General features: G+C 68.3%; 49 protein-coding genes (2 of these 49 running past the window's edge). 9 read left to right on the top strand and 40 right to left on the bottom strand.

Features of this window, described 5'->3' with window-relative positions:
• The 8 genes from RS85_RS08235 to RS85_RS08200 all read right to left on the bottom strand — a co-directional run.
• Window positions 1-69, bottom strand: partial view of a hypothetical protein gene (locus RS85_RS08235; RefSeq protein WP_046012954.1) — the 5' end (the start) only. Its footprint begins 306 nt before the window's first position; the window shows 69 of its 375 coding nt (coding positions 1-69); the start codon lies at window positions 67-69; its stop codon lies off the left edge, out of view.
• A gap of 4 nt (window positions 70-73) precedes the next feature.
• Window positions 74-733, bottom strand: coding sequence for a methionine ABC transporter permease (locus tag RS85_RS08230; RefSeq protein ID WP_046012953.1), 660 nt, complete (start codon window positions 731-733; stop codon window positions 74-76).
• Window positions 733-1,776 carry a methionine ABC transporter ATP-binding protein gene (locus RS85_RS08225; protein WP_046012952.1) on the bottom strand — a complete coding sequence of 348 codons (1,044 nt, stop codon included), beginning with the start codon at window positions 1,774-1,776 and terminating at the stop codon, window positions 733-735. The genes RS85_RS08230 and RS85_RS08225 overlap by 1 nt, the downstream gene beginning before the upstream one ends.
• Window positions 1,777-1,875: 99 nt before the next feature.
• On the bottom strand, window positions 1,876-2,787 hold the full coding sequence (locus RS85_RS08220) for a MetQ/NlpA family ABC transporter substrate-binding protein (protein WP_046012951.1): 912 nt from the start codon (window positions 2,785-2,787) through the stop codon (window positions 1,876-1,878).
• Between the two features lie 102 nt (window positions 2,788-2,889).
• Window positions 2,890-3,936: a LacI family DNA-binding transcriptional regulator gene (locus RS85_RS08215; RefSeq protein ID WP_046012950.1), complete on the bottom strand. Its 1,047-nt coding sequence runs from the start codon at window positions 3,934-3,936 to the stop codon at window positions 2,890-2,892.
• Between the two features lie 61 nt (window positions 3,937-3,997).
• Window positions 3,998-4,840 (bottom strand): carbohydrate ABC transporter permease, encoded by an 843-nt coding sequence (locus RS85_RS08210; RefSeq protein WP_046012949.1) that lies wholly within the window; start codon window positions 4,838-4,840, stop codon window positions 3,998-4,000.
• A 5-nt stretch (window positions 4,841-4,845) separates the two neighbouring features.
• On the bottom strand, window positions 4,846-5,781 hold the full coding sequence (locus RS85_RS08205) for a carbohydrate ABC transporter permease (protein WP_046012948.1): 936 nt from the start codon (window positions 5,779-5,781) through the stop codon (window positions 4,846-4,848).
• Between the two features lie 26 nt (window positions 5,782-5,807).
• Window positions 5,808-7,076 (bottom strand): ABC transporter substrate-binding protein, encoded by a 1,269-nt coding sequence (locus RS85_RS08200; RefSeq protein ID WP_046012947.1) that lies wholly within the window; start codon window positions 7,074-7,076, stop codon window positions 5,808-5,810.
• A gap of 295 nt (window positions 7,077-7,371) precedes the next feature.
• Between RS85_RS08200 and RS85_RS08195 the strand changes: the two genes are divergently transcribed.
• Window positions 7,372-9,486, top strand: coding sequence for a glycoside hydrolase family 36 protein (locus RS85_RS08195; RefSeq protein WP_046012946.1), 2,115 nt, complete (start codon window positions 7,372-7,374; stop codon window positions 9,484-9,486).
• Between the two features lie 4 nt (window positions 9,487-9,490).
• Here the strand turns inward: RS85_RS08195 and RS85_RS08190 are convergent, their stop codons facing one another.
• Window positions 9,491-11,260, bottom strand: coding sequence for a Na+/H+ antiporter (locus tag RS85_RS08190; protein WP_235282382.1), 1,770 nt, complete (start codon window positions 11,258-11,260; stop codon window positions 9,491-9,493).
• Between the two features lie 37 nt (window positions 11,261-11,297).
• Window positions 11,298-13,109 (bottom strand): ABC-F family ATP-binding cassette domain-containing protein, encoded by a 1,812-nt coding sequence (locus RS85_RS08185; protein WP_046012945.1) that lies wholly within the window; start codon window positions 13,107-13,109, stop codon window positions 11,298-11,300.
• A gap of 70 nt (window positions 13,110-13,179) precedes the next feature.
• Here RS85_RS08185 and RS85_RS08180 point away from each other — a divergent pair, with 70 nt between their 5' ends.
• The gene (locus tag RS85_RS08180) at window positions 13,180-14,091 is read left to right on the top strand and encodes a spermidine synthase (RefSeq protein ID WP_235282381.1); all 912 of its coding nucleotides are present in this window, start codon (window positions 13,180-13,182) and stop codon (window positions 14,089-14,091) included.
• 69 nt (window positions 14,092-14,160) lie between these two features.
• Window positions 14,161-15,477 carry an HNH endonuclease signature motif containing protein gene (locus RS85_RS08175; protein WP_046012944.1) on the top strand — a complete coding sequence of 439 codons (1,317 nt, stop codon included), beginning with the start codon at window positions 14,161-14,163 and terminating at the stop codon, window positions 15,475-15,477.
• 116 nt (window positions 15,478-15,593) lie between these two features.
• Here the strand turns inward: RS85_RS08175 and RS85_RS08170 are convergent, their stop codons facing one another.
• The 7 genes from RS85_RS08170 to rsmA form a co-directional block, all read right to left on the bottom strand.
• A complete protein-coding gene (locus RS85_RS08170; protein ID WP_046012943.1) occupies window positions 15,594-16,715 on the bottom strand; it encodes a substrate-binding domain-containing protein in 1,122 nt (373 codons plus the stop codon).
• Between the two features lie 58 nt (window positions 16,716-16,773).
• Entirely contained in the window at window positions 16,774-18,129 is a 1,356-nt protein-coding gene (mmsB, locus tag RS85_RS08165) for a multiple monosaccharide ABC transporter permease (RefSeq protein WP_046012942.1), read from the bottom strand.
• Entirely contained in the window at window positions 18,126-19,646 is a 1,521-nt protein-coding gene (mmsA, locus tag RS85_RS08160; protein ID WP_327037210.1) for a multiple monosaccharide ABC transporter ATP-binding protein, read from the bottom strand. Before mmsA ends, mmsB begins: the two co-directional genes overlap by 4 nt.
• A 158-nt stretch (window positions 19,647-19,804) precedes the next feature.
• Window positions 19,805-20,818: a LacI family DNA-binding transcriptional regulator gene (locus RS85_RS08155; RefSeq protein ID WP_046012940.1), complete on the bottom strand. Its 1,014-nt coding sequence runs from the start codon at window positions 20,816-20,818 to the stop codon at window positions 19,805-19,807.
• A gap of 98 nt (window positions 20,819-20,916) precedes the next feature.
• Window positions 20,917-21,849 carry a 4-(cytidine 5'-diphospho)-2-C-methyl-D-erythritol kinase gene (locus tag RS85_RS08150; RefSeq protein ID WP_046012939.1) on the bottom strand — a complete coding sequence of 311 codons (933 nt, stop codon included), beginning with the start codon at window positions 21,847-21,849 and terminating at the stop codon, window positions 20,917-20,919.
• A gap of 7 nt (window positions 21,850-21,856) precedes the next feature.
• The gene (gene mgrA / locus RS85_RS08145) at window positions 21,857-22,924 is read right to left on the bottom strand and encodes an L-glyceraldehyde 3-phosphate reductase (RefSeq protein WP_046012938.1); all 1,068 of its coding nucleotides are present in this window, start codon (window positions 22,922-22,924) and stop codon (window positions 21,857-21,859) included.
• A 9-nt stretch (window positions 22,925-22,933) separates the two neighbouring features.
• A complete protein-coding gene (gene rsmA / locus RS85_RS08140) occupies window positions 22,934-23,803 on the bottom strand; it encodes a 16S rRNA (adenine(1518)-N(6)/adenine(1519)-N(6))-dimethyltransferase RsmA (protein ID WP_046012937.1) in 870 nt (289 codons plus the stop codon).
• 36 nt (window positions 23,804-23,839) lie between these two features.
• Between rsmA and RS85_RS08135 the strand changes: the two genes are divergently transcribed.
• Window positions 23,840-25,114, top strand: coding sequence for an MFS transporter (locus RS85_RS08135; RefSeq protein ID WP_046012936.1), 1,275 nt, complete (start codon window positions 23,840-23,842; stop codon window positions 25,112-25,114).
• A gap of 4 nt (window positions 25,115-25,118) precedes the next feature.
• Here RS85_RS08135 and RS85_RS08130 read toward each other — a convergent pair whose 3' ends face one another.
• The 13 genes from RS85_RS08130 to rsmI form a co-directional block, all read right to left on the bottom strand.
• Entirely contained in the window at window positions 25,119-25,550 is a 432-nt protein-coding gene (locus tag RS85_RS08130; protein WP_046012935.1) for a type II toxin-antitoxin system VapC family toxin, read from the bottom strand.
• Window positions 25,547-25,804, bottom strand: coding sequence for a type II toxin-antitoxin system Phd/YefM family antitoxin (locus RS85_RS08125; RefSeq protein WP_046012934.1), 258 nt, complete (start codon window positions 25,802-25,804; stop codon window positions 25,547-25,549). The genes RS85_RS08130 and RS85_RS08125 overlap by 4 nt, the downstream gene beginning before the upstream one ends.
• A gap of 53 nt (window positions 25,805-25,857) precedes the next feature.
• Complete coding sequence (locus tag RS85_RS08120) at window positions 25,858-26,748, bottom strand: TatD family hydrolase (RefSeq protein ID WP_046012933.1); 891 nt, start codon at window positions 26,746-26,748, stop codon at window positions 25,858-25,860.
• Between the two features lie 3 nt (window positions 26,749-26,751).
• Window positions 26,752-28,329, bottom strand: a complete 1,578-nt coding sequence (gene metG / locus RS85_RS08115; protein ID WP_046012932.1) for a methionine--tRNA ligase — start codon at window positions 28,327-28,329, stop codon at window positions 26,752-26,754.
• Between the two features lie 32 nt (window positions 28,330-28,361).
• Window positions 28,362-29,900 carry a molybdopterin-dependent oxidoreductase gene (locus RS85_RS08110; RefSeq protein WP_046012931.1) on the bottom strand — a complete coding sequence of 513 codons (1,539 nt, stop codon included), beginning with the start codon at window positions 29,898-29,900 and terminating at the stop codon, window positions 28,362-28,364.
• A 27-nt stretch (window positions 29,901-29,927) separates the two neighbouring features.
• Window positions 29,928-31,097, bottom strand: coding sequence for a glycoside hydrolase family 1 protein (locus RS85_RS08105; RefSeq protein ID WP_046012930.1), 1,170 nt, complete (start codon window positions 31,095-31,097; stop codon window positions 29,928-29,930).
• A 20-nt stretch (window positions 31,098-31,117) separates the two neighbouring features.
• Window positions 31,118-32,842 carry an ABC transporter ATP-binding protein gene (locus RS85_RS08100; RefSeq protein ID WP_052703484.1) on the bottom strand — a complete coding sequence of 575 codons (1,725 nt, stop codon included), beginning with the start codon at window positions 32,840-32,842 and terminating at the stop codon, window positions 31,118-31,120.
• Window positions 32,839-33,753, bottom strand: coding sequence for an ABC transporter permease (locus RS85_RS08095; RefSeq protein WP_046012929.1), 915 nt, complete (start codon window positions 33,751-33,753; stop codon window positions 32,839-32,841). The genes RS85_RS08100 and RS85_RS08095 overlap by 4 nt, the downstream gene beginning before the upstream one ends.
• Before the next feature lie 55 nt (window positions 33,754-33,808).
• Complete coding sequence (locus RS85_RS08090) at window positions 33,809-34,789, bottom strand: ABC transporter permease (protein ID WP_046012928.1); 981 nt, start codon at window positions 34,787-34,789, stop codon at window positions 33,809-33,811.
• The gene (locus RS85_RS08085; RefSeq protein WP_235282380.1) at window positions 34,786-36,450 is read right to left on the bottom strand and encodes an ABC transporter substrate-binding protein; all 1,665 of its coding nucleotides are present in this window, start codon (window positions 36,448-36,450) and stop codon (window positions 34,786-34,788) included. The genes RS85_RS08090 and RS85_RS08085 overlap by 4 nt, the downstream gene beginning before the upstream one ends.
• 90 nt (window positions 36,451-36,540) lie before the next feature.
• Entirely contained in the window at window positions 36,541-37,677 is a 1,137-nt protein-coding gene (locus RS85_RS08080) for a LacI family DNA-binding transcriptional regulator (protein WP_052703483.1), read from the bottom strand.
• Complete coding sequence (locus RS85_RS08075) at window positions 37,674-38,312, bottom strand: class I SAM-dependent methyltransferase (protein ID WP_046012927.1); 639 nt, start codon at window positions 38,310-38,312, stop codon at window positions 37,674-37,676. Before RS85_RS08075 ends, RS85_RS08080 begins: the two co-directional genes overlap by 4 nt.
• Window positions 38,309-39,130 (bottom strand): 16S rRNA (cytidine(1402)-2'-O)-methyltransferase, encoded by an 822-nt coding sequence (rsmI, locus tag RS85_RS08070; RefSeq protein WP_046012926.1) that lies wholly within the window; start codon window positions 39,128-39,130, stop codon window positions 38,309-38,311. Before rsmI ends, RS85_RS08075 begins: the two co-directional genes overlap by 4 nt.
• 35 nt (window positions 39,131-39,165) lie before the next feature.
• Between rsmI and RS85_RS08065 the strand changes: the two genes are divergently transcribed.
• Entirely contained in the window at window positions 39,166-40,719 is a 1,554-nt protein-coding gene (locus RS85_RS08065) for a dolichyl-phosphate-mannose--protein mannosyltransferase (RefSeq protein ID WP_052703482.1), read from the top strand.
• A 14-nt stretch (window positions 40,720-40,733) separates the two neighbouring features.
• On the opposite strand, the gene RS85_RS08060 is transcribed toward RS85_RS08065, so the two are convergent.
• From RS85_RS08060 to RS85_RS08050, 3 genes are all read right to left on the bottom strand, one after another.
• Window positions 40,734-42,533 (bottom strand): thioredoxin domain-containing protein, encoded by a 1,800-nt coding sequence (locus tag RS85_RS08060; RefSeq protein WP_046012925.1) that lies wholly within the window; start codon window positions 42,531-42,533, stop codon window positions 40,734-40,736.
• Window positions 42,534-42,580: 47 nt separating this feature from the next.
• Entirely contained in the window at window positions 42,581-43,150 is a 570-nt protein-coding gene (gene msuE / locus RS85_RS08055) for an FMN reductase (protein ID WP_046012924.1), read from the bottom strand.
• Window positions 43,151-43,227: 77 nt separating this feature from the next.
• On the bottom strand, window positions 43,228-44,064 hold the full coding sequence (locus tag RS85_RS08050) for an aldo/keto reductase (protein WP_046012923.1): 837 nt from the start codon (window positions 44,062-44,064) through the stop codon (window positions 43,228-43,230).
• Window positions 44,065-44,115: 51 nt separating this feature from the next.
• On the opposite strand from RS85_RS08050, the gene hrpA reads away from it, so the two are divergent.
• The 4 genes from hrpA to RS85_RS08030 are packed head-to-tail and all read left to right on the top strand — an operon-like array spanning window position 44,116 to window position 51,000.
• The gene (hrpA, locus tag RS85_RS08045; RefSeq protein ID WP_046012922.1) at window positions 44,116-48,036 is read left to right on the top strand and encodes an ATP-dependent RNA helicase HrpA; all 3,921 of its coding nucleotides are present in this window, start codon (window positions 44,116-44,118) and stop codon (window positions 48,034-48,036) included.
• 42 nt (window positions 48,037-48,078) lie between these two features.
• Entirely contained in the window at window positions 48,079-49,023 is a 945-nt protein-coding gene (locus RS85_RS08040) for an NADP-dependent oxidoreductase (RefSeq protein ID WP_046012921.1), read from the top strand.
• Between the two features lie 29 nt (window positions 49,024-49,052).
• Window positions 49,053-50,048, top strand: a complete 996-nt coding sequence (locus RS85_RS08035) for a Gfo/Idh/MocA family protein (protein WP_046012920.1) — start codon at window positions 49,053-49,055, stop codon at window positions 50,046-50,048.
• Window positions 50,041-51,000, top strand: a complete 960-nt coding sequence (locus RS85_RS08030; protein ID WP_046012919.1) for an NYN domain-containing protein — start codon at window positions 50,041-50,043, stop codon at window positions 50,998-51,000. The genes RS85_RS08035 and RS85_RS08030 overlap by 8 nt, the downstream gene beginning before the upstream one ends.
• 27 nt (window positions 51,001-51,027) lie before the next feature.
• On the opposite strand, the gene RS85_RS08025 is transcribed toward RS85_RS08030, so the two are convergent.
• The 7 genes from RS85_RS08025 to RS85_RS07995 form a co-directional block, all read right to left on the bottom strand.
• Window positions 51,028-51,318: a Dabb family protein gene (locus RS85_RS08025; RefSeq protein WP_046012918.1), complete on the bottom strand. Its 291-nt coding sequence runs from the start codon at window positions 51,316-51,318 to the stop codon at window positions 51,028-51,030.
• Window positions 51,318-52,325: a sugar phosphate isomerase/epimerase family protein gene (locus tag RS85_RS08020; protein WP_046012917.1), complete on the bottom strand. Its 1,008-nt coding sequence runs from the start codon at window positions 52,323-52,325 to the stop codon at window positions 51,318-51,320. Before RS85_RS08020 ends, RS85_RS08025 begins: the two co-directional genes overlap by 1 nt.
• Window positions 52,322-53,176, bottom strand: coding sequence for a sugar phosphate isomerase/epimerase family protein (locus tag RS85_RS08015; protein WP_046012916.1), 855 nt, complete (start codon window positions 53,174-53,176; stop codon window positions 52,322-52,324). The genes RS85_RS08020 and RS85_RS08015 overlap by 4 nt, the downstream gene beginning before the upstream one ends.
• Before the next feature lie 125 nt (window positions 53,177-53,301).
• Window positions 53,302-54,510 carry a substrate-binding domain-containing protein gene (locus tag RS85_RS08010; RefSeq protein WP_046012915.1) on the bottom strand — a complete coding sequence of 403 codons (1,209 nt, stop codon included), beginning with the start codon at window positions 54,508-54,510 and terminating at the stop codon, window positions 53,302-53,304.
• Window positions 54,511-54,512: 2 nt separating this feature from the next.
• Entirely contained in the window at window positions 54,513-55,565 is a 1,053-nt protein-coding gene (locus tag RS85_RS08005; RefSeq protein WP_046012914.1) for an ABC transporter permease, read from the bottom strand.
• Entirely contained in the window at window positions 55,562-56,644 is a 1,083-nt protein-coding gene (locus tag RS85_RS08000) for an ABC transporter permease (RefSeq protein ID WP_046012913.1), read from the bottom strand. Before RS85_RS08000 ends, RS85_RS08005 begins: the two co-directional genes overlap by 4 nt.
• On the bottom strand, window positions 56,641-57,354 hold the end of the coding sequence (locus tag RS85_RS07995; RefSeq protein ID WP_046013053.1) for a sugar ABC transporter ATP-binding protein. Its footprint extends 786 nt past the window's final position; only the last 714 of its 1,500 coding nucleotides appear in the window; its start codon lies off the right edge, out of view; its stop codon occupies window positions 56,641-56,643. Before RS85_RS07995 ends, RS85_RS08000 begins: the two co-directional genes overlap by 4 nt.

Here is a 57,354-nt window from a genome sequence, read left to right as displayed (position 1 = left end):
GTCGCGCCCGGCGAGCACGGCGTTCGACACCTCGGTCATCTCCGCGCTGACGCGCACATCCATCGTCATGGACTCAGCGCCGCATGATCTTGCGGGCGAGCTTGGTGCCGACCAGCTGCACGAGGTGCACGAACACGACGATCAGCACGATGGCGGCCCACATCACAACGGGCTCGAACTGGCGGAAGCCGTAGATCTGCGCGAACGCACCGAGGCCGCCGCCGCCGATGAGACCGGCCATCGCCGTCATGTCGATCAGGGCGACGACGATGAACGTGTACCCGAGGATGAGCGGCCCGAGCGATTCCGGGATCGCCACGGTGAAGAGGATGCGCCAGGGGCCGGCACCCATCGACCGTGCGGCCTCGATCACTCCGGGTGACACCGACACCAGATGCTGCTCGACGATGCGTCCGATGGCGAACGCCGCCGCGAGGCCGATGATGAACGCGCCCGCGGTCGTGCCGATGCCGACGCCGACGACGGCGCGCGCGAACGGCTGCGCGACGGCCATGAAGATCACGAACGGGATCGGGCGGAAGAAGTTGACCGCGAGGTTCGCGATCGTCGAGACGAACGCGTTCTGCACGAGTCCACCCGGCCGCGTCACGTACAGGATGATGCCGATGATGAGGCCCAGCACTCCACCGAGGACGAGCGCGAACGACGTCATGTAGAGGGTCTCGAGGGCGGCTTGCCAGAACTCCGGGCCCAGTTCGATCAGACGATCCATCAGCGTGCCTCCTCTCCGGCGATCTCGGTGACTTCGACGCGTTCCGCGATGGCCGCCAACGCGCGGTCGATCGCGGCGCTCTCACCGCGGATGGCGAGCGTGAGGTGCCCGAAGGCGCGTCCGCGGATATCGTTGATGCCGCCGAACACGAGCTCGAAGTCGAGACCGGCGCCGGCCAGGTCGAGGAACACCTGCGCCTGCGACGAGTCGCCGTCCCGGAACGAGAACGTGACGATGCGGCCCTGGTGACGCTCGCGGAGCACCGCGAGCTCCGACGGAGACGGGATGCCCTTGACGACCGTGCCGACGAACCGCTGCGATGCCGGGCTCTGCGGCGCGGAGAACACGTCGAAGACGTCGCCCTGCTCGATGACCCGGCCGCGTTCCATCACGGCCACCTTGGTCGCGATCGTCTGGATGACGTCCATCTCGTGCGTGATGACGACGATCGTGACGCCCTGCTCGCTATTGACGCGCTGGAGCAGGTCGAGCACCTCGTGCGTGGTCTGCGGGTCGAGCGCGCTGGTCGCCTCGTCGGCGAGCAGGATCGCCGGCCCTGTGGCGAGAGCGCGAGCGATGCCGACGCGCTGCTTCTGGCCGCCGGAGAGCTGCTCGGGGTAGGCCTTCGCCTTGTCGGACAGGCCGACGAACGACAGCAGCTCGGTGACCCGCGCCTCGATGTCGGCCTTCTTCCACCCGGCGAGGGTCAGCGGGTAGGCGATGTTCGCCTTGACGCTGCGCGAGGAGAACAGGTTGAACTGCTGGAAGATCATGCCGATCCCGCCGCGCATACGGCGCAGCTCGCTCTCCTTGAGAGACGTGATGTCGACGCCGTCGACCAGGATGCTGCCCGCCGTGGCCGGCTCCAGCGCGTTGATCAGGCGCACGAGCGTCGATTTGCCGGCACCGGAGTAGCCGATGATGCCGAAGACGTCGCCCTTCTCGATCTCGAGTGTCACGTCGTCGACGGCGACGATGTCACCGTCTCCGGGGTTCCGCGAAGGGTAGGCCTTCGACACGTTGGTCAGGCTCACGATCGGCATGTGCTGCTCCGGTCTGGTTCTCTCGGGGGAATGAGAATCGGGTGACGCACACGCGTCACCCGATTCTCTCGCATCAGGCGGGATCGCTCCCGCCCGTGCTCACTTGCTTGCTTCGGTGTCCTTCTCGACCTTCGCCAGCGAGTCGACGAGGTCCTCCACCGGCACCTCGAGAGAGACGGACGTGTCGCCCGACGACTCGGCCAGCCCCGCCTGCACGTCCTCGTTCGTCTGGAAGATCTCGACGAGCTTGAGGTACGTCTCGTTGTCGGCATCCTCTGCCCGCGACGCGAAGATGTTGACGTAGGGCAGGGCGTTCGGGTCCTCCGGGTCGTCCTGCGCGATCGCGTCCTCGAACGACAGACCCGCGTCCGCGACGAAGTCGTTGTTGATGACGGCAGCCGCCACATCGGGCAGCGAGGTGGGCGTCAGCGAAGCCTCCAGCGCCTGAACTTTGACCTTCGACTTCTCGGTGTCGACGTCGGCGATATCCGAGAAGATGGTGCCGCCGCTCTTGAGTTCGACGAGACCGGCCGATTGGAGCACGAGCAGCGCACGCGCCTGGTTCGATGCGTCGTCGGGAACGGCGACCGTCTCGCCTTCCTTGATGTCGTCCACGTCGTCGTACTTCGTGGAGTAGAGGCCGAGCGGGTAGATCGCGGTCGACCCGATCGGTGTCAGGTCGGAGCCCGACGCCACGTTGTACTGCGCGAGATACACGATGTGCTGGAACTGGTTGAGGTCGACCTCGCCCTCGGTGAGCGCCGGGTTCGGCTGCTCGTAGGAGCCGAAGTCGACGAGCTCGACCGTGATGTTCTCCTCGGCGGCTGCCGCGACGAACGGCTCCCACTGCGCGTCGCCCTTGCCGACGATGCCGATCTTGACGACCTCGTTCTCGGTGGATCCACCGCCGTCGGAGCCGGCGTCGGACGATGCGGTGGCGCATCCGGCGAGCACGACGAAGAGCGGGACCGCGGCGAGCGCGGCGATGACGGACGTGGTACGACGTGACATGGGAAGGGTTCCTCTCTTGGGGGACTCGAATACGTTAGGCAGGGACGCCCGCGCGCGCGGAATCGTGCCGTCACACGACGTCACAGCGCGGGAAAGCTGCTGTCAGCGGATCGCGAGCCCTCGCGCGGAGTTCGGGGCGGCGACGGACCCCCGAACGATCAGCTCCGGCGCGATCCGCTGGTCGCCGTGCGGTTCGCTGCCCGCGATGAGAGCATCCAGAAGAGTGAAGGACAGCCTCCCGAGTGAGGTGAAGTCCTGGCGGATCGTCGTGAGCGGGGGCACGGCGAAGGCTGCGAGCGGATGGTCGTCGAAGCCGGTGATGGAGATGTCCTCCGGAACACGCAGTCCGCGATCGAGCACGGCTCGAATCGCTCCCAGCGCGATCTCGTCGTTTCCGCATGCGATCGCCGTGACCTGCTCCCCGTATTGCTCGAGCAGCTCCAGCGCACCGTCGTACCCGGACCGGGGCTGCCAGTCAGCACATCGCACCACCGGATAGTGCGGCAGCCGAGCCGCCGTCAGCGCATCGAGGATCCCGAGCGAGCGTCGCTCCACCGGCCGCTTGTCGGGCGGAGCGAGGATGAAGATCGAGCGATGCCCCTCCGCGATGAGGTGCTCCGCCATCATCGCCCCACCCTCGTACTCGTCCATCGACACGTACGGGCGCCCGCCGCCGATGTCCTCGCTCGGAGAGTTCGTGGAGACGACCGGAAGGTAGGCGGGGAGGGCGGGAAGGATGGTGTGCCCGGCGGAGTCGAAATCGATCACGATTACTCCCGCAACGGCGTGGGAGGCGACTGTCCCCACGGCCTTGCGGATGTCGGCATCTGAGGTTCCCTCGATGACGGCGATGAGCACGGCCATGTCGTGCTCCCGGGCGCTCGCCTCGATGCCTCGGATCGTGGCGGCGTACCCGTAGTCGGCGGTGTTCGAGGTGATGATCCCGATGGTGGATGCACGGCCCGACACGAGGTTGCTGGCGGCAGCGTTGCCGAAGTAGCCGATACGCGACATCGCCTGCTGAACGCGGTCGCGCGTCTTCGGCGCCACCTTGTCGGACCCCTCGACGACGCGCGAAACCGTGACGGTGGACACTCCTGCCTCCGCCGCGACATCGGCGAGCGTCGGCCGCTGCGGGAACCCGTTCACGTGAGCAGTCTAGGGTCCGTGGCTCGCGCGATCTCGAGCATCGATGCGCGCCGTGTCGCCCTCATCCCTTGACCGCCCCACTCATCAGACCGGCGATGAAGAAGCGCTGAAGGAAGAGGAAGATCAGTGCGACGGGCAGCACGGCGATGACCGATCCCGCCATGAGGCCGCCCCAGTCGATCGAGTTCGCTCCCTTGAAGAGCATCAGCGCGGGCGTGATCGTGCGCATGGAGTCGGACGAGATGAAGATGTAGCCGAACATGAACTCGTTCCACGCCGTGATGAATGCGTACAGTCCGACCGACACGATGCTCGGGACCATGACGGGCAGCACGACGCTGACCAGGGTCCGAAGCCTGCCGGCGCCATCGATCTCCGCGGCCTCTTCGAGCGACATCGGGATGCTGTCGTAGGCGCTGGCGAGCATGAACGTGCTCAGCGGAATCACGAACGTCGTGTAAGCGAGGATCAGCGACCACTGGGTGTCGAGCAGCTGCAGATTGCGCATCGTGATGTAGAGCGGGACCAGGAGCAGCACGCCCGGGATCATCTGGGAGACGAGCATGACGAAGTTGGTGCCCTGCACAACGCGGCTGCGGTAGCGGCGGCTGAAGATGTACCCCGCGAACAGCGAGATCGTCAGAGACAGTGCGCAGGCAGCGAGTGACACGACGAGACTGTTCCCCACGTACTGCAGGAAGTGATTCTTTCCCAGGACGCTGACGAAGTTGTCCAGCGTCGGTGCATCGATCCAGAACGAGGGAGTGCGGACCCGGATCTCCTCGCGCGGCTTGAGCGACGAGATCAGCATCCAGACGAACGGGAAGAGCGTGTAGACGGCCAGGAGTACGAGCAGAACATACGAGACGGCATTGCCGAGACGGCGACGAGTGATGTGCGACATCGGTATCAACCCACGATCTCTTCGCTCAGCTTGCGGCGGAAGCGGTAGTAGACGACGAAGATGAGCGACGTGCCGATGAGCATCAGCGTCGAGAGAGCCGAGGCCGCTCCGACATCGAACTGCTGCAAGGAGTACCGGTAGATGAGGATCGGGAGCGTCATGGTCGCGTAGTTCGGTCCTCCCTGGGTCATCACCCAGATGAAGTCGAAGTTCACCGCCGTCCAGATGAGGTGGATGAACACGATGATCAGCGAGACGCTGCGCAGCTGGGGCATCGTGACGCTCCAGAAGCACCGCCAGGCACTGGCACCATCGAGCCTGGCCGCCTCATAGAGCTCGTCCGGGATCGCCTGCATCGCAGCGAGGAACGAGATCGTGTAATAGGGGAAGCTGCGCCAGACGTTCACGAAGATCACGGTCGGCATGGCCCACGCCGGGTCGCCCAGGAAGTTGATCGGGCTGTCGACCAGACCCGAGCCGGTGAGCATCGCGTTGACGATCCCGAAGTCCGGATTGAGCATCCACTCCCACGTCATGCCGGCGACGATGATCGGCACGAGCCAAGGGATGAACGTGATGACGCGGAAGAATCCCTGCCCGCGAAGTCTGCGGTTGAGCAGCACCGCCGCCGCGAGCCCGATCACGAACTCTCCGATCACGGAACCCACGGTCCACGCGACCGTGTTACCGACGGCGGGGAAGAAATGCGGATCCGCGATCACCTTGTCGAAGTTGTCGACGCCGACGAATCCTCCGACAGATGGATTGACCAGGTGCGCCTTCTGGAAGGCGTCGGTCAGGACCTTGAACAGGGGGTACCCGATGAGCACGGCGAGGAACAGCCACGCCGGGCTCAGCGCGAGGATCGTGAACCGCAGGTTCGCGCGACGTCGCGATCCTCCGCTCGCCGTCGCCGTATCGGACTTCTCGCCGATGCTCATCGAGTACTCCCTCCGCCGTCAGACGTTCACTCGCCGCCGGCGTCGCCGGAGTTCTCCAGCGCCTGGTTCACCGAGTCGCTGAGCCAGATCGCCGCTTCCTCGGCGGAGTCGCCGCTCTGCAGCACCATCGCGACCGCGTCGATCATGTGCTGGGTTACCTCACCCAGGGAGATCGGCGGGTACGTCACGCCGGTGTCGATGAGGGCGGCGAAGTCCTTGTTCCACTTGGTGTCCGTGGTCACTGTGCTCAGGGCCGAGCGGTCGGCGAACGCCGCCGACTGCCAGTCCTCGCTCGCGAACTGCTCGGCGAGTTCGGTGGACGCCTCGAGACTGTCGGAGCCGGCCATCACGAAGATCGGCTTGGACTCGATGTACGTCGACGGCTCGCCGTCGGCCGGGGACGGGATCGGATGGATGCTGACGTCCGCCATCGTGTCGGCGTTGGTCTTCTCCCTCTCGGCCAGCCAGTTGCCCGTCACGAAGCTGGCGGTGAGACCCGTGGCGAAGTTCTCGTCGGTGTCCTCCCAGCCGTAGGTCGGGGAGTTGGGGTTCACGGCTCCGCTGTCGAGCAGATCGATGTAGTACTGGAAGACCTTCGTCGCGTCAGCCAGCTGCTTCGGGTCGTCGTTCCAGGTGTTGCGGTAGCCGCCGCCCTCCTGCTCCTCGGCGATCGAGAGGCCGTACTGTGCGAGGTACACCAGCAGCTCCTGCGGTTCGCGCACGCCGGCGCCGGTCAACCCGTAGAACGAGCTTCCCGTCGCGTCCTCCACGCTCGAGCCCACGGCGAGCACGTCGTCCCAGGTCTCGGGGACCTCGACGCCCGCCTTGCCGAGGAGCTCGTCGTGCACGAGGTAGGCACGCGCGGTCGTCTCGTAGGGGAAGCCCACGATCTGACCGTCCACCGTCATGGACTCGCGCACCGCATCACTCACATCGGACGCGTCCTCCCAGCCACCCCAGGCATCGGAGACGTCAGCGAGGATGCCCAGCTTGCCGAACTCACCGACGTATTCCGGCAGGCCCCAGACGACGTCCGGCAGGTTGCCGCCTGCTGCGGAGGCGATGAGCTTCTCGCGGATCTGGTCATACGTGAAGTTCGACTGGTTCACCGTGTACCCGTTCTCCTCCGCCCACTCCTCGATGAGCGGCTCGAGCGCCGTGGCCGTGGCTTCGCCCTCGGTCCAGGACGTCCAGAGCTCGATCGTCTTGTCGTCGCCTGCCGATGAGCCGGAGCACCCCGCCAGCATGAGCGCGAGAGCGGCGATCCCCGCGGCCGATCCGATGGACTTCTTCATTGCGCGTCCCTCTCTGATTTCTTCGTTGAAAATCGTGCCGGTTCGATGATGAACCTTTGTTATTCCTAGTGTGACGCAACGGTCGACGTCAAGGCGTGTTACGTGCTCCGATTCGCGATCGGCTCGAACGGGACCTCCGTTAGTTCGACTTAACTCCAGGTCAGCCGTTTTTTTGGGTGAACCGCAGTGGCACCAGTATTCCCGTGAGGGTTGACGAGTCACGCCGGCATCGAAATGATAAGCGTTAGTCACATGACACAGGTGACGGCCATCTTCCCGGAGGACACTCACACCCATGATCGATTTCACCTGGGGCGGCGCCGCGTTCCCTCTGCGCGTGACCGCCTCCGAGGACCTGCCCGTGATGGTGTCCTTCGCGGCTGCCGTCGACGCCGCAGAACCCCGGCGTGCAACGCAGCGCGCTCGGCCGGGCATTGTTGAACTCCTCGTCCTCGGCGAGGGCCGCGGGCTGAACAACACCCGGGCCCTTCGCACGACAGTGGGCGACCGTCTGCGGCACGTCTCCCACGAGTTCGCGGAAGACGAGAGGGGCGCCCGGCTCATCATCGATCAGGAGGACGAGAAGACCGGGCTCCGCACGCGGACCCGGATCTCTCGCTTCGGAGACGCGGACGCGTACCGGATCACTACCACCGTCACGCACACGGGCGCCGCACGACTCTGCATCCAGCAGGTGACGAGCGCCACGCTCATCGGCCTGACGTCCCACCTCGGATCGATCGCCGAGGTGGACCTGTGGAGCGCGCAGAGCGAATGGTGCGCCGAGAGCCGGTGGTTCCCCACCGCTCTCTCCGGATCCGCAGGTCTCGCTGACATCAACGCCCCCGTGCACGGTCATTTCGCCCGGGGCACGATCGCCCGGGCCGGACACTCGACCTGGCCGACCGGCGAGTTCCTTCCCACCGCCGCTCTCGTGAACCGCGAGTCGGGGCGCGCGCTCGCGTGGGAGGTGGAGAACAACGGCCCGTGGCGGTGGGAGGTGGACACGCTCTTCGATGAGCGCGAGGCGCTCGCGCTCGCCCTCCTCGGTCCGACCGACATCGACCACGCCTGGTCGCTCTGGCTCGAGCCCGGCGACGAGTTCACCACGGTCCCGGTGACGGTGGCGGCCGCGGAGAACGGTCTGGACGGTGCGGCATCCGCACTCACGACGCACCGCAGGCACTCGCATCTGCTGAGCGCGTCCCCCCGCCATCGGGGCCTGGTCTTCAACGACTACATGAACGCGCTGATGGGCGACCCGACGACCGAGCGACTGCTCCCGCTCATCGACGCCGCGGCATCCGTGGGAGCCGAGTACTTCTGCATAGATGCCGGTTGGTACGACGACGACGGCGACTGGTGGCCGAGCGTGGGCGCCTGGGAGCCGTCGAACGTGCGATTCCGCCCGCTCGGGCTCAAGAGCCTCCTCGACCACATCCGGGCTTCCGGTATGGTCCCGGGGCTATGGGTCGAACCCGAAGTCATCGGCGTCCGCTCCCCCGTCGCGAGCACGCTCCCCGAGGACGCGTTCATGCACCGTGATGGCGTGCGCATCGTCGAACACGACCGCTACTTCCTCGATCTGCGCAGCAGCGCCGCCCGGGAACACCTCGACGGCGTGTTCGCGCGCCTCGTCGAGGAGTACGGGGCGGGCTACTTCAAGTGGGACTACAACGTGACACCGGGTGCCGGCCCCGGCGATGCGGTCAAGAGTCCCGGACGCGCGCTCCTCGAGCACACGCGTGCACTGCTCGCCTGGGTCGAGGACCTGCGCGCGCGCTACCCGGAGATCGTCATCGAGGCCTGTTCGTCGGGCGCCCAGCGGATGGATGCCGCGACTCTCGCGCGCTACGACCTGCAGTCCACGTCGGACCAGCAGGACTACCGGCTCTACCCCGCGATCGCGGCCAGCGCTCCGATGACGATGCCGCCGGAGATGGCCGGCAACTGGGCCTACCCGCAGTCGGAATGGACCGATGAGCAGATCGCGTTCACCCTGGTCACCGGCCTTTCCGGCCGCCTCTATCTCTCAGGAAATCTCGATCGACTCGATGACGGCCAGCGCTCCCTCGTCCGCGAGGCGACGGCGCTCTATCCCGAGCTCATCCGGCACCACACCGCGGCGCTTCCCTCCTGGCCGTTGGGGCTTCCTGCCTGGGACGCCGCGACCGTGGCCCTTGCGACCGAGACCGACGACGAGGTGCTCGTCTTCGTCTGGAACAGGAACGCGTCGAGTGCCGAGCTGACGGTGCCGTCACTGCGCGGGGACGAGGTGTCCGTGGAGACGATCTTCCCGACGGGCCTCGCCGCGTGGCTCCATGACTGGGACGCGGACACGTCGACGCTCCGCATCGACAGCGGGCCCCTGACGGAGAGCGCTCGGATCCTTCGGCTGCGGAAGGTCTGAGGTTTCAGTCGAACTCTTCGATGCCCTGGAGGCGCACCTGCTCGAGGTCGAGCCGGGCGGAGATGCGGCGGACGACCATGTCGTCGACAGTGCCCGCGCCGCGGAGCCCGAGCAGCACCTCGCGCTTGCGGTCGATGAGCGCGAGCTTGAGTCGCGTGTGCTCCTCGTGCCGGATCAGCGGTGAGCGCTGGGCGAGGTCGACGTCCGCCGAGGTCGCGATGATCTGCAGGACCGTGCCGTCGACGGCATCCGTCCCTCCCGTCGGGCCCGTCGCGATCGGCGTCGGATCGGGAGTCGTGTCGACTCCCCCGATCCCGAGCGGGTCGGGCTCATCGAGGAGGTCGTCGAGCGCGTCGGCCTCGGCATCCACCAGCGCCTGCTCGCGCGCCAGGGATCGGGCGTTCTCGAACTCCAGCATCTGGTATCCCTCGGCGCGCACTCGGTCGCGCACCTCCTGACCGACGCCGTGCTCGGCGGCGAGGTCGTCGAGCGCCGCGAGCGCCGCACCCGAGATCGCCCGCTCGGCGAGCTCGTACTCCTCGTCCTCGGCATGGTCGGCCGGGAACTTCGCCCAGCGCACGATCATCGGCAGGAGCGGCGCCTGCACGAGCAGGCTGAGGAGAATGACGCCGGCGGTGATGAAGACGATCTCATCCCGACCCGAGACGGCACCGCCGTCGCTGATGGATGCCGGTACGGAGAGGGCGATGGCGAGCGAGACCGCACCGCGCATGCCCGCGACCGTGGAGACCGCTCGAGCACGCGACCGCACGCCGCGCGGCAGGGGCGACGTCGGACGCCCCTGGAAGAGTGCGTTGAAGAGCTGGAAGAGGTATCGCACGACGAGGAGGGTGGCCCAGACGGCGAGCGTGATGAGCAGCAGCCGCCCGATCGCGGCGGCGGAGATCTCGTGGGCGACGTACTGCACCTCGAGCCCGATCAGGACGAACAGGGCTCCGTTGAGCAGGAATACACCGAACGGCCACGCGGCATCCGCCTGCCTCCGTGACGACGCCGTCGTCACGCGCGGCGAGATGTATGCCACGATCAGTCCCGCGACGACGACCGCGAGCACACCCGAGGCATGCACGATCTCGGCGACGAGGAAGGCCGAGAACGGGATGAGCAGCAGCGTGACGTTGATGACGATCGTCGAGGAGGAACGGCTCAGGAGCAGGTAGCCGAGCGCGGCGATGGCGGCTCCGGCCGCGACCCCGCCGACGTACGACACGAGCACGTCCCAGGTGACCGACCACGGGGTGATCTGGCCGCCGAGCGCCAGCGAGACAGCGATCGCGTAGAGCACCAGCGCCGTGCCGTCGTTGGTGAGACTCTCCGCCTTCAGCTTCATGAAGGAGCGGCGAGGCAGCAGACGGCCGAGGGCCGCGACGGCTGTGGCATCCGGCGGGGCGACTGCTGCCCCGAGGATCAGGGCGATCTCCCACGGCATCCCGAAGAGCACGGCGATGCCGGCCACAGCGAACGCGGATGCCACGACGAGCAGCGTGCTCATCGGCAGGATGTACCGGAAGTCGCGGCGGATCGACCGCAGCGACGTCGTGAGGCTCTCCCAGAACAGGATCACCGGCAGGAACAGCAGCAGCACCATCTCGGGCGGCAGCTGCACTTCGCGGAGCTCCGGCACGAAGCCGAGCAGCAGACCGAAGATGACGAGCACGAGGGGCAGGGCGAGGCGCACGCGCGGTGCGATCAGGGTTCCGACAAGAATCGTGAGTCCGAGCAGGACGGTTACTTCGAGGCCTTCCATCTCCATCTCCCAACGCCGGTGGGAGAAGGATATTCCTTATCGGTCAGTCCAGCTGCTCGGTGAGCTCGAACCAGCGCAGTTCCAGCTCCTCGATCTCGGCCTGGGTGTCGCCGATCGCCTTCATCTCGTCGGCGATCCCGGCATAGTCGGACTGGTCGTGCTCGGCGAGCGCGTTCTTCGCCTTGTTGATCTGCTGCGTGAGCTTCTGGATGCGGCGCTCGAGGGAGGCGACCTCCTTCTGCGCCGTGCGGAGTGCTGCCCCGTCGAGGGCGGATGCCTTCTTCGCGGTGTTCGTCGCGGTCTGCGACTTGCTCGGCGCGGCATCCTGCAGCTGACGAAGACGCAGGTACTCGTCGACGCCGCCGGGAAGGTGGCGGAGGTGGCCGTCGAGGACCGCGTACTGCTGATCGGTGACCCGCTCCAGGAAGTACCGGTCGTGACTGACGACCAGGAGCGTGCCCGACCAGGAGTCGAGCAGATCCTCGATCGCGGCGAGCATGTCCGTGTCGAGGTCGTTGGTGGGCTCGTCGAGGATCAGCACGTTCGGCTGGTCGAGCAGCACGAGGAGCAGCTGCAGCCGGCGCTGCTGGCCTCCGGAGAGGTCCTTGACGGGCGTGGAGAGCTGCGCGGAGTCGAAGCCGAGGCGTTCGAGCAGCTGACCGGGCGTGAGGTCCTGCGCCTTGGAGCCGGCGCCGAGCGTGTACGAGGTGCGCAGCCGCGAGATGATCACGCGCACGGGTTCATGCCGCACGTCTTCGAGTTCATCGAGGCGCTGGGTGAGCGTCTTGACGACCACGGTCTTGCCGCGCTTCACCTGCCCGACGGTCGGCTCGACGGTGCCGGCGATGAGGCCGAGGAGCGTGGACTTGCCCGCGCCGTTCACCCCGAGGATGCCGGTGCGCTCCCCCGGCGCGATGCGCCACTCGATGTCGCGCAGCACTTCGCGCGTGCCGCCGTCCGTCCGGGGGTAGGTCACGCCGACGTCGAGCAGATCGACGACGTCCTTGCCGAGCCGGGAGACCGCGAGGGACTGCAGCGAGACCTTGTCGCGGATCTCCGGCACGTCGGCGATGAGATCGTTCGCGGCGTCGATGCGGAACTTGGGCTTGGCCGTGCGCGCAGGCGCGCCGCGACGAAGCCAGGCGAGCTCCTTCTTCGCGAGGTTCTGCCGCTTCGCCTCCATCGTCGCGTTCATGCGGTCGCGCTCGACGCGCTGCAGGATGTACGCGGCGTATCCGCCCTCGAAGGGCTCGACGATGCGGTCGTGCACCTCCCACGTCTCGGTGCAGATCTCGTCGAGGAACCAGCGATCGTGGGTCACGACCATCAGGGCGCCGGAGTTCGCGTTCCAGCGCCGCTTGAGGTGTCCGGCGAGCCAGGTGATCGCCTCGACATCGAGATGGTTGGTGGGCTCGTCGAGCGCGACGACGTCCCAGTCTCCGGCGAGGAGCTTCGCGAGCGAGACCCGGCGGCGCTGACCACCGCTGAGCGAGCCGATCTCGGCATCCCACGGCAGGTCCTTCAGGAGTCCCTCGATCACGTCGCGCACCCGGGAGTCCCCGGCCCACTCGTACTCGGGGGTGTCGCCGACCACGGCCTGGCTGATCGTGACGTCGTCGGCGAGCGTGTCGGCCTGGTCGAGGACGCCGATGCGGATGCCGCCGCGCACGGTCACGCGGCCGGCGTTCGGCTGCTTGGTGCCCGCGAGCATGCCGAGGAGGCTGGATTTGCCGTCGCCGTTGCGGCCGACGATGCCGATCCTGTCGCCCTCCTCGATTCCGAGGGTGACGGAGTCGAAGACGACGCGGGTCGGGTATTCGAGGTGGAGGCCTTCGGCCCCGAGAAGATGTGCCATGTCCTCTCCAGGGTAGTCGCGTGCGGTGGGCGCGATCTCCGACCGGTCTCGCGCGACCTAAGATCGACGGGTGCCAAGGAATCGCCGGGTGTTCTCGCTCTCGCTCGACAATCGCAAGGCGAAGCTGGTGGAGTCGAAGAGGCGACCAGGTCGCTACGAGCTCAGCGTCGATGGGATTCCGCAGTCCGTCGTCTCGATGACCGAGCCCACCGAACTCGAATACGCCTACATCCAGCACATCGCCCGAGCGATCGATGCCGCGGCCGAGCCCGGTGAGCCGCTGTTCACCGTGCATCTCGGGGCCGGAGCACTCACGCTGGCCCGCTACGTCGAGGCCACCCGTGCCGGGTCGCCGCAACTCGTGGTCGAGTTCGAGCCCGCTCTCTATGCCGCCGTGATCGCCGCGCTGCCTCTTGCCGCGGGCGCCGACCTGCGAGTCATCTTCGGCGATGCGCGCGCAGTCGCAGACGCGGAGCTTCCTGGCGAGGGGCGAACCCCTTCCCCCGCGCTCGGCGCTGGAGCGACGGACGCCACCGCGGTCGACACGGATTGGGTGGATGCGCGCTTCACAGTCGTCGATCTCTGGGATGCCGCCGTCATCCGACACCGTGTTGCCAGTCAGGAGTTCTACCGCCGGGTCGCCGCGCGCTCGGCCGCCGACGGCGTCGTGGCAGTCAACCTGCTCGATGGGCATCCGTTCGAGTATTCGCGGCGACAGGCGGCCACTCTGAGCACGGTGTTCGACCACGTCGCCGTCGTTCTCGACGCCGACCCGACCGACGAGGAAGGACCGCTCAACAACGTCGTCATCTTCGCGAGCGAGGAGCCGCTGGACATCGTGACGACCCCCGATCTTCTCGGCACGCCGCGACCGCATATGCTTCACGACGGTCAGCTCACGTCATGGATCGATGAGGCGCGCATCATGACCGACGCCGACGGGACGGACTCCCCAGACCCCGACGACCCGATCTGGGACTAGCGCCGCACGCATCCTGACTCGAGGACGAACATATCTTCGAATGTAGGTGGTTGCTGATGTACTGAAGTCATGGAAGCGATGGTCGATGCCACGGACTCCCAGATGGCGATGCTCGCCGATCTGGTCGAGTCGCTGGCCGCGGCCGAGGCGACGCTGAGCAGCATGCAGGCGGCGCGCGACGGGCTTCTTGCTATGGCCGGACGGCTTGCGGTCGACATCGCCCAGGAGGCGGGCCACCCGGATGGCGGGGAAATGACGATCCGTTCGGTCGCTGCCGAGATCGGCACCATCCAACGCGTGAGCGACCGCACCGTGGAGCGGCGCATGTCCGACGCGTCGTGGGTGGTCGACCGCTTCCCCTCGGTCTGGCACGCGCAGGGCGCGGGACGCATCAGCGCCGCCCATTCGCGCGTGATCGTCGACGCAGGCGCTCATCTGGACGACGAGGCGGATCGCGCGGCCTACGCCGCGGAGGCACTCGAGGCCGCAGCCGTCGAGTCGCCGAACCGTCTGCGCCGCATCGCCCGGCGGATCGCGGAGAAGTACCAGAAGCGCTCCGTGACCGAGCGGCATCGCGACGCCCGTGAGAAGCGGCGGGTGTGGATGAAGGAGGGCGACGACGGCATGGCCGAGATCGGCATGCACGGTCCGGCGGCAATCGTGCACGGCATGTTCGATCGGCTCTCACAGATGGCGCACGCTCTCAAAGAGGAGAACGGCAGGGCTGCGAAGGAGTCCGGCGCTGTGCGCGATGAGCGCACGGTCGACCAGCTGCGCGCGGACCTGATGGCCGACCTCGTGCTCACCGGCAGCCCGCTCGCGCACGACACCGAAGACGGACTGCTCGATGCGATTCAGGCTCGGGTCGAGGTGACGGTGCCGGCGTCGTCGCTGCGGGACGGCCAGGACGGGACTGCGGACGAATGCCATTCGCCTCCCGCCGAACTCGATGGCGAGATGCCGATAGACATCGGCACCGCTCGCTTCTTCGCCGGATCCGTACCGGGATGGGATCGCGTCTTCACGCATCCGACCAACGGCGCCGTACTCTCGGTCGACCGCTACCGTCCCGGCGAACAGCTGCGACGACATCTCAGGGCACGCGATCAACGCTGCCGTTTCCCCACCTGCGGTCTCGCCGCGCGCAAGTGCGACATCGACCACAACGTCGCCGCCTCGACGGGCGGAGCCACGTCGCACGAGAACCTCGCGGCATTCTGTCGACGACATCACATGCTGAAGCACCACTCGCCCTGGCATGTCGAGCAGCGTCCGGGCGGGGTGCTCGAATGGACCAGCCCGCTGGGCCGCACGTACATCGACCAGCCCCCGGCGCAGAACACTGTCACCTTCACGGATGCCGGCACGAGTGCAGCGCCATTCTGATCGCCCGGCCTCCCCTGTGTCAGAACGTCCCCCACACGCGAAAGAGCCGCCCGGACCGACCCCCACGAAGAGGATCGGCCGGACGGCTCGCTCAGCCCTCGATGAAGGCGAGTGTCTTACTCGTAGGACTTGACGATCTCGAGGAGGCTCGGGACGTTGGCGTATGCCTCGGCCGCGTTCTCCTTCGTGACGATCAGCGGCTCGAGCAGGTACGACGGCACGATCTTCGCGCCGTTGTCGTAGGACTCTTCGTCGTTGACCTCGGCCTCTTCGCCCTTCTGGAGCTGGCCGACCATCTTGATGGCCTGCTCGACCAGGAGCGTGGTGTCCTTGTTGATCGAGGAGTACTGGACGCCCTCCATGATCGACTTGACGGACTCGACCTCGGAGTCCTGACCCGTGACGACCGGGACCGGCTTGCCGGCCTGCTGCACCGAGGTGATGATGGCGCGAGCAAGGGTGTCGTTCGGGGACAGGACGCCGTCGAGGACGGTGTCACCGCTGTACGACGAGGTGAGCAGCGTGTCGGCGCGGTTCTGCGCGTTCTCCGGCAGCCAACCCTCGGTCGCCGTCTGGGCGATCTCGGTCTGACCCGAGACGACGACGAGCGTTCCGTCGTCGATCTTCGGCTGCAGGACCTCCATGGCCCCGTCGAAGAAGACCGCGGAGTTCGCGTCATCCGGCGAGCCCGAGAACAGCTCGATGTTGTACGGAGCCTCGTGGCCCGCGCGCTCGGCGAGACCGTCGAGCAGAGCCTGCCCCTGGAGCTGACCGACCTTGAAGTTGTCGAAGGCGACGTAGTAGTCGACGGCCTCGGTGTTCTCGATCAGACGGTCGTAGGCGATGACCTTCGCGCCGGCGTCCTGGGCAGCCTGCACCTGGGTCGCCAGCTGCTTGCCGTCCTTGGCACCGATGATGATGACCTTGGCGCCGTTGGTGACGAGAGCCTGGATCTGGTTCTGCTGCTCGGCAACCGTGTTGGACGCCGGAGCGTACTGCACGTCGGCCTTGAAGCCGGCCTCTTCGAGTCCGTTCTTGAACAGCTCACCCGCGAGAACCCAGTTCTCCGAGGTCTTGTCCGGAAGCGCGACACCGATCGTCGAGTCAGCCGCGAAACCCGCTGCTGCCTCGTCGCCGCCATCGGCTCCGGTGTCGCCGCCGCGCTCCGCAGAGCAGCCGGTGAGTGCGAAGGCGCCCGCGGCGACAAGCGCTGTCGCCGTCAGAAGAATCTTCTTCATGTGATCTCTTTCTCTGGTGTGTGAAGGTCGTCTCACGCGTGCGAACGCGAGTCGACCCCTACTTTCCGCTCGTCTTGTCGACGGGTGGGGCTTGGTAGGTCTTGTTGGGCTCGAAGGTCTGCAGCGCAGGATCCTCCTTGCGGCCGAAGCGGCGCGTCATGAAGCCGATGAGCGACGGGCGCCCCTGCTGCTTGTTCCAGACGTCGATTCCCACGGCGAACAGGAGCACGACGCCCTTGACCATCGAGACGACGTCGGCACCCTGGCCGAGCAGCGCGAGGCCGTTGTTGAGGAAGGCCATCACGAGACCACCGATGATCGAGCCGATCACGGTGCCGATACCGCCGGCGACCGCAGCACCACCGATGAAGACAGAGGCGATGGCGTCGAGTTCCCAGCCGGTGCCGTCGTTCGGCCCGGAAGCCTGGGAGCGGGCGACGAAGATCATGCCGGCGAGAGCCGCGAGCACCGACATGTTCATCATCACGAAGAAGTCGACCCAGCGGTCCTTCACGCCCGAGAGGCGCGCCGCCTGCCGGTTGCCGCCGACCGCGTAGATGTGGCGTCCGAACACGGTGTTGCTCGTGATGAAGGTGTAGACGATGACGAGGCCCAGCAGGATCAGGCCGGGCACCGGGAAGCTCGTCCCGGGACGACCCGTGGCGAACATCCACGCCGCAGCGAGCACGACGACGGAGAGCAGCACGACCTTGGTCACGCTCACCCACAGGGGCGCCCGGTCGGAGCCCATCTTCTTCTGGACGCGGCGGGTACGGATCTCCCAGAACACGAGCCAGGCGACCGCGACGAGCGCGAGCAGCATCGTCGGGATGTTGAACGGCAGCGGGATGCCGATCTCGGGCAGGTAGCCCGTCCCGATGATCTGGAATCCCTTCGGCACGGGAATGGTCTGCGCGTCACCGATCCACTGCTGCATGCCGCGGAAGAGGAGCATGCCGGCCAGAGTCACGATGAAAGCGGGAACACCGACGTAGGCGACCCAGAATCCCTGCCACGCGCCGACCGCGGCTCCCACGGCGAGGCCGAGCAGGATCGCGAGCGGCCAGGCCAGATTCCATTCCTCCATCGACTTGGCGACGATGATGCCGGTGAGAGCGGCGACGGAGCCGACCGAGAGGTCGATGTGCCCCATGATGATGACCATCACCATGCCGATCGCGAGGATCAGGATGAACGAGTACTGGTTGATGACGTTGATCAGGTTGCCCGAGGTGAGCGTCGCGCCGTTGGGGCCGTTGCGCAGCAGGGTCAGCACCTCGAACAGCACGATGATGACGATCAGGCTGCCGAGGATGCCGAACTGACGCAGCGTCGACGTGCCGCCGCCTCCGAACATCTTCGTGATGTCCTTGAAGTGGAATCCGCTCTTCGCGGGGGTGGATTCGGTGGTCATGCGGATGCTTTCTGGTTCGCGGAGGTCATGCTGCGCATGAGGGCCTCGGGTGTCGCCTGGTCGGCCGGGATGCAGTCGGTGACCCGACCTTCGAAGACGGTGTAGATGCGGTCGGAGATGCCCAGCAGCTCCGGCAGCTCGCTGGAGATGACGATGACGCCCTTGCCCTGTGCCGCGAGCTCGTTGATGATCGCGTAGATCTCGTACTTCGCTCCGACGTCGATGCCGCGGGTGGGCTCGTCGAGGATCAGCAGGTCGGGGTCGGTGAACATCCACTTCGCGAGGACGACCTTCTGCTGGTTGCCGCCGGAGAGCTTTCCGACGCCTTCCTCGACCGAAGGAGTCTTGATCCGCAGCGCCTTGCGATAGCGGTCGGCGATCTCGAACTCCTCGCGAGCGTCGACGACGCCGCGGCGGGAGATCTTCGAGAGCTTCGCGGCGACCACGGACCGCTTGATCGTGTCGAGGAGGTTGAGGCCGAGCGTCTTGCGGTCCTCGCTCACGTAGGCGAGACCGTGCTTGATCGCGGCGGCGACATCGGGCAGGACGATCTCCTGACCGTCCTTGATCATCGTGCCGCCCAGGAACGTGCCGTAGGAGCGGCCGAACATGCTCATCGCGAACTCGGTGCGTCCGGCGCCCATGAGTCCCGCGATGCCGACGACCTCGCCGCGGCGCACGTTGAGGTGCGAACCCTTTACGACCATGCGCTCGGAGACGGTCGGATGCTGCACCCACCAGTCCTTGACCTCGAAGAAGACCTCTCCGATGTCGGGCGTGCGGTCGGGGTAGCGGCTCTCCAGCGACCGGCCGACCATCCCGCGGATGATGCGGTCCTCGTTGATCTCGCCGCGCGAGATGTCGAGCGTCTCGACGGTGCGGCCGTCGCGGATGATGGTGATCTCATCGGCGATCTGCTCGATCTCGTTGAGCTTGTGGCTGATCATGATCGACGCGATGCCCTTGGCCTTGAGGCCGAGGATCAGGTCGAGCAGGTGCTGCGAGTCGGACTCATTGAGCGCGGCGGTCGGCTCGTCGAGGATGAGGAGCCTGACGTCCTTGTTGAGGGCCTTGGCGATCTCGATGAGCTGCTGCTTGCCGACGCCGAGGGTCTTGATCTGCACGTCGGGGTCTTCGCTGAGACCGACGCGTGCGAGCAGCTCGGCCGCCCGCTGCTTCTGCGCCTGCCAGTCGATGCGTCCCAGGTGGCTGATCTCGTTGCCGAGGAAGATGTTCTCGGTGATCGAGAGCTCGGGGATCAGCGCGAGCTCCTGGTGGATGATCGCGATGCCGGCCTGCTCGCTCGCGACGATGTCCTTGAAGCGCTGCTCTTCGCCGTAGAGGAGGATCTCGCCGTCGTAGGTGCCGTACGGGTAGACACCCGAGAGCACCTTCATCAGGGTGGACTTCCCGGCGCCGTTCTCGCCGCAGATCGCGTGGATCTCGGCGGCGCGCACGGTGATGGATACGTCGGCGAGTGCCTTGACCCCCGGGAATTCCTTCGTGATGCTGCGCATCTCGAGAATGGGGCCTGACACTGTCGGCAACGTTGCTGTGGTGCTCACGTATCTTTCCTTGCAGACGTGCGGTCACCTTCGATGTGACCGTTCACATTGGATTACATCGTCCTCGCAGAACCCGACATCTGTCAAGTCCGCGCCAGTATTTCGTGTCGCTACCGTGATGCGGCGGACTCGCGCGCGCGGAGCAGCGTCTTCAGCGGACCGAACTCCGGAACCTGCTCGCCGCGGATCTGCGCGAGCAGGATCCGCACCGCTCGACGACCGAGCTCGGGGAAGTCCTGGTGCACGGTGGTCAGGGTCGGCGCGACATGCGCGGCGACGGGGATGTCGTCGAAACCGACCACGCTGACGTCGTGCGGCACACGGATGCGGGCGTCGCGGAAGCCGTGCATCAGGCCGATCGCCATCAGATCGTTTGCGGCGAAGACCGCCGTGAAGTCGCGGCGGCGCGACAGCTCCTGCCCCGCGAAATACCCGAAGTCCGCCGACCAATCGCCTCGGATCGGCGGGAAGGTGGGCAGGTCGGCCTCCCGCAACGCGTCGAGGTATCCCCGCATGCGCGACTCCGCCTCGATCCAGTCCTGCGGGCCGGCCAGATGCAGGATGTCGACGTGCCCGAGCGAGATGAGATGTTCGGTTGCCGCCCTGGCGCCTGCGACCTGATCGGCCGAGAGGCTGACCCCGTCCGAGCCGGACGCGGTCTGCAGGTTCACGAACGGGATGTCCGGAGACATTCCGCGCAGGACATGGAAGACGCGCACCTGCGGCGCGAGCACCACGATCCCGTCGACCTGCTCGCGCGAGAGCTGGCGCACGGCGTTGCCGATCGCCTCCGGCGTCGTGTCGGCGAGATTCAGGGTCGAGACCGAATATCCCTCTTCCCGGGCGGCATCCTCGATGCTGGCGATCGACGACGTCGGACCGAACTCTCCGATGGTCGCCGACAGGACGCCGAGCATGTTCGACTTGCTCGTCACCAGCGCGCGGGCCGCGAGATTCGGACGATAGTCCAGCACCGAGATCGCGTCGAGGACCTTGGCCTTCGTCTCGGGACGGATGCTCGGGTGATCGTTCAGCACCCGCGAGACGGTCTGGTGCGACACGCCCGCCAGACGCGCGACATCGCGGATGCTCGGCATCCGGGCACGCTCGGAGGCAGTCGACATCGCAGGCCTCCTCGCATGTGCACGGTCACATCGTCACTTCATTATGTCTGGCGATGGCCGTGCGTGCATCCTGTGATGCACGACAGGCGAGCGGAAGGTCAGGAGAGGATGCGCGCGCCGGCTACGGGGCCGTGCACGTGCAACGGGTCCAGACCCGCCTCGCGGAGGGTGGTCTGCACGTCCTGCGCGGTCTCCGGATCGGGGCACAGCAGAGCGATCGTCGGGCCCGATCCCGAGACGATGCCCTGCAGCGCCCCCGCCTCGACACCCCGACGGATCACGTCTTCCAGGTCGGGACGCTCGAACACGGCCGCCGCCTGCAGGTCGTTGAACAGACCATCGGCGAGCTGCGCGGGGTCACCCGAGCGCAGCGCCTGGAGCACGGGGATCGGCACATCCAGGGAGAGCGGAGGGTCGTCGGCGAGCGCGCCCTCCTCGTCGCGGAGGATGTCGAGCCGCTCGTAGACCACGGGCGTCGACAGCCCCTCGTCGCTCGTCACCAGGATCCAGTCGAAACGGCCTCGCGCGAGCGCCGGATTGAGCTGATCGCCGCGGCCGGTGCCGACGGCGGTGCCACCGTGCAGCGCGAACGGCACATCGGCGCCGAGCCGCGCGGCGAGATCGTGCATCCGCGCGGGTGAGAGGCCGGTGCCCCACAGCGCGTCGCAGGCGACGAGTGCCGCCGCGGCATCCGCCGATCCCCCGCCCATGCCGCCGGCCACCGGCACGCTCTTGCGGATCTCGAGGGCGACACCACCCGTGTACTCGGTCGCCGTCGCGAGCAGCTTCGCCGCCCGCATCGCAAGATTCCGGTCGTCCAGCGGGACGGAGTCCACATCCTCGACTCCGGACACCGTGATGGAGAAGTCGTCGGCATGCCGCGCGGTCACGTCCTCGTAGAGCGACACCGCCTGGAACACCGTCGCGAGGGCGTGATAGCCCTCCTCGTGCTTCCCGCCGACACCGAGGTAGACGTTGATCTTGCCCGGCGCACGCACGCGGACCGAGTCGGTGGTGGCGGCGAAGCTCATGAGCGGTTCAGAGCTCCGTCGACGAGGCCCACAGGTCGACGTCGATGCCGCCGGCGATCTCGTCGATGCGCGCGAGCTCCTCGACGGTGAGCGCCGGACCGTTCACGGCGGCGATGTTCTCGTCGAGCTGCTCGGGGCGGGAGGCGCCGATCAGCGCCGAGGCGACGACGGGATTGCGGAGGGTCCACTGCAGCGCGAGTTGCGCCAGCGACTGGCCGCGACCCTGGGCGATCTCGTTCAGCCCGCGCAGGGTCTGCAGAGCGGATTCGTCGAGCGGGGCTTCCGGGAGCGAGCCGCGCTTCTGCGCGCGCTCGGCCGTGCCGTCTCCGAGGTACTTGTCGGTGAGCAGCCCCTGCGCCAGCGGGGTGAACGCGATGGCGCCGAGACCCGACTGCTCCAGCGTCTCGGTCAGACCGTCCTCCACCCAGCGGTTCAGGATCGAGTAGGCCGGCTGGTGGATGACGAGCGGCGTGCCGAGGTCTTTCGCGACCGCCACGGCCTCGGCGGTGCGCTCGGCGCTGTACGACGAGATCCCGACGTAGAGCGCCTTGCCCTGTCGCACGAGCGTGTCGAGGGCGGCGACGGTCTCGGCGACGGGGGTCACCGGATCGGCGCGGTGCGAGTAGAAGATGTCGACGTGGTCGAGACCCATGCGGGTGAGCGACTGCTCGGCGCTCGCGAGGATGTACTTGCGGCTGCCGAAGTCGCCGTAGGGCCCCGGCCACATGTCCCAGCCGGCCTTGGACGAGATGATCAGCTCATCGCGGTAGGGCCGGAAGTCCTCGGCGAAGATGCGCCCGAAGTTCTTCTCGGCCGAGCCGTAGGGCGGGCCGTAGTTGTTCGCCAGGTCGAAGTGCGTGATACCCCGGTCGAACGCGTGGCGCAGCAGAGCACGCTGGTTGTCGAGCGGGATGTTGTCACCGAAGTTCCACCACAGGCCGAGCGAGATCGGCGGCAGGAACAGGCCCGAGGTGCCGACCTGGCGGTACTCGAACTGCTGGTAGCGGCTCTCGTCGGCCGCGTACGGACGGTGGAGTTCGGGAACGTCGGGGCGGAAGCGCGGAGACTCGGTCACCGTGCCAGATTAGTCCCTGATGCCCGACTCGCTCATCGAGACCGCGTGCTGCGCGATGCGCTGATAGTCCTCGACCGTGAGGTCTTCGCCGCGGGCGGTGGGGGCGACGCCGGCGGCGATCAGGACCTCGGATGCCGCGGCGGAACTGCCGAAGATCCCGGACAGCGCTTGCCGCAGCATCTTCCGGCGCTGGTTGAACGCGGCATCCACGATCTGGAAGGTGCGGCGACGCTCGTCCTCCGGCCCCCGCTCCCCCTCGGCGCGGTCGAATCCGACCAGCAGGCTGTCGACGTTCGGGACCGGCCAGAACACCTGACGCGACACGGTGCCCGAGAGCTTCCACTCCCCGTACCACGCCGCCTTGACGCTCGGGGTGCCGTAGATCTTCGACCCCGGCTTGGCGGCAAGCCGCTCCGCGACCTCGGACTGCACCATGACGACGCCACGCTGCAGGTACGGGAAGGTCTCCAGGAAGTGCAGGAGAACGGGCACGGAGACGTTGTACGGCAGGTTGGCGACGAGCACGGTGGGCTCGCCGTGCAGCTCGGTGATGCGAAGCGCGTCGGCGTCGACCACGGTCAGCCGGTCGGGCTCGACGCCGTGCTCGGCGGCGGTCTGGGCGAGGCGAGCTGCGAGCCGGTGATCGATCTCGACGGCGGTCACGGATGCCCCGGTCTCGAGGATCGCGAGAGTCAGCGAGCCGAGACCAGGACCGACCTCGACGACCCGCTCCCCCGGCTGGACGCGAGCGGCCTGCACGATCTTGCGGACGGTGTTGGCATCGACGACGAAGTTCTGCCCGAGCTTCTTCGTCGGGGTCACGTCGAGCTCGGCGGCGAGGCGGCGGATCTCGGAGGCGCCGAGCAGGGTGATGGTCATCCGTCCATTGTCCCTCACCCTCAGTAGTCTTTCGGGATGCCCTCCCTCGGTGAACTCGTCGCGCCTCGCCGCATGGGCCGTGATTTCCGGTGGCTGCTCGCGTCATCGTGGACGAGCAACGTCGGCGACGGTGTCGCTCTGGCGGCCGCGCCGCTGCTGATCGCATCGATGACCTCGTCTCCGCTGCTCGTCGCATCGGGGGCGATCCTGCAGTTCCTGCCCTGGCTGCTCTTCGGGCTGCACGCCGGTGCGATCGCCGACCGCTTCGACCGTCGCCGGCTGGTGATGTTCGCCAATGCCGCGCGCGCGGTCGTCCTCGCGGGCCTCTGCATGTTCCTCGTCACGGGCACCGCGAACATCTGGATCGTGCTTGCGGTCGCCTTCCTCTACGGCACGGCGGAAGTGTTCGTCGACACGGCAGGCAGCACGCTGCTGCCGATGCTCGTGAAGCCGGCCGATCTCGGCATCGGCAACGCGCGCCTGCAGGCGGGGTATCTCGTGGCGAACCAGTTCGCCGGACCGCCGCTCGGCGCCTTCCTGTTCGCCGCAGGTACAGCCTGGCCGTTCCTGGTCGAGGTGATCTGCGTATCGCTCGCCGTCGTGCTGATCTCGCGGATGGCGAAGACGCCCGTCCCGGCGCGCCCTTCGACAGGCTCAGGGACCCAGGAGAAAGAGCATCCGCCGGTGCGCACTGACATCGCCGAGGGGCTTCGGTGGCTGTGGCGCAATCCGCCGGTGCGGATGCTGGTGCTGATCATCCTGCTGTTCAACGTCACCTGGGCGGCACCCTGGGGCGTGCTCGTGCTGTACGCGACCGAGCACCTGAACATGGGTGCCGTCGGCTTCGGAGCGCTCACCACGGCATCCGCTCTGGGAGGAATCCTCGCGACGGTGAGCTTCGGCTGGCTGGAACGACACGTGTCGTTCGCGACGCTCATGCGCGTGGTGCTGTCGCTGGAGGTGCTCATGCACCTCTCGTTCGCGCTCACGACCACCGGCTGGGTCGCGCTCGTGATCATGTTCTTCTTCGGCGCCTACGCGTTCGTCTGGGGCACGATCTCGACGACCGTGCGGCAGCGGCTCGTCCCGGCCGAACTGCAGGGGCGGGTGGCCTCGGTGAACATGGTGGGTGTGTTCGGCGGCATGGTGATCGGTCAGGCGCTCGGCGGTGTGATCGCCGAGATCTGGGGGCTGACCGGACCGTGGTGGTTCGCTTTCGCGGGAGCGGCCCTCACGCTCGTCTTCGTGTGGAAGCCGATCTCGCAGATCGTGAGTGCGAAGCCGGTGGACGGCGCGGCAGACGCGATCTGAGCGATCAGGATCGACCGCTCGTGTCGACGGTCCCGAAGCCCTCCGCGAGCGCGGCCTCGAGAAGGCGATGGTCTCCGCTCGCGATCAGCACTCCGGGCGTCAGCACCATCGACACCGATGCGAGGTGCATGGCGTCGTAACCGCGCAGTCCGTGTCGGCTGGCGAGTTCCGCCGCTGCCTCGACCACCGTGGGCGCGGCCTCGATCAGGGTGAGCTGCCGGAGGAGCTCACCGCTCGCTTCTCGCAGCGCATCAGCCTCGCTCCACGACACGCGATTCATCCGCTGCCCCATCGCGATGGCGGCAGCAGTTTCGACGATGATGAGTCTCGAGCTGAAGACTGCGGCGCCTTCATCCCACAGCCGGGCAGCGACCGGTGTTCCGGGCTCCTGCAGCAGTAACGGGATGAACGCAGAGGTGTCGAAGTAGACGATCATCCACGCTGCTCGATGACGAGATCGCTCAGTGCGGTCCCGGCGTCGATCGGTGCAGGGCGTGGCCGACGCGCAACGGAGGGACGGGTTGCGATGCCTTCGGCGATCAGCTTCTCGAGCGCATCCTCGGACGTGATCGGCACGAGTCTCGCGACCGCCACACCCCGATCGGTGATGACCGTGCTCTCGCCGGCGCGCGCCGCGCTGACGTAGGTACTGAGGTGCGTCTTCAGTTCGCGAATTCCTACTTGCTGCATGATCCGCCTCCTTGTAGTCGCGAATCTATCACGATGCGACTACATCCCGGCGGTCAGTCGAAGGACCCGTAGACGCGGAGCGTGTTCGCGGCGATCTGCGCGGAGAGCTCATCGACGTCGAGTCCGAGCTCTGCGGCCATCAACCGCACGGTGATCGGCACGAGGTACGGGGCGTTGGGCCGACCACGCAACGGGACGGGCGTGAGGAACGGCGCATCCGTCTCGACGAGGATGCGGTCGAGCGGGGTGACCTTCAGCGCATCGCGCAGGTTCTGCGCGTTCTTGAACGTCACGTTCCCGGCGAAGGACAGGTGGTAGCCGGCATCCGCGCAGATCTTCGCCATCGCGTCGTCGCCGGAGAAGCAGTGGAACACCGTGCGGTCGGGCGCCCCGACGCGGGCGAGCGTCTCGAGAACGGCGTCGTGCGCGTCGCGATCGTGGATCTGCATCGCGATGCCGTGCTTCTTGGCGAGCGCGATGTGCGCCTCGAACGACTCGTGCTGGGGCGCCTGCCGCTCGGGTTCGGTGCGGAAGAAGTCCAGCCCCGTCTCGCCGATCGCTCTCGCCCGCGGGTGCGCGGCGAGTTCGTCGATCACGGCGATCGCCTCATCCAGACCGACACCGCCGAGACGACCCTCCTCGGCGTAGGTCGGCGCGTCATTCGGATGGATCGCCACAGCCGCCAGCACACGAGGATCGGATGTCGCGGCCTCCACCGCCCACCGCGACGACTCGATATCGCCCGACGCCTGGATCACACCGGCGATGCCGACGGCGGCGGCGCGGTCGAGCTGCTCTGTCAGCGACAGCGGCTCGTCGCCGTCGAGGATCTCGAGATGCGCATGGTTGTCGTAGACGGGCACCGCGAGCGGCTCGGGAGCGGCCGGATACTTCAGATCCTTGCGGCCGTCTCCGGAGCGCTCGCGGACGTACGTGTCAGCCATGCGTCAGGCCGTGGACTCCACCCGCGGGAACAGCGGCGCGAGCGCGTTGACGCTCGTTCCGGGGCGCAGCGCGCCCCAGGTGCCGGCCTCACGGATGGGCTGGTTCTGCAGGCGGCCGAGCGAGTCACCGGCGCCCAGCGCGTGCCAGAGCTTCTCGGTCGACTGCGGCATGACCGGCGAGAGCAGCACGGCGAGCGCACGCAACCCCTCGGCGCAGGTGTAGAGCACGGTGCCGAGGCGCTCGCGCTGGGCCTCGTCGCGGGCCAGAGCCCACGGCTCGTTCTCGGTGATGTACCCGTTCAGCGCGTCGACGATCGTCCAGATCGCCGAGATGGCCTCGTCGATGCGGAACTGCGCGACGGCGGCATCCGCCTTCGTCGAGGCATCCGCGACGATCTTCTGGATCGCGAGGTCCTGCTCGATGTACTCGGCAGCCGGCGGCACGAGCCCAGAGAAGTACTTCTCGATCATCGCCGTGGTGCGCGAGGCGAGGTTGCCGAAGCCGTTCGCGAGCTCGGACTGGTACCGCGCGGAGAGGTCTTCCCACGAGAACGACCCGTCCTGCCCGAAGGCGATCGCCGACAGGAAGTAGTAGCGGTACGCGTCTGAGCCGAAGACGTCGGTGATCTCGGTCGGCGCGATGCCGGTGAGCTTCGACTTCGACATCTTCTCGCCGCCCACGAGCAGCCAGCCGTGCGCGAACACGCCCTTCGGCACCTCGAGCCCTGCGGCCATCAGCAGCGCCGGCCAGATCACGGCGTGGAAGCGGAGGATGTCCTTGCCGACCACGTGGTACGCGGGCCAGCGGCGCGCGAAGGTCTCCTCGTCGGCGCCGTAGCCGACCGCGGTGGCGTAGTTGAGCAGTGCGTCGACCCACACGTAGATGACGTGCGACTCGTCCCACGGCAGCGGAATGCCCCAGTCGAACGTCGAACGCGAGATCGACAGGTCCTTCAGTCCCTGGCTGACGAACGAGACGACCTCGTTGCGCGCCGAGTCGGGGCGGACGAAGTCGGGCTGCGTGCGGTACAGGTCGAGCAGGCGGTCCTGGAACTCGCTGAGCTTGAAGAAGTAGTTCTTCTCCTGCAGCAGTTCCAGCGGCTTCGAGTGGATCGCGCAGACCTTCAATCCCTCGAAGGGGCCGGTGCCGTCGACGATCTCGGACTCGGGCTTGAACTCCTCGCAGCCCACACAGTAGAGGGCCTCGTACTCGCCCGCGTAGATGTAGCCGCGGTCGTACAGGCGCTGGAAGAACGTCTGCACGTTCGTCTCGTGACGCTCCTGCGTGGTGCGGATGAAGTCGTCGTTGGCGACGTCGAGCGTCGTCAGCAGCGGGAACCAGCTCTCGCTGACGAGCTTGTCGACCCACTCCTGCGGCGTGACGTTGTTCGCGGCCGCGGCCCGCAGCATCTTCTGGCCGTGCTCGTCGGTGCCCGTCAGCATCCAGGTGTCGTCGCCGGCCTGGCGGTGCCACCGAGCGAGGGTGTCGACCGCTACCGTCGTGTACCCGTGGCCGATGTGCGGCACATCGGAGGGGTAGTAGATGGGCGTGGTGATATAGAACGATTCGCCTGCGGGCATGGGGTCAATTCTAGGTGCCGGGCCGGTGGTGGTTACGCGCCCACCGAAACCTCGATGCGGTGCCAGCCCTGGGCTCCGTCCGGCGCGGGAGCTGCCCGATCGGGAGTCTGCGTCTCCCCCTCCGCGCCGATCGCGCGGCACTCGATCGAGTGCCGACCGCTCTCCGCGGTCCACGGGACGCTCCACTGCACCCAGGTGTCATCCGAGATCGCCGTCGCGAGCTCTGCGCGCTGCCACTCGCCGTCGTCGATGCGGACCTCGACGCCCTCGACGCCGACGTGCTGCTGCCAGGCCATGCCGGCGATCACGGTCTCGCCCGCGTCGACCGAACCGCGGGGCACGTCGATGCGCGACTGCAGCTTGATCGGCCCGCGCTCGGACCACCCGCGAGGGGTCCAGTAGGCCTGGGCCCGATCGAAGCGCGTGACCTCGAGCTGGGTGACCCACTTGGTCGCCGAGACGTAGCCGTAGAGCCCCGGCACCACCATCCGCACCGGGAACCCGTGTTCCAGCGGCAGCGGTTCGCCGTTCATGCCGACCGCGAGCAGGGAGTCGCGGTCGTCGGTGAGAGCCTCGAGCGGAGTGGACGCCGTGAACCCGTCCGACGAGGTCGACAGCACCATGTCGGCATCCGCCGAGACGCCGGCACGAGCGAGGAGTTCCCGGATCGGATGCCCGAGCCAGCGCGCGTTCCCGATCAGCGAGCCGCCGACCTCGTTCGAGACGCAGGCGAGGGTGACATCCGCCTCCTGCATCGGCAGCGCGAGCAGCTCGTCCCACGAGATCACGACCTCGCGGTCGACCATGCCGTGGATGCGCAGCGACCAGTCGGCGGGGTCGATCCTGGGCACGATCAACGCCGTGTCGATCCGGTAGAAGTCGGCATTCGGCGTCACCACGGGGGCGAGGCCGAGGATGTCGAGCTCGGCACCCGCGGAAACGGCCGCGGCCTTGCGGGCCGCCGACGGAAGGCGCAACGCGTCGCGGACCGCCTCGATCGACCGGGTCGCCCCGCGGGCGACATTGCCGACGATCAGAGTTGCGACACCGACGGCCGCCGCACCGGCGGTCCAGACGAGGAAACGTCGACGATCCGCGCCGTCGACCGGGAGTCCGGCGACGGGGCGCAGCCGCCGGATGAGGAACTGCAGGACGAGCACGGCGACGAGCCCCGCGACGATCCCCGGCAGGAACGCGAAAGGTCCAGCTCCGGGGCGGATCATCGCAGCGACGACGGCCAGGGCACCGAGGGCCCCGAGGATCACCGCGCCGACGCCCGAGCGTCGCAGCTCGAGAACGCCGGCGAGTGCGGCGACGACCGCGAGAACGATCGCGATGCCCACCAGCAGCGCCACCTTGTCGCCCGTGCCGAACAGCGCGATCGCCGTGTCCTTCGCCCAGCTCGGCGCGAGGTCGATGAGCCCGCTCCCGATCACGGCGAAGGGACTGGCGGCCGGCTCGACGATCGCCGCTACCAGCTCCGCCGCGCCGACGCCGACGACCGCGGCGCTCAAGCCCGCGGCCGCCGCGCGCAGCCGGTCATCCCGCTTCTCGCGGTTCGCGTGGGTCATGTCCCGAGCGTAACCCCGCTGTCTATGTCACAGGCCGTTACGCCTCGCGACCTCGCCGAGCCACGCGAGGCTCGGCTTCGGCGAGCGCGCGAACGTCTCGTGGTCGAAGCCGATCAGCCCGAACGTCGGCGCGAAGCCGCTCGCCCACTCGTAGTTGTCGAGCGCGCTCCAGTGCTGGTACGCCCGCACGTCGATGCCGTCGGAGATCGCCCGATGCAGACCCTCGAGCGCACCCTGCGTGTAGGCGATCCGGCGTGCGTCGTCGGCGGTCGCGATGCCGTTCTCGGTCACGAGCACCGGCACACCGCCGCTGCGCTCCCAGGCGCTGCGCACGCCCAGCTCGAGCGCCTCGGGGAAGAATTCCCAGCCGGTGAGCGTGGTCTCGGCGTCGTCCGCGACCGGTCGCGGCCCCTCCGGACCGATGAACGTGCGGGTGTATGCCTGCACGCCGACGAAGTCGTCGCCGGCGGACTGGTCGAGGTACCAGTGGTCACGCGGATCGCCGTAGGTGGCGACCATCTCGTCCGCACCCGGCTCGCCGGTGGAGTGGAAGGCCTGCGTCGCGATGGTCCAGCCGGCCTGGACGCCTGCGACGGAGTGCAGGATCTCGGATGCCCGGTGGTGGGCGTCGAGCAGCGTGTCCGCGACCGCGAGGTCGGGGTTGGGCAGACCGAAGGCCACGAGGTTCGCGGCATCCTCTCCCCCGGCGAGCATCGCCGCGATGTTGGGCTCGTTGATCGTGCAGACGTACCGCACACCGTCGAGGATCGGCAGCACCGTCTCGACGTAGCGCGCGAAGAGGTCGACCGCGTCATCGGCCCGCCAGAAGCCGTCCTTCTGGAACCACTGCGGCACGGTGAAGTGCATCAGGGTGACCGTCGGGTCGAGCCCGTTCTCGCGGGCGGTGTCGATCATGCGGCGGTAGTGGTCGAGCATGGCGCGCGAGACGAACCCGCGCTCCGGCTCTATGCGCGCCCACTCCACCGAGAACCGGTAGGAGTTGAGCCCGGCATCCGCCAGCAGGCGCATGTCCTCCGGGTACCGGTGGAAGTGATCCGCGGCGTCGCCGGAGGGCTCCACCATCGACGAACCCGGAGCGTGCTCCATGGTCCACCAGTTGCTGGTCGTGTTGTTCCCCTCCACCTGATGGGCCGCGGTCGCAGCTCCCCAGAGAAAGCCGTCAGGGAATGTGAGCACGAGTGCTCCTTTCGGTCGTTCTATCGAATTCGAGCGGGATTGGGCACGGCGTCCAGCAGCTGGATCGTGTACGGGTCCTCCGGATGCTGCAGCACCTGCGAGGTCTCGCCTCGCTCGACGACCCGTCCGCTGTTCAGCACCAGGATGTTCTCGGTCACGAGGCGCGCGCTCAGCAGGTCGTGCGTGATGTAGAGCATGCTGATGCCCCAGCGCTCGCGCAGATCCTCGAGCAGTGCCAGCACTCCGGCGCGGAGCGAGACGTCGAGCATCGACACGGGCTCATCGGCGATCAGCACCTGCGGGTCGCTCGCGAGCGCCCTGGCGATCACGACGCGCTGGCGCTGCCCTCCGGAGAGCTGGTGCGGCAGCTTCGCCGCGAACTGCTCGACCGGCGTGAGGCCCACGGTCTCGAGAAGCTCGAGCACTCGCGCCCGCGCCTCCTGGCCGCGCAGCTTCGTGTAGTTCATGACCGGGCGGGTGAGCGCGTATTCGACCGTGTGCAGCGGGTTCAACGCCGCGTACGGATCCTGGAACACCATCTGCACGTCCTTGCGCAGGTCGCGCAGTCCCCGCCGCTTCAACGAGGCGACGTCGGTGTCACCGAATCGCACCGAACCGGAACTCGGCTTCTCGACGCCGGTGATCAGCTTCGCGATGGTGGACTTCCCCGATCCGGATGCTCCGACGAGGGCGAGCGCCTCGCCCGGCTCCAACCGGAACGACACGTCGTCGACCGCGGTGACGGCTTCCTGCCCGCGGCGCGGTGCCGGGTAGTGCTTCGACACACCCTCGACCACGATCGCCGCGTCCGCCCGTCGGGTGTCGCGCTCGGACACGGTCGGCACGGTCTCCGTGACGTCGGTCCGGGAGCGGCCCTCGCGTCGCCGCGTGCCGAGGTCGACGAAGCCCGGGATCGAGATCGTCTTCGCCCGCGGATCGGCGTAGTGGCTCAGCAGCATCCGCGTGTACTCGTCACTCGGATCGTCGAGGATCTTCCGGCTCGGAGCATCCTCGACGATCCGGCCCTCGTGCATGACCATCACACGATCGGTGGCCTCGAGGACGATGCCGAGGTCATGGCTGATCAGGATCGCGGTGAAGTGCTCCGTGCGCTGCAGCTCCTTGATGGTGTCCATCACGGCGTGCTGCACGAGAACGTCGAGCGCGGTCGTCGGCTCGTCGAACACCATGAGCTGCGGTTCGAGCGACAGCGCGAGCGCGATGGACGCCCGCTGGCGCATGCCGCCGGAGAGCTCTCCCGGGTACCGTCCCAGCACCTCGGCCTGGAGACCGACCTTGCCGATCAGTTCCCTGGCACGCGCATCGCGCGCTTCGCGCGGCACGTGTCCGTGCGCGGCGAAGATGTCCTGGAAATGGGAGCCGATCGTCCGCACCGGGTTGAGCGCGTTCATGCCCGACTGCAGCACCATCGCGAAGCCGCCCTGTCGCTGCTGCCGGAGCTCTTCGGTGCCCAGCTCGCGGATGTCGCGGCCGCCGAAGAGGATGCGACCACCGTTGATGCGAGCCGGCGGCTTCTGCAGGCGCGTGAGCGCGAAGCCCAGCGTGGACTTGCCCGAGCCGGACTCGCCGACCAGGCCGACGAACTCGCCGCGTCGCAGCGTGAACGACACGTCGTGCACGGCGGTCACCGGAGTCGTGCCGGGCGAGGCGTATTCGACCGAGAGGTCCTGCACGTCGAGCAGGATGTCGCTCTGTTCGGCAGACATGTTGTCGGAGACGGTCATCGTCCCTTCCCCTCTCGCAGGCGCGGGTTGGATATGCCGTCCACGCCGAAGTTGATGAGTGTGAGGCTCAGCGCCAGCAGCGCTATGCAGAGACCGGGGGCGAACAGCAGCAGCCACTGCCCGGTGAGCAGCGAGTTGGAGTTCTGCGCCCAGTAGAGCATCGTGCCCCAGCTGACGATGCTGGAGTCGCCGAGACCGAGGAACTCCAGTCCGGCCTCGGCGAGGATCGCCGCGGTGGCCGCCCCGAAGAGGGTGCCGGCGATGATCGACGTCATGTTCGGCAGGATCTCGCGGAAGATGATGCGCGCCCTGCTGTCGCCGGAGAACTGCGCCGAGGTGACGAAGTCGTTCCCGCGGAGCGACTGCGTCTGACTACGGAGCACTCGCGCACCCCACGCCCATCCGGTGACCACGATGACGGCGATGATCATCAGGATGCCGCCGTTCTGCAGATACGCGGCGATCACGATCATGAGCGGCAGACCGGGGATCACCAGGAACAGGTTGACGATGAAGCCGACGACGTCGCCGCCGAATCCGCGCATGTACCCCCAGCTGAGACCGATCAGGATCGCGACGATCGTGGAGAGGATGCCGGCAGCGAAACCGACGAGCAGGCTGACCTGCGCGCCGAAGATGAGCTGGCTGAGCACGTCCTCCCCGGCGGCCGTCGTCCCGAGCCAGTGCTCCCAGGAGGAGTCGAGGTTGCGCTCGAAGCTGTTGTCCTTGGGCCCGTAAGGCGCGAGCAGCGGAGCGAACACCGCAACCAGGACGAAGAACGCGAGGATGCAGAGACCCAGGCGCGCCTTCCCGTTCGACCAGAGGGTGCCGACCATCCGCCCGAACGCCCGCCAGGGGCTGGGGGCGGCGATGCGGTCGGCCGGGATCTTGACGTTCATGGTGGAGGTCATCGGCGAGTCCTCGGGTCGAGTACGCAGTGCAGACGGATGGGAAGAGGAAGGATCATCATCGGCGAGTCCTCGGGTCGAGTACCCCGTAGAGGATGTCCACGAGGAAGTTGGCGATGAGCACGCTCACGGTGATCATCAGGAAGAGCGCCTGCATGAGCGGGTAGTCCTGCCCGATCACGGCGTTGAAGAGCAGATATCCGATGCCGGGATAGCCGAACACCTGCTCCACGAGGATGGATCCGCCGACGACGCCGCCGAGCGTGAGCCCGAACCCGGTGAGGTTCGGCAGGATCGCATTGCGCGCCGCGTACCGGAGCGCGATCGTGCGGCCGTGCAGGCCGTTCGCTTCGGCGAAGGTGATGTAGTCGTCGCCGAGCGTGTTGATCATCGCGTTGCGCATCCCGATGATCCAGCCGCCGAGCGAGGTGAGCAGGATGGTCACTGCGGGAAGCACCGCGTGCAGGAGCAGGTCGCCGATGAACTCCCAGGTGAAGCCCGGTGTCGAAGTCGCCGAGTAGGCGCCGGTCGTCGGGAACCAGTGCAGCACGTAGCCGAAGAAGAACAGCAGCAGCAGCGCGGTCCAGAAGTAGGGGAACGTGCTGAGGAAAGAGCCGGTGAGGGTCGGCAGGCTGTCGAGCCACGTGCGTCGGCGCCAGGCCGCGGCGACCCCGATGAGGGTGCCGATCACGAAGGCGAGGATCGTGACGATGCCGACGAGCCCGATCGTGTACGGCAGGGCGGTCGAGACCATGCTCGACACCGTCTGCGGGTAGAAGGTGTACGAGACGCCGAAGTCGAGCCGGACGACCTGACCGAGGTAGGCCACGTACTGGTCCCACATCGATCCCGTCGGAACGCCGAGCTGCGCTTCGATCGCCGCGCGGGTGGCGTCGGAGACCGGGCCGTTCTGCGCGAGCTTGGCGATCGCCGCATCCGCGGGAGAGCCAGGCATCAACCGCGGGAGGAAGAAGTTCAGGGTGACCGCCGCCCACAGGGTCAGCAGGAACAGGCCGAGCTTCTCGAGGACGTACTTCACTGATCGTCTCCGTTCGCGCGCTTCAGGTGGGGGAAGATCCCGAGAGGAGCGTTGTCGTAGTTCTGCGGGATCATGTACGGGTCCTCCTCGGACGGCCAGCCGGTGAACTTGGCATCGTTGAACAGACCCCAGATTCCGCCGTAGTAGAGGCCGATGACCGGCAGATCGTCGTAGACGATGCCCTGCAGCTCCCGCACGATCTCGGCCTGACGTTCGGGATCGACGGTTCCGCGGTACTCCGCGAGAAGCGCATCCGCCTCCTCCGACCGATAGCGCTCGAAGTTGTTCGCGGTCGCCTCGCCCGAGGGCACGTAGAACTGGCTGGAGAGCAGGTTGTTGTAGGCCTGGTAGACGTCTCCGCCGCCCATGCCGCCGATCGCCATCTCGAAGTCGCCGTTGCTGATCGCGCTCTGGTATCCCGCGGGCTGCGGGAGCTTCAGCGAGACCTTGACGCCGACCTCGGCGAGCTGCCGCTGCACGGTCTGCGCGGCTCTGGTCCAGTCCGAATAGCCGTTGGCAGTCGTGATGGCGAACTCGAGCTGCTCGCCGTCTTCACCGACGAGGCGGTCGCCGTCGAGCGTGTACCCCGCCTGTGCGAACGCCGCCAGCGCGGCATCCGCGTCCTGCGTGATCATGCCCTGATCCGGGATGGCGGGATCGAGGTACTCCTCCTGGTTCGGCAGGATGAGGCCGGTCTGCCCTGCGGGCTCCATGTACCCCTCGGATGCCGTCTCGGCGATCTCCTCGCGGTCGAGGGAGAGCGCGATGCCGCGGCGGATGTTCACGTCGTCGAACGGCGCGACCTCGAGGTTCGGCAGCAGCGCGATCACGCCGCCCGGCGGGAACCACCATTTGTTGTCGGGACTCGCGGCGCCCCACGTGCCCTCCACGTCGGAGATGAACGAGTAGGACCAGTCGTAGCCGCGGCTGACGGTGTCGAGCTGGGAGTTCGTGGCGGGCAGGATGATGTGCTCGATCTCGATCTCGTCGGCCTGCCAGTAGTCGGGGTTCTTGTCCACCGAGTACTGCTGGTCGTTGTAGTTGCCGAGCACGAACGGGCCGGTGCCGACGGGGTTCTCGTTGCGATAGGTGCCCGGGTCCTCGACGTCCGTCCAGAGGTGCTCGGGAACGATCATGGTCTGTCCGAGGATCGTCAGCGCCGGGGCGTCGTCGCCCTGCAGGTGGAGGGTGACGGTGTCGCCGTCGGTCTCGACGGTCTCGATATGCTGCCAGGCGCCCTTGATGTCGAGCGACGGATTGTCTTTGAGCATCTGGAAGGTGAAGGCCACGTCGTCGACGGTGAACGCCTCGCCGTCGCTCCAGGTGACGTCGTCGCGAAGAGTCATCACGATCGTGCGGGCATCGGGCTGCTCCCACTCCGTCGCGAGCCAGGGCTGCAGCGATCCGTCGAGATTGTTCATCAGGATCAGCGGCTCATAGATCCAGCGCGATGCCGTACGCGTGTTCGTCAGATACGGGTTGAAGTTCTGCGTGAAGAACGGATTGCCCTTGTCGGCGTTGATCAGCATCGTGTCGTCGCCGATCGAAGGATCGGGCTGCGACGTGATCTGGATGCTGCATCCGCTCAGGACGACGGCTGCGCCGGCGAGCGCGACGACCGCGGCTCTCCGCCAGCGTCGGAACATGTTCGTCTTCGACACTCTGTCCGTTTTCGACAACCTTGTCACCATGCCGCCAGTGTAAGCGCATACATTTCTGCGCCGCAAGCCCCCAGCACCCTGGCGAGGAGATCAGCGAGAGCGCAGAGAGCTTTCGCGGACGACGATCTCGAGGGGCAGACGCACGGCCACGGGGGCGGAGTCCGGCTGCTCCAGCCGACGCGCGAGAACCTGCACGGCGGCTCGTCCGAGTTCGATCATCGGCTGCCGCACCGTCGTGAGCCGCGGACTCGAGAGAGCCGCCGCTTCGATGCCGTCGAAACCCGTGACGATCAGGTCTTCCGGCACCGACGCCCCCGCCGCGCGGAACGCGTCGAGAGCGCCGAGGGCCATCTGGTCGTTGGCCGAGATGAGAGCTGCCGGAAGGCCGTCCGCGATCAGCTTCTCGGCGGCCCGGCGTCCGGACGCGCGGGTGAAGTCACCGCGCAGACGCGTGATGTCGGCGACGGAGAGTCCGGCGTCATCGACGGCTCGCGAGAATCCGTCCCAGCGCTCGATGCCGTCGGGCGAGTCGTCGGGCCCGGCGAGGAAGGCGGGTGCCGCGCCGCCGGTCTGCTCGAGGACCCGTCGCGTGAGCTCCGCCATGGCCTCGGCGTTGCCGACGGTCACATGGTCGTAGCTGTCGCCGCGGGGCGGCCCCGAGAGCACCACGACCGGAATCCGCCGCGCCAGGCGGGCGAGGACATCGTCGGGCACGCTGCTGGCCAGGACCACGAGACCGTCCACACGGCCCGCCATGTCGCGCACGGTCGAGCGGTCGGGGTCGTTCCGCCCGACGCCCACCATGAGCACGAAGCCCTGCTTCCAGGCCTCCAGCTCCGCACCGCGGAGCACCTCGTCGAGGAAGAGCATGGTCGGATGCGGGGGCTCGCCCTCGGCATCCGCCTCCTCGTCGACGACGGTGAACGGAGGGAGCGAATCCGCGGCCGAGGAGAGCACGTCGAAAGCCGGAGCTTCCTCGGCGGCGTCGAACCCGGGGAAGTACAGCCCGAGCACGCCGGTGCGCCGCTCGGCGAGCCCGCGCGCGCTGCCGCTCGGGACGTAGCCGAGGGCGGTGACCGCGTCGAGCACGCGCTCGCGGGTCACCGGGCGCACGGCATCCGGCGAGCGCAGCACACGCGAGACCGTGGCGATCGAGACGCCGGCGCGGTCCGCGACGTCGTACACCGTCGCCGCCTTGCTCACGATCGTGCCCTTCTTTCCCGTCATCGTGCCCAGGGTACCCGGCGCGCGATCAGGGCTCCGTGCGGGCGCGCGCTGATCTCCCCCGGCTCGCGCTCGCGCCGTTCCCGGAAGACGGCCTCGAATCCGGCATCCGTCAGCAGCTCCTCCAGAGCATCCGCCGACCAGGAATACGCCGTCGTCACGGCGTGGCCGAACGGCTCACGCGGCTCGCCGATGAAGACGCCGAGCAGCAGGCTGCCCCCGGGCGCGAGCACGCGTGCGAACTCCGCGAGCACGGCGGGAACGTCCGCGGGATGGGTGTGGATGAGCGAGTACCAGGCGAGGATGCCACCGAGCGACGCATCCGCGACGGGAAGCCCCCGCAGCGAGGCGTTGGAGAACGTCAGGTGCGGGTATCGAGAACGCGCAGCGTCGAGGAAGGCTTCGGAGATGTCGACGCCGGATGCTTCACGATGACCATCGTCGAGGAGATCGGTCCAGTGACCCGGCCCGCACCCGGCATCCAGAAGCCGGCCAGGCGTCGCGTCGCGCCAGCGCGAGATCAGATCACGGTCGCGAGCATCCATCTGCTCGACGCTGCCTGCCATCCGGATGTACTCGCTGGCTCTGGCGTCGTAGGCGCCCGCGATCACCGCGTCCGCAGGATCGGCCCGAGTCATGCCGTGCGGGCCGCCAGCGCGGCCTGGTAAAGATCGCGGGAGGACACCCCGGTGAGCGCTGCGACCTCGGACGCGGCATCCTTCAGGCGGATGCCGTCGGCGACCAGCTTCTGCACCTGGGCAAGGGCGTCTTCCGGCGAGGCGTCCCGACGCGTCGCGCCCTCGATGACCACGACGATTTCGCCCTTCACGCCGTTCTCGGCCCAGGCGACGAGCTCGGATGCCGTGCCCCGGCGCACCTCCTCGTAGAACTTCGTCAGCTCGCGGCACACCGCGATCCGTCGCACGTCGCCGAAGGCGGTGCCCATGTCGGCCAGGGCGCTCGCGAGCCGGGCGGGCGATTCGAAGAAGACCATGGTGCGCGGCTCGGCGGCGAGGGCCCGCAGCACGGAGCGCCGCTCCCCCGGCTTGCGCGGAAGGAAGCCCTCGAACGTGAAGCGATCGGTCGGCAGGCCCGAGATCGCGAGGGCCATCAGCACGGCGCTCGGACCGGGGATCGCGGTCACGGTGACGCCCTGGGCGACAGCCTCGGCCACCAGCCCGTAGCCGGGATCGCTGACCGTGGGCATTCCCGCGTCGCTCATCACCACGACATCCGACTCCGCGGCGAGCGCGGCGATCTCGGCCGCCTTCTGCTTCTCGTTGTGATCGTGAAGGGCGATCAGCCGCGGACGGTTGTCGATCTGCAGAGCCTTCAGGAGCTTCTGCGTGGTGCGCGTGTCTTCCGCCACGATCGTCTTGGCGTTCTCCAGCACCTCGACGAGGCGACGGGAGACGTCCCCGAGATTTCCGATCGGCGTGGCAGCGAGGATGATCACCCGCTCAGCATAGGCGCGTTGTCTAGGCTGGACCGGTGACCGCGCCCGTGCCTCTGCTGCCCGCCCCTGAGGTCCGGCTGACGCGCTACGGGCAGCTCCGCTCCCGGGTGCTGCAGAGCCCGGACTGGGGCCGGGCGATCCGCTGGCTGGCGCCGCTCGTCATCACCGCGGTCGCCGCCCTGCTGCGGTTGGTGAACCTCGGCCATCCGCACCAGATCGCGTTCGACGAGACCTACTACGTCAAGGACGCCTGGTCGCTGTGGACGCTCGGCTACGAGGGCGTCTGGGGCGAGAAGGCCAACGAAGCCTTCCTCACGCTGCAGGAGCTGCCGCTGTCCGACGACGGCGCGTTCGTGGTGCATCCGCCGCTGGGCAAGTGGCTCATCGCGCTCGGGATGTCGATCGGCGGTCCCGACAACAGCGCCGGCTGGCGGCTCGCCACGGCGCTGCTCGGTGCCGGGTCGGTCCTCCTCGTCTACCTGCTCGCGCGGCGGCTCAGCGGATCGGTCGTCGTCGCGTCCGTCGCCGGGACGCTCCTCGCGATCGACGGCCTCAGCATCGTGATGAGCCGGATCGCGCTGCTCGACGGCATCCTCACCTTCTTCCTGCTGCTCGGCGCCCTGTTCATCGTCCTGGATCGCCAGCGGACGATTCCGCTGCTGGAACGACGCGACCCCGAGGCGCCCGACCCGTTCTGGGGTCCGATCCTCTGGCGTCGGCCCTGGCTGGTCGCCGCCGGAGCCGCACTCGGCGCGGCATCCGCCGTGAAATGGTCGGGACTCTACGCGCTCGCCGCCTTCGGCCTGTACGTGGTCGTGACGGATGCTCTGGCACGACGTCGCGCCGGAGTCGTGCTCTGGCCCACCGCCGCCGCGTTCCGGCAGGGCCCGGTCTCGTTCGTCCTGCTGGTGTTCCCCGCCCTCGCTGTGTACCTGGTCAGCTGGACGGGCTGGCTCGTCACCGCCGGCGGCTACGACCGGCAGAGCGACGCGAATCCGCTCGTCGCGCTGTGGAAGTACCACCAGTCGATCCTCGGGTTCCACGTCGGGCTCAGCAAGGGCCACCCCTACGCCAGCCCCGCCTGGGAATGGCCGTTCCTGCTGCGGCCCACCGCAGTATGGGTGGGCACCGATCCCGGCCCGTGCGGCACGGACCACTGCATCGCGGTGATCTCCTCGATCCCCAACCCGCTCATCTGGTACGGCGGTGTCGCGGCATCCGTCTATCTGATCTACCGGCTCGTCCGCGGCTGGATCATCCGTCGTCCGGTCGGCGCCGAGATGGGTCTGCCCCTCGTCGGACTCGCCGCCACCTACCTCCCGTGGCTGATGTTCCCCGAGCGCACGATCTTCCAGTTCTACACGGTCGTGATGATGCCGTTCCTCGTGATCGCCCTCGCGCTGACGCTCCGGATCATCGCCGGATCACGGGACGACCCGCTGCACCGGCGCCAGTCCGGCGAGCGCACGGTGATGATCTACCTGGGCTTCGTCGTGGTCGTCTCGGCGTTCTTCTATCCGGTGTGGACCGGGATGAGCGTTCCCTACGAGTTCTGGCTCATTCACAACTGGCTGCCCGGCTGGGTCTGATCGCGCGCTCGGGGTCAGCGCGCGAACGGGATGTCTCGGGGATCGCTCACGGGCAGCCGGCACACGAACGCCTGGCAGTCGTAGGCGCGTTCAGCCGCGTCTGCCTTGCCCTCGAACAGTTCGAAGCCCGCGGCTGCGAATGCCCGGGCCTGCGCTGGGGTGACGACAGCGGCGACATCGGCGTCGGCCCGGCGGGCGGTATCGGCCAGGCTCCCCGACGCATCCTCGGTGACGACGACGATCTGCCGCGGAGGGTCGACCAGTCCCGAGGCCGCGCGCAGCAGGCTGCCGTGCGCGAAGGGCTGCTCGATGCCGCGCCCGCCATGATCGCGGACCACCGACACGGCGGCCTCACGATACTGCTCCCCCGCACCGAGCCGCCAGGCGGTGAGCGCTGCGCCGGCGACGGCGGCGACCCCGGACGGCAGGTCTCCGTCGGTCTGATCGGGCGAGGCGGCGATGCCATGCTCTGCGAGCTGCGGATCGCTCTGCGGCCCGGCGAGCGCCTGGTCGAGCACCTCGCGGGCGGACGACGCCCAGCGCACCTCACCGGTCGCCACCGCGAGGGCGAACATGCCGTCCGCGAGCAGGGCGAGGTCGGCAACCGTCACCGCGGCGGCCGAGGCGACACCGTCGAGCGACGCCCGCACGAGCCGCCCCGAGGCGTCGCGATTCACGCGTAGCACGGTCTCCGCGGCTTCGACGGCGGCGTCGACCCACGCCGGCTCCCCGAGCCTGGCACCGGCACGCGCGAGAGCGCCGATCGCCATGCCGTTCCAGCCGGTGATGACCTTGCCGTCGACGGCCGGGGGCTCGAGCTCAGCCCGCTCGGGCAGCGGACGCAGGTAGTACCCGCCCTCGTTGCGCGCGCCGTCGATCCACGACTCCGAGTCCTGTGCCGCGCCGAATCCGCCCTCCGGTCGTCGCAGGGAGGCCAGCAGGAATCCGGCGATCCCGCGCGCCGTCCGCTCATCCCCCTCGTCGAGGGCGACGTCGAGCAGCTGCGCGTTGTCGGTCAGCATCCGCTCGTAGTGCGGCACGGTCCAGTCCCGCTGCGTGGCGTAGCGGAAGAACCCGCCGTCCTCGTCGCGCAGCGCGGATTCGGCCATCGCGGCCAGCGCCCGTCGAGCGGATGCTGCGGCGCCCGGGGCCTCGCGCCGCACCAGCGGGCTCTGCAGGAACCGCAGGGTCGTGGCGACCGGGAACTTGGGGGCGCCCCCGAAACCGCCGTGCACCCGGTCCTCGCGGGCGGCGATGGATTCGGCGGCCGTGGCGATCGCGTCTGCCGTCGGGAGGTCGGAGGGCGCGGTCGCGGCAGCGCGGGCGAGCGCGTCGCTGACGGCATCCGCCGACTCCTCCGCCTGCGCGCGGCGCAGCGTCCAGGCTTCGCGGACGGCGGCGAGCACCTCGCGGAACGCGGGCATCGGCTGCCTCGGCTCGGGTGGCCAATAGGTTCCGGCGTAGAACGTGCGCCCGCGCGGGGTGGCGAAGACGGTCAGCGGCCAGCCCAGATTCTGGGTGAACGCGGATGCCGCGGCCATGTACGCCCCGTCGACGTCGGGGTGCTCCTCACGGTCGACCTTCACCGAGACGAAGCCGTCGTTCATGAGGGCCGCGGTCGCAGGATCCGCGAACGACTCGCGGGCCATGACGTGGCACCAGTGGCAGGTCGAGTAGCCGATCGAGATCAGCAGCGGGACATCGCGGCGCTGCGCCTCGGCGAAGGCCTCCGGTCCCCACGGATACCAGTCCACGGGATTGTCGGCATGCGACCGCAGGTACGGGCTGAGGGTGTCGGCGAGCCGGTTGGTCATCCCCTCACGCTACGCCGCTCGCGGGCGCGCGTCACGGGGAGCAGACCTCAGGAGACGAGCAGCTCGACCGGACGCGACGCGGCGTAGCCGACGAGCGGCAGGGCGCGTTCGGCCGCGAGGGAGATGCGCGACTGCAGGATCTCGGATGTGATCTCGTAGCCGTCGAAGTCGGTATCGCTCGCGTAGACGCCCAGCGGCAGCGTGAGCGCCTGGAAGAACCCGAACAGCGGACGCAGCTGGTGCTCGATGATCAGCGCGTGCCGCTCGCCGCCGCCGGTCGCCGCGAGCAGCACCGGCTTCCCGACCAGGTCGTACTGTCCGACGAAGTCGAAGAGGTGCTTGAAGAGACCCGTGAACGACGCCCGATAGACGGGGCTGCCGACGATCAGCAGATCGGCGGTCTCGATCGCGCGGAGCTGCTCCTCGACCTCGGTCGAGAGCTGATCGCGGCGCAGCGCCCCGGCGAGGCCCGGACCGATCTGCGTGAGCTCGATGAGCTGCGCCTCGATCGGGGCCCGTTCGCCGATGGCGGCCGTGATCGCGCGGACGAGGGCGGTCGTCTTGCTCGGCTCGTGCAGGGAACCCGACACGGCGACGACGCGGAACGGAGCTGTCATGCCATCGACGGTACCCACGACGACGCCCCGTGTCGCGAGTGGCGACACGGGGCGTCATGTGCGGTCTTCGCGGGACGTCAGTTGACCTCGTCGGGGTGCGAACCCACGCGTCCGGACCCGTCGAGCGGGTCGAGAGCGTCGATCGCCGCGACCTCGTCGTCGGTCAGCGTGAAGCCGAACACGTCGAGGTTCTCGCGCAGGCGCTCGGCGCGCACCGACTTCGGGAACACGATGATCCCCTTCTGCAGGTGCCAGCGCAGCACGGCCTGTGCGGGGGTGACGTCATGGGCGGCTGCGGCATCCGCCACCGCCGGTGTGCCGAACAGGTCGTACTTGCCCTGACCGAGCGGCCCCCAGGCCTCGGTGCGGATGCCGTGGTCGTCGGACCAGGCCACGACATCGCGCTGCTGGTAGGCGGGGTGCAGCTCGATCTGGTTCACGGCCGGGGTGACACCGGTCTCGTCCACCACGCGCTCGAGGTGCGGCACCAGGAAGTTCGAGACGCCGATGCTGCGGGTGAGGCCGGCCCCGCGCAGCTCGATCAGCTTCGCGAACGCATGGACGTAGTCGTCCTTCGCGGGGGTGGGCCAGTGCACGAGGTACAGGTCGACCTTCTCGAGGCCGAGCTTCTCGAGGCTCTCGGCGATCGCCGCGCGCGGCTCCTCGTCGTGGTGCCGGTCGTTCCAGAGCTTGGTCGTGATGAAGAGCTCGTCGCGGGAGATGCCGGACGCCGCGATCGCCGCGCCCACACCCTCTTCGTTGCCGTAGATCGCGGCGGTGTCGATGTGCCGGTAGCCGAGCTCGAGCGCCTCGCTCACCGCGCGCTCGGTCTCCGCCGGCGGCACCTTGAAGACGCCGTAGCCGAGCTGCGGGATGGAGGTGCCGTCGTTCAGTTCGAGTGCAGGAATGGTCATGCATCCAGCCTATGACCTGTGATGACAGGTGAGTCGATACGATGGAGGGCTATGTCTGCGACCCTCCCCCTGATCTCCTACCCGCCGGAGCTGCCCGTCAGCGCTGCCCGGGAGGAGATCGCCGCCGCCATCCGCGACAACCAGGTCGTGATCGTGGCCGGCGCGACGGGTTCGGGGAAGACGACCCAGCTGCCGAAGATCGCCCTGGAGCTCGGGCGGGAGCGCATCGCCCACACGCAGCCGCGCCGCCTCGCGGCTCGTACGATCGCGGAACGCGTGGCGGAGGAGCTGCAGGTCGAGCTCGGCACGCTCGTCGGGTACAAGGTGCGCTTCACCGACAAGGTGTCGGACGAGACGCGCGTCGCGCTGATGACCGACGGCATCCTGCTCAACGAGATCCACCGCGATCGCCTGCTCACCCGCTACGACACGATCATCATCGACGAGGCGCACGAGCGCTCGCTCAACGTCGACTTCCTGATCGGGTATCTCGTGCGCATCCTGCCGGAGCGCCCCGATCTCAAGGTGATCATCACCTCGGCGACGATCGATCCGGAGAGCTTCGCGAAGCACTTCGCCCGACCACCCCGCGGTGCGGAGACCGAGCCGGTTCCCGCGCCCATCATCGAGGTCTCCGGGCGCACCTACCCCGTCGAGATCCGCTATCGCGCGCAGACCGAGGAAACAGAGGAGACCGAGGACGAGGACGAGGTCTCCGCGATCGTCGCCGCGCTCCGCGAACTCGATCGCGAGGAGCCGGGCGACGTGCTCGTCTTCCTGCCCGGAGAGGCCGAGATCCGGGATGCGGCGGATGCCGTGCGCGGCGCCTACGCGAAGGATCGCTCCCCCACCGAGGTGCTTCCGCTCTACGGGCGGCTGTCGGCGGCCGAGCAGCACCGGGTGTTCGAGCGTTCGCGCGTCGCCGGAGTCCGACGCCGCGTGGTCCTCGCCACGAACGTCGCCGAGACGAGCCTCACGGTTCCCGGCATCCGCTACGTGATCGACACGGGCACGGCACGCATCTCGCGCTACAGCAACCGCTCGAAGGTGCAGCAGCTGCCGATAGAGGCGATCTCGCAGGCCTCAGCCAACCAGCGCGCCGGTCGCGCGGGACGCACGAGCGATGGCATCGCCATCCGCCTCTACTCCGAGGAGGACTTCGACAAGCGTCCGGAGTTCACCGAACCCGAGATCCTGCGCACCTCGCTCGCCTCGGTCATCCTGCAGATGCTGTCGCTCGGCTTCGGCGACATCACGGCCTTCCCGTTCCTCACCCCGCCCGACTCCCGCGGCGTGAAGGCGGCCTTCGACCTGCTCACCGAGCTCGGCGCGGTGGAGCCGTCGCGTCGCGACGGAGCACCGCACCTGACCCGCGTGGGTCGCGACATCTCACGGATGCCGATCGATCCGCGGTTCGCGCGCATGCTGATCGAGGCCCGGCGCCACGGGGTCACCTCCGACCTGCTGCCCATCGTGTCGGGTCTGACGATCCAGGACGTGCGCGAGCGACCGGAGGAGCGCCGCGAAGAGGCCGACCGTCTGCACGCGCGCTTCGCCGACCCGACCAGCGACTTCCTCACCCTGCTGAACCTCTGGAACCACCTGCGCGAGCAGCAGCGCGAGCTCGGATCGAGCGCGTTCCGGCGGCTGTGCCGCTCGGAGTATCTGAATTACGTGCGCGTGCGCGAGTGGTTCGACGTGCATCGGCAGCTCAGCACTCTGGTGAAGAGCGCGGAGAAGGAGGGCGCGAGCGACCCGGATGCGATCCATCGGGCCGTGCTGTCCGGCCTGCTCTCGCAGATCGGCATCCTCGACGAGCGCACGGCACCGGCGGGCAAGTCCCATTCCCCCGCGAAGGAGCCGAAGGGACGCCGCATCGCCGAGTACCGCGGCGCGCGCGGCATCCGCTTCTCGATCTTCCCCGGCTCGGCGCTCCGCAAGAAGAGCCCGCAGGCGGTCATGGCGGCCGAGATCGTCGAGACCTCGCGCACGTTCGCGCGGACTGTCGCCGCGATCGACCCCGCGTGGGCCGAACCCCTTGCGGGTGACCTCGCCAAGCGGCAGGTCACCGAGCCGCACTGGTCGAAGGATTCCGGCGCCGCCGTCGCGTTCGAGAAGGTGACGCTGTTCGGTGTCGAGATCATCCCGCGCCGACGCGTGCAGTTCGCGCGCATCGACCGAGCGGCATCACGCGAGCTGTTCGTGCGGCACGCGCTCGTCGAGGGCGAATGGGATCCGACGCGCATCGACAAGCGGGTCAGCGCGTTCTGGCGCAGCAACCACGAGCTGCGCAAGCGCCTCGAGAAGCTCGAGGAGCGGGAGCGGCGCCGCGACATCCTCGCCGGCGACGAGGCGGTGTTCCGCTTCTATGACGAGCGCATCCCCGCCGACGTCTTCGACGTGCGCTCCTTCGAGACCTGGTGGCGCGAGGCGCTGCAGACCACGCCCAAGCTGCTGGTCATGCGCGAGGCCGACCTGCTCGACGACGAGGCGAGGGCCGATCAGAACGAGTTCCCGACGCGGTGGAACCAGGGCGACCAGGTGCTCGGGCTCGCCTACCGGTTCGAGCCGGGAGCCCCCGATGACGGCGTCAGCGTGGTCGTGCCGCTGCCGCTGCTCGCACAGATCGAGGATCGCGGCTTCGACTGGCAGGTGCCCGGGCTCCGCGCCGAACTGGTCACGGGTCTCCTGCGCGCCCTCCCCAAGGCCATCCGCCGTCACGTGGTTCCCGCGGCCGACTGGGCCGAGAAGTTCGGCGCCGAGCTGGCCGACCAGGGTCCCGAGAATCACAATGGGCTCCCGCCGCGCACGCTCAAGGAGACGCTGGCACGACTGATCCAGCCGCTGGCGAATCAGCTGGTGTCGGCGAACGATTTCGAGGACGAGCGGGTGCCGCCGCACCTGCGGATGAACTTCCGGGCCGTCGACGAGCGCGGCCGCGTCGTCGGCAGCGATCGCGATCTGCGCGCCCTGCAGACGGCGCTCTCGGATCGGGCACGCAGCAGCGTGGCGCGGTCGATCGCCGCGCCGACTCGTAACCGGTCGTTGAGCGAGCGAAGCGAGACGAAACGCCCGGCCGCGCCCACCGCGGTGATCGAACGTGAAGGCCTCACGTCCTGGACGTTCGGCGAACTCCCCGAGGTGCTCGACACCCGCGTCGCGGGCGGCGTCGTCCGTGGCTACCCGGCGATCATCGATCAGGGCAAGACGGTCTCTGTGCGCGTCGAATCGACGGCGGATGCCGCGGCGGCAGCGACCCGCAAGGGCGTGCTCCGGCTCGTGCTGCTGGGCGTCCCCTCCCCGTCGTCGTACGTGCAGCAGCATCTGACCAGTCAGGAGAAGCTCGCGCTCGCGGCCTCGCCGTATCAGTCCGCGGCGGCGCTCATCGAGGACTGTCGCGCCGCGGTCGCTCGGCGCGTGATCGACGCGTCGACCCAGGGCGCGGGCATCGTGCGCAGCGAAGCGGAGTTCTCCCGGGTGCGCGACGCGGTCTCGGCATCGCTCGTCGACGAGCTCTTCGCCTGCGTCTCGCTCGTCGCGCGCATCCTGACGAAGTCGCGCGACGTGGAGCGCGGCATCAAGTCGCAGAACTCCCTCGCCCTGCTCGGCCCGCTGAATGGCATCCGCACGCAGCTGTCCGGCCTCCTGCATCCGGGATTCGTCTCCGCGGCGGGCGTCGAGCGCCTCACGCACTACCCCCGTTATCTCGAGGGCATGCTCGACCGGCTCAAGACCCTCACGAGAGAACCGGGCAAGGACCGCGCGCGCATGACCGAGTTCGAGCGGATGGCGACGGCGTTCGAGGATGCCGGCGGCACGATCCCCCTCCCGGCCGATGCACCGCCCGCGCTGGTCGAGGTGCGCTGGCTGCTGGAGGAGTACCGCATCAGCGTCTTCGCGCAGCGTCTCGGCACCGCGCAGCCGGTCTCGCCGCAGCGGATCACGAAGGCGCTCGCCGGCAACGGTCGTTGAGCGAGCGCAGCGAGACGAAACGCAGCGAGTAGCCTGGATCGCATGGCACGCGCGATCGTCTACACCGAGTTCGGCTCCCCCGCAGTCCTGCATGAGATCGAGATCCCCGACCCCGTCGCGGCACGCGGCGAGGTCGTCGTGCGGATCGAGGCCGCGGGCGTGAATCCCATCGACGCGAAGCTGCGCAGTCGCAAGCGCCCGTCGCCGGACATCACCGAGCCGCGCCCGGTCGGCTTCGACGGCGCCGGCGTGGTCGAGTCACTCGGCGACGGCGTCGATGATCTCGCGGTGGGCGACCGCGTCGCGATCCGCGATGCGCTCGGCACCTACGCCTCGGCGCTGGCGATCGCGACCAAGAAGCTCGTGAAACTGCCCGATGCCGTCACGATGTCCGAGGGCGCGGCGATCGGCATCCCGGCTGGCACCGCGTACCAGGCGCTCCGCTCGCTCGGCGTGACCGACGGCGATGTGCTGCTGGTCCACGCCGGTTCCGGCTCTGTGGGCCAGTTCGCCGTGCAGTTCGCCGTGGCCTGGGGCGCGACCGTGATTGCGACCGCGAGCCCTTCCCGCCACGAGCTCCTGCGCGAGCTCGGCGCCATCCCGATCTCCTATGACGCCGGCCTCCTCGAGCGCGTGAGAGACGTCGCACCTGCTCCCGTCACGGTCGTCCTGGACTGCGCGGGCACCGACGAGGCGATCGAGACGTCGCTCGCCCTCGTCGCCGATCGCGACCGCATCGCGACGATCGTTCGGGGGCCGGATGCCGCGTCGTTCGGCATCCGCGCCTTCTCCGGCGGTTCCCCCGTGCCCCTGACCGCGGAGGAGCTCGCCTGGCGGGCCGAGGCGCTGCCGAAGACGGTCGAACTGCTCGCCGCCGGCGACTTCACGATCGAGCTCGGCCCAGAGCTTCCGCTGGCCGAGGCGGCGCAGGCCCATGAGTTGGTGGAATCCGGAGCCGCCCCGGGCAAGATCATCCTCGTCCCGTAGGTCGAGCCGACACCCTCTACGCTGAGATGATGACTGGTCTTCGTTGGGGAATCCTCGCGACCGGCGGCATCGCCGCCTCGTTCGCATCCGATCTGCGCACCGCAGGACTCGATCTGGTGGCGGTCGGCTCACGATCACAGGAATCGGCTGACGCCTTCGCGGCCCGCTTCGACATCGCGCACGCGCACCCCTCGTACGAGGCGCTCGCGGCCGATCCGGACGTCGACATCATCTACGTCGGCACGCCGCATCCGATGCACCACGAGAACGCCCGCCTCGCGCTCGAGAACGGCAAGCACGTCATCGCGGAGAAGGCGTTCACGCTGAACCGCGCCGAAGCGGAGGACCTGCAGCGGCTCGCGGCCGAGAAGGGCCTGCTCGTCACCGAGGCGATGTGGACGCGCTATCTGCCGCACATGGTCCGTATCCGCGAGATCATCGCCGAGGGCACCCTCGGCGAGATCCGCGCCGTCAGCGCCGACCACACCCAGCTGCTGCCGTCCGACCCGGCACACCGCCTGAACGCGCTCGAGCTCGGCGGCGGCGCGCTGCTCGACCTGGGCATCTACCCGATCTCCTTCGTCCACGACATCCTGGGCGCCCCCACCGAGGTCCGTGCCGTCGGTCGACTCATCGAGACGGGTGCCGACGCCGAGGTCGCGACGATCATGACGCACGAGGGCGGCGCGATCTCGACCACCCTCTCTTCCTCCCGCGCTGCCGGCCCGAACGCCGCGAGCATCGTCGGCACCGCGGCCCGCATCGACATCGATCGTGTCTGGTACTCGCCGACCAGCTTCCGCGTCGTGCAGCCCGACGGCACCGTCATCGAGGAGTACGTGTCCGAGGTCGAGGGCCGCGGCATGCAGTACCAGGCGCTGAACGCCGAGCGCCTCGTGCGAGACGGCATCCTCGAGGGCGACATCCTGCCGATCGCCGAGAGCGTCGCCATCATGGGCACCCTCGACGAGATCCGATCGCAGATCGGAGTGCGCTACCCCCGCGAGGAGGCCACTCATGGCTGAGCCCACGAACGCCCGCGTCGCGGTCTACCTCGACTTCGACAACATCGTCATCTCCTGGTACGACCGGGTCCACGGCCGCAACGCCTACGGCAAGGACCGCCAGCGCATCACGGAGCACCCGAACGACCCCGATGTCATCGAGCGGCTCAGCCGCGCGATGATCGAGGTGGGCGCGATCATCGACTACGCCGCCTCCTTCGGCACCCTCGTCCTGACCCGTGCGTACGCCGACTGGTCCTCCCCCGTCAACGCCGTGTACCGCTCGCAGCTCGTGGCCCGTGCGGTCGACCTCGTGCAGCTGTTCCCCGCCGCCGCCTACGCCAAGAACGGCGCCGACATCCGCCTCGCGGTCGACGCCGTCGAGGACATGTTCCGCCTCCCCGACCTGACCCACGTGGTGATCGTCGCGGGCGACAGCGACTACGTGCCGCTGGCGCAGCGGTGCAAGCGGCTCGGGCGCTACGTGATCGGCGTCGGCGTCGCCGGCTCCACCGCCAAGTCGCTCGCCGCCGCGTGCGACGAGTTCGAGGCCTACGACTCGCTGCCGGGTGTCGTTCGGCCCACGAAGCCGGTCGCCGCCGTCGTCGAAGCACCCACGACGGATGCCGCGCCCGAACCCGCCGTCGAGGCGGTGACCGACGCCCCCAAGGCCAAGACCACCCGGCGAGCCAAGTCGAAGCCGGCGGCCAAGGTCGAGGAGCCGAAGCTCGACGAGCAGGGCGAGGCGACGCAGCTGCTCGAACGCGCGCTGCGCCTCGGTCATGACAAGACCGACGCCGACGAGTGGCTGCACAGCTCGGCCGTGAAGACGCACATGCGTCGGATGGATCCGTCGTTCAGCGAGAAGGCCCTCGGCTACCGGTCGTTCTCCGACTTCCTCAAGTCCCGCGACGAGATCGCGGAGCTCGAGGAGACGGGCCACGAGCGCCTGGTGAAGCTGCGCGAGCAGTAGAGCCAGCGCGTCTCCGGGCCTGTGGGCTCATTCCACGAAGTCGTACTCCTGGAAGTCCGCGACTTCGGGCACCCAGCGCTCCGACACGAAGGCGATGTGCGCGGGATGCACGTTGTACGCGTCGTAGGCGTGCTGGTCGGCGAACACCATCGAGAACTGATGCGCGAGGTCGCTCTTCGCGCTCACCTGACGGCGGATCGTGAAGTCGGCGACCCCGGGGATCGACGTCAGGACGGCATGACCCGTCGCGAGGAACTCGCGCTCCTCGGCGGAACCTGCGGGGTGTACGAGGCGGAAGACGACGGTGTGCTGGATCATCACTGGTTCCTGAATGCGGCATCGAACAATGCATCGGGCGTCGGCCACAGCAGCGACCGGACGAAGGCGAGCGCCTCGGGAGCACCGTGCAGGCGGTCCATGCCGGCATCCTCCCACTCGATCGAGATGGGGCCGTCGTAGCCGATCGAGTCCAGCGCGCGGAACGCGTCCTCCCACGGCACGTCGCCGTGGCCGGTCGAGACGAAGTCCCACCCACGCCGCGGGTCGCCCCAGGGCAGGTGCGAGCCGAGCACCCCGGCACGACCGTTGTGAGGACGCATCCGGGTGTCCTTGCAGTCGACGTGGTAGATGCGATCGGCGAAGTCGACGATGAAGCCGACCGGATCGATGTTCTGCCACATCATGTGCGACGGATCCCAGTTGAAGCCGAACGCCTTCCGGTGATCTATCGCCTCGAGCGCGCGCACGCTCGACCAGTAGTCGTAGGCGATCTCCCCCGGGTGCACCTCGTGCGCGAAGCGCACGCCCTCGCCGTCGAACACGTCGAGGATCGGATTCCACCGGGCCGCGAAGTCGTCGAAACCGCCCTCGATGACGGATGCCGGCACGGGCGGGAACATCGCCAGATACGGCCAGATCGACGACCCGGTGAAGCCGACGACCGTGTCGACGTCGAGCTTGCGGGCGACGCGGGCTGCGCGCTTCATGTCGTCGGCGGCGCGCTGTCGCACTCCCTCGGCATCGCCGTCGCCCCAGACGTAGTCGCGCAGGATGGCCTGGTGCCGGAAGTCGATCGGCGCATCGCACACGGCTTGACCGGCGAGATGGTTCGAGATCGCGAAGACCTTCAGGCCGTGCCGGTCGAGGATCTCTCGGCGCGAGGCCACGTACGCGTCATCCTCGTCGGCGCGCCGCAGGTCAAGATGGTCGCCGGATGCCGCGACCTCCAAGCCGTCGTACCCCCACTCGGCGGCGAGTCGCGCGACCTCTTCGAAGGGAAGGTCGGCCCACTGGCCGGTGAAGAGGGTGACGGGACGGGTGCTCATGCGTGCTCCAATGCGCGAAGGGCGGCGATGCTGCGGGCGGCCAGTTCATCCTGGCTCGCGGCGAGCGGGCGCCAGACCGATGCCGCGACGGCGATGGTGGCGTTATCCCCCGTGAAGCTCTCGAGGCCGAGCGGACCGCGGTAGTTCGCATCGTCGAGCGCACGCATGATCTTCGGCCAGTCCGTGTGGTCGTCGCCCACGGCGCCGCGATCGCTGCCGCACACCTGCACGTGCGCGATGGCTGCTCCCGCGGCACGGATCGCCTCGGCGGGCTTCTTCTCCTCGATGTTCAGGTGGTACGTGTCGAGCGCGAGTCCGACTCCGGCCCCGAGCAGCGGCCCGAGGGCGTCGAGGCTCTGCTCGACCGTGTTGAGCACGCTGGTCTCGTACCGGTTGAGGGGCTCGACGGCCAGCGTGAGGCCGAGGTCGGCGGCCTCGGTAGCTAGCGGCGCGAGGTTCTCCCTCAGCTCGCGCACGACTGCGGCGCGCTCTTCCCGGGTCATCCGCCAGGTCACGCCGGTGGGCGCGTAGAACGGTCCGGCCACGACCTCGGCGCCCAGCACGGTCGCGGCCGCGATGCAGGCACGAAGGTACGTCTGGGTCGCCGCGACGTCTCCCACGCGGGAGAGGAGCGACCGCCCCGGCCCCATGGCGCCGATCACGATGGCATCCATTCCGAGGGAGGCGAGGACCTCGCGCGTCAGCTCGGGTTCCCAATCGCCGACGTTCTCGAGCGGCAGCTCCAGCGCCTGATAACCGAGGTCGGCGGCCTTCCGCGCGAGCGGCGCGAGCGTCGCATCCGTGAGCGGCGACGTCCACACCCACGTGTTGACCGCGATCGTGCGGGGCATCCTTCTCCTTCGAAGTCACGCGGCGGACGTTTCGTCTCGTCGCTCCGCTCCTCGCTCAACGACCGGGACTCGGTCGTTGAGCGAGCGAAGCGAGACGAAACGCCCGCACGCGTCTTATCGTGACCTTACGGGATCTGCCGTTCCTGCCACACGGTCGGGTACCCCGGAAGGTCCTCGCCGCCGAACTTCGCGTAGTGGCCGTCGGGCATGCCGTCGTTCGCCTCGAGGTACTGGTCGAGCTCGCCCTCGGTGATCGGCTTCTGCGGCAGCACCCATTCCTTCGGCACCTCGGTGCCCGCGAAGACCATCTGCGCGGCGAGGAGCGGCGTGCGCCACTGGAAGTTGGAGTACACGGGCGCGAGACCCGTGAGACCGGTGTCCTTCCACTTGCGGAGGAAGCTCATCTCGTCCTCACCGGTCATGACCGGGTAGTCCGCGCCGGCATCCTCGAACGCCTCGATCGCCGCGACGGCGCCGTCGCCGGCATCCATCCAGATGCCCTGCACGTCGCCCTTGGCGAGCTCGTCGCTGATGATGCTCTTGATCTCGGCCGGATCGGCGCCGGTGAAGTAGTCCACCGCCTCGATCCCCGCCTCGTCGAAGAGCTTCTCGGCGGCCGCCCAGCGGTGCTCGAGCACGTCGACACCCGGAAGGATGCGGAGCGCCACGACCTTGTCGCCCTCTTCGAGGTTGTCGATGAGGAACTCCGCCGTGTCGATGCCCCAGGCGAAGCCGCCGATCGGGTGGATGAACGAGACGTAGCAGTCGGTGTTCACACCGCGGTCGAACACGATGACGGGCTTGCCCGTCTCGCACGCCCGCTCGACCGCCGGGGTCATCGCGGCCGTGCTGTTCGGCGAGATGAGGAACACGTCGCACTCGCCCTCGGAGATGAAGTAGTCGATGTCCGCGATCTGCGTGTCATCGGAGTCCTGCGCGTCGCGGGTCTCCATCTCGCTGATGGCGCCATCGGCCTGCAGCGACTTGAGCTGCTCGTTCATCGTGATCCAGCCGGTCTGACGCCACGGGTTCGAGATCGATGCGTTGGCGAAACAGGCCTTCTCGGCCCCCTCGCTCGCGAACTCCGCGGTGTCGACCATCTCGGCGTTGATGTGCTGCAGGTACGGCTGGTCGGCCGGACCCTGCGGCTCGACGCCGCGCTCCTCGTTCTGCTTGTCGAAGAGCTCCTGATCGAACCATTCGGTCGTCTCCGCCGACTCTTCGGGACTGTCGGACTCGGCCGGCGCGACGGACGGGTCGGTCGTACACCCGGCGAGCGCGATGAGGCCGAAGAGAGCCACCCCTGCGGTGGCGATCTTCACTGATCGTCGCATTGCTAATCTCCTCTGATCTTCTCTGTGTGGATGGTGCTGGTCATTGCGGGTTCTGGGGTCGTTGCGGGTTCTGGGGTCGCCACGGGTTCCCGGGGCCGCCGGCGCCGCGCCCGGAAGGCGACGGCCGAGTAGGCGACCGCGGCGATGATGATCACGCCCTGCACGGCGTCTCGGAGCGTCGACGGGACGCCGGCGATGTTCAGGAGCATGAAGAGCGCCTCGAGGGCGAACGCTCCGGCGGCGGCGCCGACGATCCAGCCGCGCCCGCCGCCCAGCACCACGCCGCCGAGCACGACGGCGGTGATCGCGACGAACTCGTAGCCGCGCCCGACCGAGGGGTGCACGCCCGCGTATCCGACCAGCAGCACGGCCGAGAGCGAGGCGGAGAGCGACGAGATCACGAAAGCGCGCGTCGTGACCCAGGCGCGGCGCGCTCCGGCGTAGTCGACCGCGACCGCGTTGTCGCCCACCGCGATGAGCGACTTGCCGAGAGGCAGCTTGGTGATCCAGATCCCCAGCGCGAGCCACGCGATGAGGATGAACACCGCCCAGGGGATGAAGTCGAGGAACGGCACGTCGCGGATGCCGCCGCGACCGATCTCCCGGAAGCTGTCGGCCGGGTTCCCGGTCGCCGCCCCTCCCGTCCACCACATCACTCCGCCGAGGAGGGCGAGCATCATGCCGAGCGTCACGATGAACGACGGCACCTTGAGCAAGGTCGTGATCAGTCCGTTCACCAGCCCGACCGCGACGCCGACGACGATCATGAGCAGCAGCACCGGCACGGTGCGGGAGTCGTCCTGTCCGACGAGGTTGCCGGCGATGATGACCTGGGCGGTGATGAGCGACCCCTGCGACAGATCGAACTCCCCCGCGATGATCACGAAGTACTGTCCGATCGCGACGATCGCGATGGGCGCCACCCGCTGGATGAAGCGCATGAGCTGTCCCGGCTCCGCGAAGCTCGGGTTGAGGACCGTGACGGCCACGAGCAGGACCACGAGCAGCAGGAACACCGCTCCCCGAGGGCTGACGAGTGCGCGCAGGGCGTTCATGCGCGGCCTCCTTCCGGCACGGGAGTCGTATCGGCGAGCTGCGAGGCCGCCGCAGCCATCTCGCCTTCGGCGGCTTTCGCCGCGTCGTCGCCACCTGTGCGGGTGCCCCCGGCGCCGAAGCGCGGGCGGCGCCGCACGATGGCCCGTCGGCTGTACACCGCGACCGCGGCGACGATGACGACGCCGCGGACGACATCTTTGAGGAACGGGTTCACCTGCATGACGCTCATGACGCTGTCGACGACCGCGAGGATGGCGACACCGCCGACCGTGCCCCAGATCGAACCGCGTCCGCCCATGAGGAGGGTGCCGCCGAGGACCACGGCGGCGATCGAGAGCAGCGCGTAGCCGCCCTGCTGACCGACCGTCGGGCTGCCGACGCCGAGACGGCTGGCGAGCAGGAGGCCCGCGAGACCGGCGAACACCGAGCACAGCACGTGCGCCGCGATCAGGGGCGGGCGGGTCCGCACACCCGACAGGCGGGCGATCTCGGGGTCGCCACCGACCGCGTAGAGGTGGGCACCGGTGCGGGTGCGGTTCAGCAGGAACCAGACGAGCACGGCCAGCGCGATCATGATGATGGTCGACACGGGCACCGGACCGACACCCGTCGCCCCGATCAGCTGGAACTCCCAGGGCACGGCTCCGGCCGAACCCTCGAAGTTCGTGTTGAGGATGCCCTGCAGGATGAGTCCGGTGCCGAGCGTCGCGATGAAGCCGTTCACCTTGAGCACGGTGACGATGAGGCCGTTGGCGAGGCCGATCCCTGCGCAGACCAGCAGCGTGATCGCGACCGCGGCGGGAATGTTGGCCGGATTGCCGTTCATGATCGTCGCGCCGAGCAGGCTGGCGAGACTGATGACGTAGGTGACCGAAAGATCGAGCGAGGCGCCGAGCACGACGAGCGTCTGCCCGATCGCGACGAGGCCGAGCACGCTCATGCCGGTGAGGACGTCGCGGATGTTGCCGGGGCTGAGGAAATTGCGCCCCACCGTGCCGACGAGGATCGCGCCGACGATGAGGGAGAGGATCAGGATGCCGAGCACGATGATCGTGGAGTCGATCCGGAATCGTTTCATCGCGCACCTCCTGCGCCGGTCGCGGCACCGAGGATCTCGTGCTCCGCGGAACCCGCCGGGAGCTCGGCGACGAGCTCGCCGTCATGCATGACGACGATGCGGTCGCTCATGCCGATGATCTCGGGCAGTTCGCTCGACACCATGAGAACGGCCTTCCCCTGCGCCGCGAGCTCGCGCATCAGCTGGTACACGGCGTACTTGGCGCCGACGTCGATGCCTCGGGTGGGCTCGTCGAAGAGCACGATCTGCGGCTGGGTGAGCAGCCACTTGGCGAGCACCACCTTCTGCTGGTTGCCGCCGGAGAGGAATCGGGCTTCCTGGTCGACGCCGCGCGAGCTGATCTCGAGGGAGCTCAGCACCCCGGGCACCTCGCGCCGCGACGCCGCCGTGCGGCCGGGGAAGACGCTGCGCACCACCAGCAGGGCGTTGTCGAGCACCGACTGGCCGAGCGCGAGGCCCTGCGCCTTGCGGTCCTCCGACACGAGGGCGAGCCCGGCGCGCACCGCCGAACGGGCGCTCGTGATGTTCGTCGGAGACCCGTCGATCCGCATCGCCCCTCGTGTGAAGGCCTGGATGCCGAACACCCCTTCGACGAGCTCGGTGCGTCCGGAGCCCTGGAGTCCCGCGATGCCGACGATCTCGCCGGCGCGGAGGGTCAGCGAGACTCCATCGACGTAGGCGTTGCCGCAGTTCTCGAGCTCGAGGCGGGG

The sequence above is a fragment of the Microbacterium sp. SA39 genome, from assembly GCF_000967865.1.
In the GTDB taxonomy this organism is placed as follows: domain Bacteria; phylum Actinomycetota; class Actinomycetes; order Actinomycetales; family Microbacteriaceae; genus Microbacterium.
The sequence above is the reverse complement of the archived record's forward strand: the minus strand, read 5'-3'. Positions and strand labels throughout refer to the sequence as shown.

Excerpts from the sequence above, each read along its gene's own strand:
- RS85_RS08035 (WP_046012920.1), top strand. The coding sequence starts at position 49,053 with ATGACTGGTCTTCGTTGGGGAATCCTCGCGACCGGCGGCATCGCCGCC.
- mmsA (WP_327037210.1), bottom strand. The coding sequence starts at position 19,646 with ATGCGCAGCATCACGAAGGAATTCCCGGGGGTCAAGGCACTCGCCGAC.
- RS85_RS08060 (WP_046012925.1), bottom strand. The coding sequence starts at position 42,533 with ATGACCAACCGGCTCGCCGACACCCTCAGCCCGTACCTGCGGTCGCAT.
- RS85_RS08015 (WP_046012916.1), bottom strand. The coding sequence starts at position 53,176 with ATGCCCCGCACGATCGCGGTCAACACGTGGGTGTGGACGTCGCCGCTC.
- RS85_RS08230 (WP_046012953.1), bottom strand. The coding sequence starts at position 733 with ATGGATCGTCTGATCGAACTGGGCCCGGAGTTCTGGCAAGCCGCCCTC.
- RS85_RS08100 (WP_052703484.1), bottom strand. The coding sequence starts at position 32,842 with ATGACCGTCTCCGACAACATGTCTGCCGAACAGAGCGACATCCTGCTC.
- msuE (WP_046012924.1), bottom strand. The coding sequence starts at position 43,150 with ATGACAGCTCCGTTCCGCGTCGTCGCCGTGTCGGGTTCCCTGCACGAG.
- RS85_RS08130 (WP_046012935.1), bottom strand. The coding sequence starts at position 25,550 with ATGATCGTCTACTTCGACACCTCTGCGTTCATCCCGTTACTGCTGCAG.
- rsmA (WP_046012937.1), bottom strand. The coding sequence starts at position 23,803 with ATGACCATCACCCTGCTCGGCGCCTCCGAGATCCGCCGCCTCGCCGCC.
- mmsB (WP_046012942.1), bottom strand. The coding sequence starts at position 18,129 with ATGACCACCGAATCCACCCCCGCGAAGAGCGGATTCCACTTCAAGGAC.
- RS85_RS08120 (WP_046012933.1), bottom strand. The coding sequence starts at position 26,748 with ATGGCTGACACGTACGTCCGCGAGCGCTCCGGAGACGGCCGCAAGGAT.
- RS85_RS08095 (WP_046012929.1), bottom strand. The coding sequence starts at position 33,753 with ATGACCTCCACCATGAACGTCAAGATCCCGGCCGACCGCATCGCCGCC.
- RS85_RS08190 (WP_235282382.1), bottom strand. The coding sequence starts at position 11,260 with ATGGAGATGGAAGGCCTCGAAGTAACCGTCCTGCTCGGACTCACGATT.
- RS85_RS08050 (WP_046012923.1), bottom strand. The coding sequence starts at position 44,064 with ATGACCATTCCTGCACTCGAACTGAACGACGGCACCTCCATCCCGCAG.
- hrpA (WP_046012922.1), top strand. The coding sequence starts at position 44,116 with ATGTCTGCGACCCTCCCCCTGATCTCCTACCCGCCGGAGCTGCCCGTC.
- RS85_RS08155 (WP_046012940.1), bottom strand. The coding sequence starts at position 20,818 with ATGTCGACTGCCTCCGAGCGTGCCCGGATGCCGAGCATCCGCGATGTC.
- RS85_RS08205 (WP_046012948.1), bottom strand. The coding sequence starts at position 5,781 with ATGAGCATCGGCGAGAAGTCCGATACGGCGACGGCGAGCGGAGGATCG.
- RS85_RS08220 (WP_046012951.1), bottom strand. The coding sequence starts at position 2,787 with ATGTCACGTCGTACCACGTCCGTCATCGCCGCGCTCGCCGCGGTCCCG.
- RS85_RS08000 (WP_046012913.1), bottom strand. The coding sequence starts at position 56,644 with ATGAAACGATTCCGGATCGACTCCACGATCATCGTGCTCGGCATCCTG.
- RS85_RS08075 (WP_046012927.1), bottom strand. The coding sequence starts at position 38,312 with ATGACTCGGGCCGATCCTGCGGACGCGGTGATCGCGGGCGCCTACGAC.
- RS85_RS08040 (WP_046012921.1), top strand. The coding sequence starts at position 48,079 with ATGGCACGCGCGATCGTCTACACCGAGTTCGGCTCCCCCGCAGTCCTG.
- metG (WP_046012932.1), bottom strand. The coding sequence starts at position 28,329 with ATGCCCGCAGGCGAATCGTTCTATATCACCACGCCCATCTACTACCCC.
- RS85_RS08010 (WP_046012915.1), bottom strand. The coding sequence starts at position 54,510 with ATGCGACGATCAGTGAAGATCGCCACCGCAGGGGTGGCTCTCTTCGGC.
- RS85_RS08025 (WP_046012918.1), bottom strand. The coding sequence starts at position 51,318 with ATGATCCAGCACACCGTCGTCTTCCGCCTCGTACACCCCGCAGGTTCC.
- RS85_RS08030 (WP_046012919.1), top strand. The coding sequence starts at position 50,041 with ATGGCTGAGCCCACGAACGCCCGCGTCGCGGTCTACCTCGACTTCGAC.
- RS85_RS08210 (WP_046012949.1), bottom strand. The coding sequence starts at position 4,840 with ATGTCGCACATCACTCGTCGCCGTCTCGGCAATGCCGTCTCGTATGTT.
- RS85_RS08020 (WP_046012917.1), bottom strand. The coding sequence starts at position 52,325 with ATGAGCACCCGTCCCGTCACCCTCTTCACCGGCCAGTGGGCCGACCTT.
- RS85_RS08195 (WP_046012946.1), top strand. The coding sequence starts at position 7,372 with ATGATCGATTTCACCTGGGGCGGCGCCGCGTTCCCTCTGCGCGTGACC.
- RS85_RS08125 (WP_046012934.1), bottom strand. The coding sequence starts at position 25,804 with ATGCAGCAAGTAGGAATTCGCGAACTGAAGACGCACCTCAGTACCTAC.
- RS85_RS08150 (WP_046012939.1), bottom strand. The coding sequence starts at position 21,849 with ATGAGCTTCGCCGCCACCACCGACTCGGTCCGCGTGCGTGCGCCGGGC.
- RS85_RS08175 (WP_046012944.1), top strand. The coding sequence starts at position 14,161 with ATGGAAGCGATGGTCGATGCCACGGACTCCCAGATGGCGATGCTCGCC.
- RS85_RS08005 (WP_046012914.1), bottom strand. The coding sequence starts at position 55,565 with ATGAACGCCCTGCGCGCACTCGTCAGCCCTCGGGGAGCGGTGTTCCTG.
- RS85_RS08170 (WP_046012943.1), bottom strand. The coding sequence starts at position 16,715 with ATGAAGAAGATTCTTCTGACGGCGACAGCGCTTGTCGCCGCGGGCGCC.
- RS85_RS08080 (WP_052703483.1), bottom strand. The coding sequence starts at position 37,677 with ATGACGGGAAAGAAGGGCACGATCGTGAGCAAGGCGGCGACGGTGTAC.
- RS85_RS08200 (WP_046012947.1), bottom strand. The coding sequence starts at position 7,076 with ATGAAGAAGTCCATCGGATCGGCCGCGGGGATCGCCGCTCTCGCGCTC.
- RS85_RS08225 (WP_046012952.1), bottom strand. The coding sequence starts at position 1,776 with ATGCCGATCGTGAGCCTGACCAACGTGTCGAAGGCCTACCCTTCGCGG.
- RS85_RS08185 (WP_046012945.1), bottom strand. The coding sequence starts at position 13,109 with ATGGCACATCTTCTCGGGGCCGAAGGCCTCCACCTCGAATACCCGACC.
- RS85_RS08110 (WP_046012931.1), bottom strand. The coding sequence starts at position 29,900 with ATGACCCACGCGAACCGCGAGAAGCGGGATGACCGGCTGCGCGCGGCG.
- RS85_RS08135 (WP_046012936.1), top strand. The coding sequence starts at position 23,840 with ATGCCCTCCCTCGGTGAACTCGTCGCGCCTCGCCGCATGGGCCGTGAT.